This is a genomic window from Thioalkalivibrio sp. HL-Eb18, from assembly GCF_000364985.1.
Classification (GTDB): Bacteria; Pseudomonadota; Gammaproteobacteria; order Ectothiorhodospirales; family Ectothiorhodospiraceae; genus Thioalkalivibrio.
Genome location: NZ_KB822965.1, coordinates 113,154 through 160,254 on the forward strand (window position 1 = coordinate 113,154; position 47,101 = coordinate 160,254).

A 47,101-nucleotide genomic window follows, 5' to 3' on the forward strand; every position below is an offset into this window, starting at 1 on the left:
GGCTCGCGCTGGGTGTAGGCAATGCGCAGGTAGCGCTGGCCTGCGCTGGGACTGAAATCCGTGCCCGGCGTGAGGGCCACGCCCGCCTCGTCGAGGATGCGTGCACAAAGCGCCTCGGAGTCGTCCCCGTGTGCCGTGCAGTCGGCGTAGATGTAGAACGCCCCATCGGGGCGGGCCTGGACCTCGAGCCCCAGCGCCGGCAGCGCCTCGAGCAGCACATCCCGCCGCGTCTGCAGTTCGCGCACCTGACGTTGCAGGATCTCCTCGGTCTCGGGGGCGAAGGCCTCGACCGCGGCCGTCTGCGCCATGGAGGCCGGGGCCACGAACAGGTTCTGGGCGATCCTGCGAACCGGGTCGACCCACGTCTGCGGCACCACCATCCACCCCAGGCGCCAGCCGGTCATCGCGAAGTACTTGGAAAAGCTGTTGATCACGATGACATCGGGATGGAAGGCCACGGCGCTGCGCTGCGGTTCGTCGAACAGGATCTGGCCGTAGATCTCGTCCACAATCACCAAACCGCCCCGCGCGCGCACGACGTCCACGATGGCGGCCAGACGGTCGGCGGACAGCCGGGTACCGGTGGGATTCGCCGGCGAGCCGAGCAGGATGGCGCGGGTCTGCTCGCCCCAGGCGTGCGCTACCGCCTCGGCAGTCGGCTGGAAGGCGTGCTCGGCCGCCACCGGCAGTCCGACCGGGACGGCCCCGCGCGCGGCGACAAACTGACGGTTGCAGGCATAGCCCGGGTCCGGGAGCAGCACTTCCTCGCCGGGATTCACTCCGGCGGCCAACGCCAACAGGATCGCGGCGGAGGCCCCCGCCGTGATCACGACGCGCTCGGGGTCGATGTCAGCCTGATGGCGACGGCGGTAGTCGGCCGTGATGGCCTCGCGCAGTTCGCGGGTGCCGTGCGCGGGGGTGTAGCGGGTATCCCCGGCCGCCAGCGCCAGCTCCCCGGCGCGCAGGACCGCTGGGGGCGTGGGGAAGTCCGGTTCCCCCACTTCCAGGTGGATGATGTCGCGCCCCGCACGCTCGGCCGCCTGGGCGCGCGCCAGGATATCCATCACCCGGAAGGGCTCGACGGCTCGGCCGAACGCGGACAGCGCAGGGGCGCTCGGCGCCTCCAGTGATGTCCGGCTCGGATCAGCGCCGGACATGGCGCATCATGCGCTTCCGCTTGCGCTGCTGGCGGGGGGTGAGGATATTGCGCCGCCCGGCGTACGGGTTGCGGCCCGAGCGAAACTCCATGCGCAGCGGCGTACCCACCAGCCCCAGATGCTTGCGGAAGAAGTTCTCGAGGTAGCGCTTATAGCTGCCCGGCAGGGCATCCGTCTGGTTCCCATGGATCACGATGACCGGGGGATTCTGCCCGCCCTGATGGGCGTAGCGCAGCTTGATCCGGCGACCGCTGACCAGCGGCGGCGCATGTTCGGCGACAGCGCTCTCGAGCAATCGGGTCAGCTCGGGGGTCGAGACCTTGGCAAAGGCGCTGGCATGAGCCTCCTGCACGTCTTCGAGTAGATGACCCACATTGGTGCCATGCAGGGCGGAGATCAGCCGCAGCCGGGCAAAGTTGACGAAGCCAAGGCGCCGGTCCAGGTCGTCACGCACGCGCTCGCGTTCCTCCGGCGCCATGCCGTCCCATTTGTTCACTGCGAGCACCAGCGCGCGGCCGGAGTCGATCACCAGGCCCAGCAGGTGGGCATCCTGTTCCGACAGCCCGGCCTGGGCATCCATCACCAGGATCACGACATGCGCGGCCTCGATCGCCTGCAGCGTCTTGATCACGCTGAATTTCTCGATGACCTCGTGCACACGCGCCCGACGCCGCACCCCCGCGGTATCGATCAGGGTGTAATCCTGTCCATCGCGCGAGAACGGGACAAAGATGGAGTCACGGGTTGTACCGGCGACATCCGTGGCCACCACGCGCTCGTCGCCCAGGATGCGATTGACCAGCGTGGACTTGCCGACATTCGGGCGCCCGACAATGGCCACGCGGATGCCCGGCCAGTCGTCCAGCGCGGCCTGCTGCGAGGCCTCGTCCAGTCCGTCCTCCGCAGCCTCCTCCCCTGCACCCTCGGCCGCTTCGGCCTCGCGCCGCTCGGCGGCCACGGCCCGCCGGACCTTCTGCATCAGGCCCTTGATGCCGCGACCATGGGCCGCAGCAATCGACGTAAGCTCGCCCATACCGAGGGTATAGAACTCGGCGCTCACGGCATCGGCATCCAGACCATCGGTCTTGTTCACCACGACCCGGGCCTTGACCCCGGCCGAACGCAGCTGGTCGGCAATCGCCTGGTCCTGCGGCGTCAGGCCGTCGCGCGCATCCACCAGGAACAGGACATGGTCCGCCTCTGCGACGGCCCGCTGGGTCTGCTCGGCCATCGCCCGGTCCATCTCGGCACCCTCGCCCGACAGACCACCGGTATCCACCACCAGGTAGGGGAAGTCGCCCACCTTGCCGATGCCGTACTGACGATCGCGGGTCAGGCCGGCGACATCGGCCACCAGCGCATCACGCGAACGCGTGAGCTGATTGAACAGGGTCGACTTGCCAACATTGGGTCGGCCGACCAGGGCGATGACAGGGATCATGAGGCAACGCTACCGCAACAGCAGGATCCGGGGGTACGTGCCAGCGACGCTCATTCCCCGGAGTCCAGACGCGGATTGACCGCGGTGAGCCGACCGTTGTCGGTCACCACGTAGAGGATGTCGTCCACCAGCACGGGGCGGGTCACGACCGCGCCGGAACTCGCCCGCAGACGCGCCACGATGCGCCCGTCCTCCAGATGGAACCAGTGCAGGTAGCCTTCGTAATCACCGACGATGGCGTAATCACCCACCACGACCGGGGCGGTAACGCCGCGCAGACGCAGCTGGTCGCTCTGCCAGAGATCGGCGCCATTGCGCGGATCCAGCCCCCACAGGTGGCTCTCGGCATCGGTGACCGCGAGGACGTTCGCCTCGTTCGTCACATCCCCGCCCTGATAGGACGAGAAGTCGCGGGCCCAGAAGATCTCGCCGGAGTTCAGGTCGATGGCGGCCAGACGGCCCTGATAGCCGGAGGCGATCGCCGCGCCCTGATAGATCGGCATGTAGCCGTCGACATCAACCATGCGCTCCACCTCCGAGCGGCCGGTCGGGATCCCGAGCGTCGTCTCCCACAGCACGTTGCCGCGCTCCCGCCCGAGCATGACGACACGCCCGTTATCGAAGCCCGTGAGGACGCGCCCGGCCGTCATCTGGGGCCGATGCGCACCGCGCAGGCTCAGCGAGGGCGTGGTCCGCAGCGCGGTCCACTGCGTGGCGCCGGAGGCTGCATCCAGGGCATGCACGCGACCATCGTTGGTGCGCGCAATCACGACGCCCGAGGCGACATCCGAGATCGCCACGACCTCGCTGGACAGACGCGAGCGCCAGCGCTCGCCATCGCCCTGCAGGTCCACCGCGATGGCCTCGCCGTCCAGGGTGCCAACCACCGCGATCTCGTCGCCCACACCAACACCCGCCGACACGCGGGCATCGTCCAGGCGTGTGCGCCAGCGCTGGCTTCCGGTTTCCGGATTCAGCCCGGAGACGCGGCCATCGGCATCCACCATCACCAGCATGTCGTCGGCCACCCCCGGATAGACCTGCCAGAGGAAGCGTTCACCACCGCTCCCGACCGAGCGCGACCACAGCTGTTCCGGCTGCGCCTCCGCCTCGAATTCGGGCAGGTCGGCCGGAGGCTCCGTGGTATCGCGTTGCCACAGGCCGCAGGCACTCAGCGACAGCATGAGCGCACCGGCAATCAGCAGGCGCACGGCACTCTTCGTCGGGACAGGCACGGACATGGGGATATCGATCCTTTAGGCGGAGAGCTCTTCGTACTTCAGGCTCAGGTATTCGGGTGTATGGCCATGATCAAGCGCTTCGCGATAGCGCTCGCGAGCCAGGTCGCGATCCCCGCGCGCCCGCGCGAGGTCGCCTTCCAGCTCCAGGCGCAGGCCACGAAACGCATCGCGGCGCACGTCGCCAAGGGCCGATTCGGCATTGTCATACTGCTCCGCCAGGATCATCTGCCGCGCCATGCGCAGGGTGAGCAGTTCGCGGTAACCCCGATCCGGCGCGGCGTCACGCGCCGAGCGCAGGGCCTCGATCGCGGCCTCGTGGTCGCCCTCGGAAACCGCCAGATCCGCACGGAAGATCCAGGCCAGCGAGCGATACGGCGTACCGCGGCCCTGCTCGATCAGCTGGTCGGCCAGCTCCATCGCACGGGCATTGTTGCCAGTCTGCGCCGCGCCCTGCATGGCGATATACATGTCGGAAGCGCCGGCCGCACGCTCCTCCTGGTGGCCACTCCACCAGTTCCAGCCAATCAGGCCGCCAATGCCCAGCACCAGGCCGGCAATGATGGCAACGGCATTATCCGACCACCATTGTTTGATGCGCTCGGCTTTTTCTTCGTCGGTGAGGTAGCTCATCGTCCTCTTGATCCTTCGGTTTCGGTACGCGCCTTTACGTTCGTCAGGCGGCGGAGGCGTGCAGGGCCTGTTCCAGATGGCGCGCGAGTTCCTCGCGCGGTACGGCACTTTGTTCGGCTCCGGGCGATCTTAACGGCTTCACCGTCACGGTGCCCGCGGCATGTTCGTCAGTTCCGAGCACGAGGGCAAAATGGGCGCCCAGCCGATCCGCTCGTTTCATCTGCGACTTGAAGCTGCCGCCCCCGCAGTGCTGGACCAGCCGCAGCCCGGGCAGTTCGCTGCGCAGCCGCTCGGCCAGCTCCAGCGCGGGACCCACCAGCTCGTCACCGCCCACGACCAGGTAGGCATCTGGCCCCGGCGGCTGCGGTGCGTCTTCCCGGGCCTCCAGCAGCGCGACCAGGCGCTCCAGCCCCATGGCCATGCCAATGGCCGGGGTGCCACGCCCCCCCAGCTGTTCCACCAGGCCGTCATAGCGCCCGCCGGCGCAGACCGTGCCCTGAGCCCCGAGGTCGTCGGTAATCCACTCGAACACGGTGTGCGTATAGTAGTCCAGACCGCGCACCAGCCGCGGGTTATGGACGTACGCGATACCCAGTGCATCCAGGTGCGCGCGCAGGCTGTCAAAATGCGTGCGCGACTCGGCATCCAGGTGGTCCATCAGGCTCGGCGCGTTCGCCACCACGGCACGTGTCTCCGGGTGCTTGCTGTCCAGGATGCGCATCGGGTTGTCGTGCAGCCGTCGCAACGCCTCCTCGTCCAGCGAATCCCGATGCTGCTCAAAATAGGCGATCAGCTGGTCCCGGTACCGGACGCGGCTGGCCGGCGTGCCCAGGGTATTCAGCTCGAGACGCACATTCTCCAGGCCCAGCAGCTTCCAGAGCCGGGCGGTCATGGCAATCATCTCGGCGTCCACATCGGGGCCCGGCAGCCCGAACACCTCCACACCGACCTGGTGAAACTGCCGGTAGCGACCCTTTTGCGGGCGCTCGTGCCGGAACATCGGACCCAGATACCAGAGCCGCTGGATCTGGTTGTGCAGCAGGCCGTGCTGGATCCCGGCGCGCACGCAGGAGGCGGTGCCCTCGGGCCGCAGGCTCAGGCTGTCGCCATTGCGGTCCTCGAAGGTGTACATCTCCTTTTCGACGATGTCCGTGACATCGCCGATGGAGCGCTTGAACAGCTCCGTCGCCTCGACCACCGGCATCCGGATTTCCTGATAGCCGTAGCCATCCAGAAGGCCGCGCAGACGGCCTTCCAGGTGCTGCCAGACGTGGATCGACTCGGGCAGGATGTCGTGCATCCCGCGGATGGATTTGATCGCTTTCATGTTGCCTTTGTGGACTCGGGACCGGCCTGCCCAGGGCGCATGGCCGGCGTCGAAAGATCAGGGTTCGAGGTCGAAGCGCGCGGTGCGGTCACTCCGGACATGAGTCTCGAAATCGAAGGATTCGCCATCCAGGGTTAGTTCGACGCCCCGGGCATTCCCCAGGACCACACGTCCGGGAAGCGTGAGTTCCAATTCCTCACGGTCGCCGCTGCTCAGCACGCCGGTGAGAACGACCTCGTCGTCGGCGTTGCGAATCTCGACCCAGGACGTCTCGGTGACGTCCAGCACCAGTCGGTACACGCCATCGCGACCGGCCTCTCCACCATTCGGCTCGGCGCCATCCTCTTCCGGGTCCGGCACCGCGCGGGCACCACCGGTCAATAGCGCCATCTCCGATACCGGGCCGGAGCCCGACGACTCGACCGTATCTTCCGAGGCCGTATCCTCGGGGGCGGTATCGTCGGCCGCCGTATCCTCTGTGGGCATCGGCTCGGTCAGCGTATCCATCGCGGGTTCCGAATCCCGTTCCGCCTCGGTCTCGCTGGCCTCGCCATCGGTCTCCGCAGCCACCGGTGCCTCGGGCTCGGGTTCCGCTTCCTCGACCAACGCCGGCGGCGCACTCAATTCATCATGCGGCGCGCGGTCAACGGCACCCTCGGACGGGGCACTGCGATCGTCTTCCAGCCAGCCCAGTGACGGGAATGACGGCGTACCACCGCCACGCTCCGTCCACGCGTAAACGCCCAGCCCCAGCAACGCCAGCACTAGCAAAAAAGCCAGCCAGTACGGCGCACTGGAACGTCGCCGCCTCTTGCTCCGGGCCGAGGCCGTGGCCACCGCCCGCAGCTCCGGCTCGGTCAGGCCATGGCCCTCGAAGGCGCGCAGCCAGGGATCGGCGTTCACCCCCAACTCGCGCGCGCAGGCCCGCAGATAGCCCCGTACATACGCCGGGGCCATGTGGTCGAACCGGTTCGCCTCCAGGTCTTCCAGCGTCCCGCGACCGAGGTGGATCCGGTGTGCCAGGGTGGCGGTATCCAGACCGGCGGCCTCGCGCGCACGGCGCAAACTGTTGCCGGGCTCTCCCTCCCCACCCTCGGGGTCCGGAGGCGGAGGCTGATCCCGGGTCGTCAGACCACTCGCGGCGGGAAACTCCGGCGCGGCATGCGGATCATCGTCCGTGGTACGCAGCGACTCCATCTCGGAGACGGAATCATCGACTTCGTCGACCCGGCCCAGGCCCGGTTCCTTGTCATCACGCGGCTCAGCCACCATTGCGCTCCATGTCTTCCAGGCGGACCAGCTCCATGCTGTCCGGGTACTGACGCCGCAGGCGTTCCGCGCAGTCGTTCGCCGCACGCCGGTTCCCGAGCGCCAATTCCGCCCGATAGCAGAGGAACAGCGTCTCGGAACTTTCCACACCCAGTCCTTCCAGGCGTTGCAGGAACGCCCTTGTCTGCATCGGGCGGTCGTCTTCGTAGGTCAGACTTGCCATTTCCAGGAGGGCACGCGGGTACTGCGGGTTGATCCGCAGCGCCTCGCGCAGCTTCTCCTCGGCGCGTTCCGTCTGTCCGGCATCGGCAAAGCAGACACCGGAGTTCATCAACGCAATCTCGCGCTGGTCGTAATCGGGATTGTCGATCGCCCTGGCAAACAGCTCCTGCGCCTCGTCGAAGGCCTCGCGCCGGCACAGCAGGGCCCCGAGGCTGGTCTGCACATAGGGGTTGCCATCGTCCCGACGCAGTGCCCGGCGGTAGTGCTCTTCCGCTCGGTCAAGCGCACCCCGGCGCTCGTAGACATTGGCCATGCCCAGATTGGCGAGCGGATGGCCAGGATCGAATTCCAGCGCCCGCTTAAGATTGCGTTCGGCCTGGTCAACCTCTCCCTCGCGCAAATACCCGATGCCCAGCTCGGCATTGACCTCCGCGGCCTCTGCGCGCTCGCCGGTGACCTCGCGTTCGGCCATCGCCGCGCATCCTCCGAGGGCCAGCCCCAGCAGTATCACGACGGCCGGGCGCCCCCAGCGCAGTCCCATCAAGAGGCCCTCCGCGGCCGCTCAGGCAGTTCGGCGTGCAGACGAATCATGCGCATCCCCCGGTTGGTACGGTCTTCCACCTGCCCCACCAGCTGTCCGCAGGCCGCGTCGATGTCATCGCCGCGCGTACGCCGCACGGTGGTCACATAACCCGCCTTCTGCAGCTGACGCTCGAAACGCTCGATATCCCCTTCCGCAGGGCGGTCGAAGGGCGCCCCGGGAAACGGATTGAACGGGATCAGATTGATCTTGCCCGGGATGCCCCGCAGCACGCCGGCCAGCTGATTGGCATGTTCGGGGCGGTCATTCACGCCGGCCAGCAGCACGTACTCGAAAGTGACACCGCTGTGGGCTCCCGTCGCCTCGACATAGCGCCGGCAGCTCTCCATCAGGCGCGCGATCGGATACTTGCGGTTGATCGGGACCAGACGGTCGCGCAGCTCGTCGTTCGGGGCATGCAGGCTTACCGCCAGGGCAACATCAGTGTGCTCGCTGAGGCGATCCAGCGCCGGTACCAGCCCGGAGGTCGACAGTGTCACTCGCCGACGACTCAGGCCGTAGGCGTTGTCGTCGGTCATCAACTGGCAGGCCGCGACCACGGCATCGTAGTTGGCCAGGGGCTCGCCCATGCCCATCAACACCACATTGCTGACCGCGCGCTGGCGGCCCTCCGGTGCCGGCAGGCGCTGCATCGCCAGCCAGACCTGGCCGATGATCTCGGCGGCCGTCAGGTTGCGATTAAAGCCCTGCTGGGCAGTCGAACAGAAGGTACAGTCCAGCGCACAGCCGACCTGCGAAGAGATGCACAGGGTGCCGCGTCCGGATTCGGGAATGAAGACGGTCTCGATCGCGTTGCCATCCGCCAGCCGCAGCACCCATTTCACGGTGCCATCACCGGAGGCCTTCTCCAGGGCGATCTCGGGCAGGGCAATCTCGGTTTCGCGCGCCAGGCGCTCGCGCAGTGTGCGCGAGACATCCGTCATCGCGTCGAAGTCGGTGACGCCGCGCTGATGCATCCACTTGACGAGCTGGGTGGCACGAAAACGCGGCTCACCCCACTGCGCCAGCAGCTCGGTGAGCTGACTGCGGCTGTAACCCAGCAGATTCAGAGGTGTAGACGTTTCGGCTGCCATGCTCGCGACCGGTTGAACAACATCCCCTAGTGTACTGTGCAAGGGGGATGCCTGCCTACGGGGCCCGGCGAGACCCGCGAAAGACCCCGTAGCAGGAAGAAAGGACGCCGCCGCAACGGACCGCGCCCTTCCCCGACCGGTGCTTAGCGGGTACGCGGGCAGACGCCGTCGTTGCCGAAGAAGAACTCGATCTCGCGCGCAGCGGTTTCCGCGGCGTCCGAGCCGTGGACGGCGTTCTCGTCGATCGAGGTCGCGAAGTCCGCACGGATCGTGCCGGGGGCCGCTTCCTTCGGGTTGGTCGCACCCATGATTTCGCGGTTCTTGGCGATCGCGCCCTCGCCTTCGAGCACCTGCACCATCACCGGACCCGAGATCATGAATTCCACCAGATCGTTAAAGAACGGGCGCTCCTTGTGCACGTCGTAGAAGCCTTCGGCCTGTTCGCGGCTCAGCTGCATCATGCGCGCGGCCACGATCTGCAGGCCGGCTTTTTCGAAGCGGCTGTAGATCTCGCCGATCACATTCTTGGCAACGGCATCCGGCTTGATAATGGACAGGGTACGTTCTGCGGCCATGTTGGCTCTCCTGACTAAGGTTGACTAAACGGGGGCTATCCTGCGTCGCAAACGCGAGAACCCGCCAGACGGCGGGCTTCGGGCAGGCACAGCGTGCGGCGCGTAGTGTAGGCAAACTCGCGCCCGCATGCACGCGGGCCAGACCGCCCGTATCAGACGTGCGCGGGCTTGCGGAACTCCACCTGCTTCCAGTATCCGAACAGGCTGGCCGGGGCCACCATCGCCGGTTCCTGTCCGGTCACATTCACGAAGTCCTCGAACTCCATGTCCGGTCGAAAGCCGACCGCGCGCGACAACGGCCGCAGGCAGCGCTCGAACCCGCGCAGCAGCCACTGCCTTGAAGCGAAGTGGTTGATCACCAGGATCTGCCCGCCCGGACGGCAAACGCGCCACATCTCGGCAAACAGCCGATCGGGGTTGGGCACCACGGTGGCGACATACATCGCCACCACCGCATCAAAGCTGCCGTCGGCGAACGCCAGTTGCTCGGCGTCCATCTCGCACAGGCCGGAGACCGCGGGCAGGCCGCCATTCAGACGGCCCCGTGCGACATCCAGCATCTCGCGCGAGACGTCGATCCCGACGATCTCACAGTCGTCCGGATAGTCCGGCAGCGAGAGCCCGGTGCCTACACCCACCTCGAGTATGCGCTTGCCGGACAGCGGCGCCAGGGTCTCCTGCGCGCGCTCGCGACCGGTCGCGAATACCCGCCCAAAGGTAGCGTCGTAGTGGCGGGCGTAGCGCTTGTAGCTCTTGCGGATACTGACCAGATCCATGCCGTTACGTCCCGGATACCGATAGCCGGGCACCCGAGGGTGCCCGCTGCGTGACGGAGCCCAGATCAGGCCTCGGACTCGACCGCTTTCATGCTCAGGCGGATGCGCCCCTGCTTGTCTACTTCCAGCACCTTCACGGTGACCGAGTCGCCCTCGGACAGGAAGTCCGCCACGTTCTCCACCCGCTCGTCGGAGATCTGCGAGATGTGCACCAGGCCATCACGACCCGGCAGGATCGAGACGAACGCCCCGAAGTCCATGATCTTCGCGACCTTGCCGGTGTACTGACGGCCGACCTCGATGTCGGCAGTCAGCTCCTCGATACGGCGCTTGGCTTCGAGGCCCGCGGCCTGGTCAGTGGAGGCAACCTTCACCGTGCCATCGTCCTGGATGTCGATCGTCGCGCCGGTCTCCTCGGTCAGGGCACGAATCGTCGCCCCGCCCTTGCCGATCACGTCGCGGATCTTGTCCGGGTTGATCTTCATGGTGATAAAGCGCGGCGCGTGCGAAGACATCTCCTCGCGGTGGCTCGGCAGCACTTCGTTCATGCAGCCAAGGATGTGCATCCGGCCCTCGCGCGCCTGCGCCAGCGCCTGCTCCATGATCTCGCGGGTGATCCCGTCGATCTTGATGTCCATCTGAAGGGCGGTCACGCCGTTGGTCGTGCCGGCCACCTTGAAGTCCATGTCACCGAGGTGATCCTCGTCGCCCAGGATGTCCGACAGCACGGCGAAGCGGTCGCCTTCCTTGATCAGGCCCATCGCGATCCCCGCGACCGGGGCCTTCAGCGGAACGCCCGCATCCATCAGCGCGAGCGAGGTCCCGCAGACGGACGCCATGGAGCTGGACCCATTGGACTCGGTGATCTCGGAGACCACGCGCACCACGTAGGGGAACTCTTCGGCCTTCGGCATCACGGCCGCCACGCCACGCTTGGCCAGGCGCCCGTGCCCGATCTCGCGGCGCTTGGGCGAGCCCACGAAGCCGGTCTCGCCCGTGCAGTAGGGCGGGAAATTGTAATGCAACATGAAACGGTCACGCCGCTCACCCTCGATCGCGTCAATCACCTGGGCATCGCGATCCGTGCCCAACGTGGCCACGACCAGCGCCTGGGTCTCGCCACGGGTAAACACCGCCGAGCCGTGCGTGCGCGGAAGCACGCTGGTCTGGACGCTGATCGGGCGTACGGTCTTGTTGTCGCGCCCGTCGATACGCGGGTTACCATCCAGAATGCGGTCACGTACCAGGCGGTACTCGAGATCGTGGAACGCCGTCTTCACGTCTTCCGCGCTCGGCCCGGACTCGTCTTCGCTGGCGATCGCCTCGACAGCCTGGCTGCGCAGTTCGCTGATGCGCTGGGTACGCGCCTGTTTCTCGGCGATCTGGTAGGCCTCAACGAGGTCGCTGCCCACGGCCTCCTTAACGCGGTCTTCCAGCGACGCCTCGGACGGCGGCGCCTGCCAGTCCCAGGCCGGCTTGCCGGCCTCGGCCGCCAGTTCCTTGATCGCCTGGATCGCGGCCTGCATCTGCTCGTGGCCGAACATCACCGCCCCCAGCATCGCCTCCTCGGAGAGTTCACTGGCCTCCGATTCGACCATCAGCACGGCATGCTCGGTGCCCGCCACGACCAGGTCGAGATCGGAGTCTTCCAGGGCGCTGTAGGTCGGGTTCAGCAGGTACTCGCCGGCCCGATAGCCGACGCGCGCGGCGCCGATCGGGCCCGCGAACGGGACACCGGACAGCGCCAGTGCGGCCGAGGCGCCCAGCAGAGCGGGGATGTCGGGATCGACATCGGGGTTGATCGACATGACCGTGGCCACGATCTGGGTCTCGTTCTTGAAACCCTCGGGGAACAGAGGGCGGATCGGACGATCGATCAGGCGCGAGGTCAGCGTTTCCTTCTCGTTCGGACGCCCTTCGCGCTTGAAGAATCCACCCGGGATCTTGCCGGCGGCGTAAGTCCGTTCCTGATAGTTCACGGTCAGCGGGAAGAAGTCGCGACCGGGCTCGGCCTCCTTGCGCGCGACGGCGGTCACCAGGACCACGGTCTCGGCCATGTTGACGAGGACGGCGCCACTGGCCTGGCGGGCGATGTCACCGGTCTCGAAGGTGACGGTATGGTTTCCGTACTGGAACGACTTCTTGTGTGCCACGTTATATCCCGTTTCCCGTAATGCGTGCATCGGTCTTGCTTGCGATGGGCCGGCCAGCGCCCCTGCGTGGCCGCCCCTGAAACTGAACGGGCCCGCACCAGTGGCGCGGGCCCGTTGTGCCTGCCTTAGCGGCGCAGGCCAAGCTCCTGAACCAGGGCCTGATAGCGGTCCTGGTCATTGCGCTTGAGATAGGTCAGCAGCTTGCGCCGCTGGCTGACCATCTTCAGCAGCCCGCGACGCGAGTGGTGATCCTGCTTGTGCTTTTCGAAATGCCCCATCAGATGCTGGATGCGGGCCGTCAGCAGCGCGACCTGTACTTCCGGCGAACCGGTGTCATTGGCATCGCGCTTGTGCTTCTCGACGATGGCCGATTTTTCTTCGGTAGTGAGCGACATGAAAACCTGACTCCTGAGATTTCTTGACCGTTAATCGACCAGTGGCGCTGGCGATAGGCGCGCAATGTTAGCACGACACAAAGGCATTGAATAGGAAGAATCCCGGCCCCTTCAGGGGGCCGGGACAAACAGCCGGCGTGGCCGCACCCGGCCGTCCGGTTCGCGCGCACCGACCGCCAGAAAACCACCCTCGGCGTCATACACCCGGACCAGCGGCCAGCCGCTTTCGGCCTCGACCGGCGCGCCTTCCGTACCCGGGGTCCGGGATTCGATCGCCTCGGGATCCGCTGGGTGACCATGGCGCATGGCCGCGCTGGCCTGGGCATTGAGGGACACCGAAGGCCAGTGTCCCAGTGCCGTTTCCGGGGCCTGCAGCATGGCCTCGATCGCGGCCGCACCCCCCGCCTCGAACGCGGCTTCCACCTGCTCCATCGTCACCATCGCGGCGGCCTCGAACGGGCCGTGCCCGATGCGCCGCAGGCTGTCGACCGCCGCCCCGCAACCCAGTGCATGCCCGATGTCGACCACCAGGGAACGCACATAGGTGCCCTTGCTGCAGCGCACGTCGATACGCAGCCGCTCGGGCGCGATGGCTTCGATGGACAGGGCATGGATCTGCACGGGCCGCGGGGGGCGCTCGACCTCCACGCCCCGGCGCGCCAACTCATAGAGCCGCTGGCCATCGTGCTTGAGGGCCGAGACCATCGGCGGCACCTGCTCCTGCGCCCCGCTGAACTGCTGTTCCAGCGCCCGCAGCCGCTCCGGCTCGATGGCCGGCACCGGCGCCTCGCGGATGATCGCGCCATCGAGATCGGCGCTGTCGGTCTCGACCCCCAGCTGCGCCTCGGCGACATAGTGCTTGTCAGCGTCCAACAGCCAGCCCGAGACCTTGGTCGCCTGCCCGAAGCACAGTGGCAAAAGGCCGGTCGCCCGTGGGTCCAGCGCCCCGGTGTGGCCGGCCTTCCTGGCCTGCAACAGATACTTCACGCGCCCCAGGACCTGGGTAGAACTCGGCCCGCGGGGCTTATCCAGCAGCAGAATACCGTCGACCTCGCGACGTGCGCGCGCCATCAAGGGAACCGGCCGGGATCAGGCCTCGCGGCCCGGGTCCTTCGGGTCCTCGGACTCGCCCTGATCACCGCTGTCGGACCCATCCGGGTCGGCGTGATGCGCACGATCCTCGGCCAAGGCCTGATCGATCAGGGAGGACATGCGAGCCCCACGCTCCGGGGTGTCGTCGTAGACAAACCGCAGCTGGGGCACGCTGCGCAGCCGCATGCGCTGACCCAGTGCACGGCGCAGAAACCCGGCCGCGTGATTCAGCCCCTGCTGCGCCTCGCGGCCCTTCTCCTCGCCACCCAGTTGGGTAAAAAACACCTTGGCATGGGCGAGATCCCGCGAGACCTCGACATCCGCCAGCGTGATCATTCCCACGCGCGGGTCCTTGACCTCCAGACGGATCAGCTCCGCCAGCTCGCGCTGGATCTGATCCCCGACCCGGTCGGAACGGTGGAAGTCGCGATTCCCGGGCATCAGAGGCTCCGAGCCACCTCGACGCGCTGGAAGACCTCGATCTGGTCACCGGCCTTCACGTCGTTGTAGTTCTTCACCGCGATACCGCACTCGGTACCGGCCTTGACCTCGTTCACATCGTCCTTGAAGCGACGCAGGCTCTCCAGCTCGCCCTCGTAGATCACCACGTTGTCGCGCAGCACGCGGATCGGGTTGCCCCGCTTGACCGCACCCTCGACCACGAGACAGCCGGCGACCTGGCCAAAGCCGGAGGCCTTGAACACGTCACGCACCTCGGCCAGGCCCACGACCTCTTCGCGGATCTCGGCCGACAGCAGGCCCGACAGCGCTTGCTTCACATCGTCGATCGCCTCGTAGATCACCGAGTAGTAGCGCACGTCGATCTCGTTCTCGGCGGCCAGGCGCTTGGCACCCGCATCGGCACGCACATTGAACGCGATCACGATCGCCTCGGAGGCCATCGCCAGATTGAGGTCGGACTCGGAGATCCCGCCGACACCGGCGGAGACCACCTTCACGCGGACCTCGTCGGTGGACAGCTTGATCAGCGACTCGCGCAGGGCCTCGGCCGACCCTTGCACATCCGCCTTGATCAGGATGTTTACGGTCGCAATCTCGCCTTCCTGCATCTGGTTGAAGATGTTCTCCAGCTTGGCGGCCTGTTGCGCGGCCAGCTTGCGCTCGCGCTGCTTGGCGTCGCGGTGCTCGGCGACCTCGCGGGCGGTCTTGTCGTCCGCAACCACCAGCACCTCGTCCCCGGCCTCCGGTACACCGGACAGACCCAGGACCTCGACCGGCATGGACGGGCCGATCTCCTTCACCGACTTGCCGGTGTCGTCGAACATCGCTCGTACGCGACCGTATTCCTTGCCCGAGAGCAGGATGTCGCCATGCTTGAGTCGGCCGGACTGGACCAGGATGGTCGCCACCGGGCCCCGCCCCTTGTCCAGGCGCGACTCGATCACCACGCCACGGGCCGGGCCCTCGTCCGGGGCCTTCAGTTCCATCACCTCGGCCTGCAGACCCAGGGCCTCCAGCAACTGGTCGATGCCCTCGCCCGTATGCGCAGAGACATTGATGAACTGCGTATCTCCGCCCCAGGCCTCGGGGATCACCTCGTGCTGGGCGAGATCGTTCATCACGCGCTCGGGTTCGGCCTCCGGTTTGTCGATCTTGTTAACCGCGACCACCATCGGGACGCCTGCCGCTTTCGCGTGCTGGATTGCCTCCAGCGTCTGCGGCATCACGCCGTCATCCGCTGCCACTACGAGGATCACGATGTCGGTGGACTGGGCACCACGGGCACGCATCGCGGTAAACGCAGCATGCCCCGGGGTATCCAGGAAGGTCACGCCGTCGTGGCCGTTGTCGACGTGGTAGGCACCGATGTGCTGAGTAATACCCCCGGCCTCGCCGGATGCGACCTTCTCCTTGCGGATGTAGTCCAGCAGCGAGGTCTTGCCGTGGTCGACATGACCCATCACGGTGACGACCGGCGGGCGCGGCTTGGCCTCGGCCGTCTGCTCCAGACCGGTGTCGATCTCGTCCTCGACCGAGGTCTCCTTCGCGGCGACCGGCGTATGCCCCATCTCCTCGACCACCAGCATCGCGGTGTCCTGGTCGATCGACTGGTTGATGGTCGCCATCACGCCCATACCCATCAGGGCCTTGATCAGCTGTGGCGCCTTGATCGCCATCGCCTGAGCCAGTTCGGAGACCGTGATCGTCTCCGGCACCTCGACCTCGCGGACAACCGGCGCGGTCGGCTTGGCAAAACCATGTTTGCTGGCAACGGCCTGCGCGGCGGCGGACTGCGCCTTGCGGCCCTCGCCCTTCTTGCGCCGACCACGACGATCCCCAGCGACATGCAGCTCTTTGCGGTCGTCCTTGCGCGTCTTGCGGCCTTTGCCCGCGCCGGCCGCGGTCTTGCCCGCTTCGGCCTCGGCGGCGGCCTGACGCTGGGCCGCCTCGCGCTCGAGGCGTGCCTGTTCTTCTTTCTCGCGCTTGGCCTCCTGGGCCTCCAGTTCCTTCTGGCGGCGTTTCTGGCGCTCGCCGCGCTCGACCTCTTCCTGCTTGCGCGCCTCCAGCGCCTTGCGCTGGGCATCGCGTTCGGCCTCGACCTGCAAGGCCAACTGTTCGGTCCGGCTCAGCGGGCGCTTCGGCTTGGCCGGGGTCGGCTCGGGCTCGGCTTCGGGCTCAGCCTCGGGTTCCGGTGCTTCGGCCTCTTCGCTGGCCTCCGCCTCAACCGGTTCTTCCGCAGCAGCCTCGACTTCCGGGGCGGCGGGTTCCTCAACCTCGGGTTCCTCCGGCTTGGGCTCCTCGGCCACCGGCTCGGCCGGGGCTTCCTTCGGAGTCGGGGCCGGTTCGGCGCTCGGCTCGGGGGTCGGCGCGGCTTCGCCCTCGAGCGGGGCTTCGGGCGGGGCCTCGACGGCTTCCTCGGCTGGCTTGCGCTTGATGGTGCGCTTCTTGCGCACCTCTACATTCACCGTCTTGGAGCGTCCGGGACCCGAGCTCACCTTCAGGGTCTGAGCCTGGGCACGGCGCTTGAGCGTCACCCGGCCGCCCTCACTCTCCCCGTGCGACTGCCGGAGGTGATCGAGCAGCTTGCGCTTCTCGGCATCGGTGATGGCCGCTTCCGGGCCATCCACCTCGACGCCCGCCTCCTTGAGCTGCTCCATGAGGCGGTCTACCGGCTTCCCAACCGATTCCGCGAATTGCTGCACTGTCATTTGCGCCATGGCGCCTTACCTCCATTCCATATTCTTTTCAGGCCAGCCGACGGCCTGTCACACGGGCTTCGCGATTCTTCGTCCGGGGGTTATTCCCCGGTTTCAAACCACGGGGCGCGCGCCGTCATAATCAGCTCGGACGCCTCTTCCGTGCTCAATCCGGTCATTTCGACCACGTCGTCGGCTGCCTGCTCCGCGAGGTCTTCCATGGTGCAGACACCATGCGAGGCCAGCTTGTTGGCCACGCCCTGGGTCATACCGTCCATGCTCAGCAGATCCTCGGCAGGCTGGTAGTTTTCGCCGCCCGCGATCGCGCGGGTCAGCAGGGCGTCGCTGGCACGGTTGCGCAGCTCGGCCACGATGTCCTCGTCGAACTCCTCGATCGCCAGCAGTTCGGCCTCGTCGACATAGGCCACCTCGTCCAGCGTGCTGAACCCTTCCTGCACCAGGATGCCGGCCACTTCCTCGTCCACATCCAGCGCCTCCATGAAGAAGGTCACCAGCTGCTGAGCCTCGGCCTCGCTCTTCTCGGCTGCCTGTTCCTCGGTCATCACGTTCAGCTCCCAGCCGGTCAGCTGGGAGGCCAGGCGGATATTCTGCCCGCCGCGGCCGATGGCCAGGGAGAGTTTGTCTTCTTCGACCGCGATGTCCATCGACTGCTTGTCCTCGTCGACCACGATCGACAGGACCTCGGCCGGGGACATCGCGTTGATCACGAACTGGGCCGGATTCTCGTCCCAGACGATGATGTCGATGCGCTCGCCCGCCAACTCGTTGGACACCGACTGCACACGCGAACCGCGCATGCCGACGCAGGCACCGACCGGGTCCAGGCGCGGGTCGTTGGAGCGCACCGCGATCTTCGCGCGCTGGCCCGGGTCACGCGCCGCGCCCATGATGTCGATGATCTCCTGCCCGACCTCCGGCACCTCGAGCTTGAACAGCTCGATCAGGAACTCCGGCGCGCTACGGCTCAGGATCAACTGTGGCCCGCGCGCGTCGGGACGGATCTCCTTGAGATAGCCGCGCAGGCGGTCATTGGTACGCACGGTCTCGCGCGGGATCATGTGTTCGCGCGGGATCAGGGCCTCGGCGTTGTTGCCAAGATCGACGTAGGTGCCGTTGCGGTCGGTGCGCTTGACGATACCCATCACCAGCGTTCCCACGCGGTCCTGGTATTCCTCGACCACCTTGGCGCGCTCGGCCTCGCGCACCTTCTGCACGATCACCTGCTTCGCGGTCTGCGCGGCGATACGGCCGAAATCCACGGCCTCCACCGGCTCCTCGATCACGTCACCGACCTGCGCATCGGGGTTTTTCTGCTGCGCGTAGGAGAGCAGGATCTGGTACTCCGGGGACTCGAACTCGGGGTCCTCGTCATCGACCACGGTCCAGCGACGGAAGGCCTCGTAGTCACCTTCCTCACGGTCGATGCTCACGCGCACGTCCATCTTGCCGCCATGGTACTTGCGGGTCGCCATGGCCAATGCCGATTCCAGGGCATCGAAAATAATGTCTTTGTCGACACCCTTCTCGTTCGCCACGGCATCCGCGACCAGCAGGATCTCCTTGTTCATCTCTTGTCTCTCCGCACCTCGGCGGTTACCCGCCGATTCAACAAAAACCGCGCGCCGGCCTACAGCTGTTCCAGGACCCGCGCATTGTGGATAGCGTTCAACGGCAGCTCGTAGCCCGTGCCGTCGACCTCGACTTCGATCATCTCCTCGTCCACGCCAATCAGCGTGCCGCGGTAGTTCCGCCGCCCGTGTTCCGGCCAGCTCAGGCGTACCTTCACCGGGTGGCCGATATAGCCCCGGTACTGATCGGGCGTGAACAGCGGCCGCTCGATACCCGGACTGGAGACCTCCAGGGTGTAATTGCCGCGCAGGGCCTGTTCAACCTCGAGCACCGCACCGGCCTGTTCGCTCACCAGCGCGCAGTCATCCACCGTCACCCCTTCCGGACTGTCGATGTAGATGCGCAGCATCACAGGCTTGGAACCGGGGTGGTACTCCAGCCCCCAGAACACAAACCCCTGCCCCTCGACCACCGGGGCCAGCAGTGTCTTCAATTGTTCGGGCTTTTCCGCCACGTGACTCCACTCGGAACGATTGACGAACCGGCCCTTTCCGGGGTCCGGAAACAAAAAAAGGGCGATAAACGCCCCTCGAACACCTCAGCGATGACCGCAGCCAGTCGTACTGACTGCTTGGCGCGCGGGAGCGCAGCCCGGCAAGACCGTCACAACGGATCTGCCTAACAAAAAGGCCCCATATGGGGCCTCTCTGAAAATTGGTAGCGGGGGCAGGATTTGAACCTGCGACCTTCGGGTTATGAGCCCGACGAGCTGCCAGACTGCTCCACCCCGCATCCGAGACGCGAAACTATAGCAAAGAGGGTTGGGACCTGCAAGGAAAAGCGCGAGATTTTTCCCGACCCGGAGGCCCCTCGCGCAGCCGCGCCGATTCCCTTACCGCGAGCGGTGTGCACGAGTCCGCAGGTGCTGCCGGAGATCATAGCGCCAGATGTACCCGGGCAGCGCGAAGACCGCGAACAGCGACAGGGTGATCACATAGAACTCCCATCCCTGCGTATGGATGCCGCCGGTGGCCTGAAACTCCAGGCCCTTTCCGATCAGGCCTACCAGCAGATAAAGCCCGGCCCATTCGAAGATACGGGTCCAGGGACCCTTCACGCCACTGGCCGGCGGCACCATCAGGCCGATGCGCTCGGTGAGCCAGGGCAGGTTCGCCGAGATAAAGGCGACAACGACAAAACCCCAGACCAGAACTTCAAACGGAATCCACTGTGTCACGACTTAGCCCATGATTGCGTAGTGGGTGACAGACAACAGCAGGCCCGGAAAAATTCCAAGAAGCAGCACTGCCAGCCCGTTAATGCTGAGCGCGGCGGCAAGCGCGCCAGAAGGCTGAATCGGCTCCTTTGCGTCTTCCTGCGGGTCATCGAAGAACATCATCTTGACCACGCGCAGGTAGTAGAAGGCGCCAATGATCGAGAAGATCACGGCAACAATCGCCAGCCAGACCAGATCCGCACCCACCGCGGCCTGGATCACCGCGAGCTTCGCGTAGAAGCCGACCGTCGGCGGAACACCTGCCATCGAAAACAGCAGCAGCAGCATGATGAACGCGAACCACGGGTTGCGCTTGGCCAGGCCCTTGAAGTCATCGATCTGGTCCGCCTCATAACCCTTGCGCGACAGGAACACGATCATGCCGAAGCCACCGGCCGCGGTGATCGCGTAGACGATCACGTAGAACATCGCCGAGGCGTAGCCGCTGTCGGTCCCGGCCAGGATGCCCATGAACACGAAGCCGACATGGGCGATGGTCGAGTAGGCCAGCATGCGCTTGATGCTGGTCTGTGCGATCGCGATCACGTTGCCCACCGCGAGCGACAGCACGGCCAGGATCACGAACATGCCCTGCCAGTCGGCATGCATCGGGCCCATGCCCTCCACCAGCAGGCGCATCAGGAAGGCAAACGCGGCGATCTTCGGCGCAGTGGCGATGAACAGGGTGACCGCCGTCGGCGCGCCGTCGTAGACGTCTGGCACCCACATGTGGAACGGCACCGCCCCCAGCTTGAATGCGATCGCCACCACCAGGAACACCAGACCGAAGACCAGCGGGATGTTCAGACTCTCGTCGGCTGCAGTCAGCTCGGCGGCAATCACCGCGATATCCAGCGAGCCGGTCATGCCGTAGATCATCGACATGCCATAGAGCAGAAGACCGGAGGCCAGCGCGCCCAGCACGAAGTACTTCATCGCCGCCTCGGTAGCACGGGTGTTGTCGCGCCAGAATGCGACCAGCGCATAGGACGACAGCGAAAGCAGCTCCAGGCCCAGGTACAGGGTCAGCAGGTTGTGCCCGGAGATCATGATCATCATGCCGAGCACGGCGAACAGGCCCAGGATGTAGAACTCGCCCTTGTGGATGCCACGCTCCATCAGATACGGGCGGGCGTACAGGAACACCAGGAAACTGGTCACGTAGACCGCGACCTTCAGGATGTCCGCCATGGGGTCCTTCACGAAGCTGTCCGAGAAGGTCAGGACCGTCTCCGGGCCCATCATCCACAGCGTCAGCCCGGCCGCCGCGACCAGGGTCGCCTGCACCAGGCCGTAGGTGATGTCGCGCCGCGAATCCGGCAGGAACGCGTCGATCACCAGGATCAGGCACGCCATCCCGAGCACGAACATCTCGGGCACGGCGGGGAGGAAGTTGGGGATCTCGAAAGTCATGTCAGGCGTCCGTTCAGAGCTTCGACTGCGCGATATGCGCCACGAGGTGGTCGATGGTCGCGTTCATCACATCCAGCAGCGGGGCCGGCCACACGCCCAGGAGCAGCGTGAAGAAGGCCAGCACGCCCATCAGGAAGAACTCGCGGCGGTTCATGTCGGAAAGTCCGGCCACGTTGTCGTTGGCCACCGCACCGAAGATCACGCGCTTGACCAGCCACAGGGTGTAGCCGGCGGCCAGGATCAGCGTGGTCGCGGCCAGGAAGGCAATCCAGAAGTCCGCCTTGAACGCCGCCAGGATGACCATGAACTCGCCGACGAAGCCGGAGGTGCCCGGCAGGCCAGTGTTCGCCATCGCGAACAGCACAAAGAACGCGGCAAACCAGGGCATGGTGTTCACCACACCACCGTAGTCCGAGATCTGCCGGCTGTGCAGACGGTCGTACAGCACGCCGACCGCGAGGAACATCGCCGCCGAGATAAAGCCGTGCGAGATCATCTGCACCATGCCGCCGGCGATACCCAGCGAGGCACCTTCCCAGTCACCGGTATTGCGGTAGATGTAGAACGCGAGGAAGAAGCCCAGGGTCACAAAACCCATGTGCGCGATCGACGAATAGGCGATCAGCTTCTTCATGTCGCTCTGGATCAGCGCCACCAGGCCGATGTACACGATCGCGATTAGCGACAGCACGATCATCAGCGTATCCAGCACCGCCGAGGCATCCGGGGTAATCGGCAGCGAGAAGCGCAGGAAGCCGTAGCCCCCGATCTTGAGCATGATCGCGGCCAGGATCACCGAGCCGCCCGTAGGCGCCTCCACGTGCGCATCCGGCAGCCAGGTATGCACCGGGAACATCGGGATCTTCACGGCGAACGCCATGAAGAAGGCGAGGAAGATCAATATCTGCGCGGTCATGCCGATCTGCAGGGCATGGAAGTCCTGGATCAGGAAGCTGCCGGATTGGATGTACATCCAGATCAGCGCGACCAGCATGAACACCGAGCCCAGGAAGGTATAGAGGAAAAACTTGATGGTCGCGTAGACGCGCCGCGGCCCGCCCCAGATCCCGATCACCAGGAACATCGGGATCAGCATCGCCTCGAAGAACACGTAGAACAGCACCGCGTCCATCGCCGCGAACATGCCGATCATCAGGCCTTCCATCACCAGCATGGCCGACATGTAGTAGGCGATCCGATCCTTCACCGACTCCCAGGCGGCAATGATCACGATTACGGTGATCAGTGTGGTCAGCAGGATCAGCGGCATGGAGATCCCGTCCACGCCCAGGTGGTAATTCACGTTGAACGCCGGGATCCACGAGGCCATTTCCTGGAACTGCATCTCCGCGGTGCCACGTTCGAACGCGAACCACAGCGGCAGACTGGCCACAAAGGTCGCCACGGCCACCGCGAGCCCGAGCCGCCGCGCCACATGGGGCGCGTCGCGCCCGGCGGCCAGCACCAGGAAGCCGCCGAGAATCGGCAGCCAGATCAACAGACTCAAGATAGGCCAGTCAGCAAACATGGTCGTTCCTTGAAACAGCGATGGGCTTCGAGCGCATGGGTGTCGAAGCCGCTCAGATCACGAAGGCGAACATCAGGACCAGCAGGCCGATGATCATCACGAACGCGTAGTGGTAGAGGAAGCCGGACTGCATATGGCGGACACGCGACGAGATCCAGCCGACCGAGCGCGCGGTGCCATTGACCAGCAGCCCGTCGATGATCAACGCATCACCGTAGCGCCACAGCGCACGGCCCAGACGGACAGTCCCGCCCGCGAAGAACCAGTCGTTGAAGCGGTCGAAGCCATACTTGTCCTCGAGGATGCGCACGCCCAGCTTCAGGCGTTCTGCGATCACCGCAGGCAGTTCCGGGCGCTTCATGTACAGGTACCAGGCCGTCGCCAGGCCGGCCATCGCCAGCCAGAACGCCGGCAGCATCAGGCCGTGCAGCACGAAGCCGATCACCCCGGTGTAGGTCTCGCCCTTGGTCGCCAGCACGTCCTGCTCCGGCAGCACAAACAGGCTGTCGGCGAAGAAGTCCCCAAACAGCATCGGGCCAATGAAGTAGCCGGCCACCACCGACGGGATCGCCAGCAGGATCAAGGGCACCGTCACCACCCACGGTGATTCCTTGGGCTGCAGCGGGCCGTGGTCGTGATGGTGATCGTCGTCGTGGTCGTCACCGTGATCCGGCATGTACTTGTGCGCCTGGTCGTAGCGTTCCTCGCCGTGGAAGACGAGGAAGAACATGCGGAACGTGTACAGGGCGGTCACGAATACGCCCGCCAGCACCAGCCAGTAGGCAAACGTCGCCCCCGGGATCTCGGAGTAGCCGACCGCCTCGATGATCGCGTCCTTGGAGAAAAACCCGGAGAAGAACGGGAAACCGATCAGCGCCAGCGAGCCGATCAGCGCGGTCGCATAGGTGATCGGCATGTGCCGGCGCAAGCCACCCATCGCGCGCATATCCTGCAAATGGTGCATCGCGATGATCACCGAGCCCGCGGCCAGGAACAGCAGCGCCTTGAAGAAGGCGTGCGTCATCAGGTGGAACAGGCCGGCGGCGTAGGCCGAGGCGCCCAGGGCCACGGTCATGTAGCCCAGCTGCGACAGCGTGGAGTACGCCACCACTCGCTTGATGTCGTTCTGCACCAGGCCGATCAGGCCCATGAAGAACGCGGTGATCGCCCCGATGATCAGGATGAACGACAGCGCCGGGACCGAGAACTCGTACAGCGGCGACATGCGCGCCACCATGAAGATACCCGCGGTCACCATGGTCGCCGCGTGGATCAGTGCGGAGATCGGGGTCGGGCCCTCCATCGAATCCGGCAGCCAGACGTGCAACGGAACCTGGGCGGATTTGCCCATCGCGCCGATGAACAGGAAGATCAGCGCCAGATCCAGCAGGCCGAAGGTCCAGCCTGGCCAGATGGTAATCGTCGCCTCGCTCATCGACTGGCCTTCGGCGAACACATCGGCGTAGTTCAGGCTGCCGGTGTAGAACACCAAGGCAGCAATCCCGATCAGGAACCCGAAGTCCCCCACCCGGTTGACGATGAACGCCTTCATGTTCGCGTAGATCGCGGTCGGGCGCTTGTACCAGAAGCCGATCAGCAAGTAGGAGACGAGACCCACGGCCTCCCAGCCAAAGAACAACTGCATGAAGTTGTTCGCCATCACCAGCATCAGCATCGAGAAGGTGAACAGCGAGATGTAGGCGAAGAAACGCTGGTAGCCGGGGTCGTCCTGCATGTAGCCAATGGTGTAGATGTGCACCATCAGCGAGACGAAGGTGACGACCAGCATCATCATCGCGGTCAGGTTGTCGACCAGGAACCCGACTTCGAACTGGATGCCGTCCGAAACCATCCAGGTGTAGACCGTCTCGTTGTAGACCCCGGCGTCACCGAAGACGTGGGCCCAGAAGACCACCACGGACAGGATAAACGAGATCGCCACCCCGAGGATGGTGACGCTGTGCGCCCCGGTGCGGCCGATCTGGCGCCCGAACAGGCCGGCGATGATCGCGCCGAACAGCGGCGCCAGGACGATAAGTAGATAGATCGTATCCATGGCCCGTTATCCCTTCATTGCGTCCAGGTCCTGGACATTGATGGTTCCGCGGTTACGGAACAGCAACACCAGGATGGCGAGGCCGATGGCCGCCTCGGCCGCGGCGACGGTCAGGATGAAGAACACGAACACCTGGCCCGCGAGGTCCTGCAGGAAGAACGAAAAGGCTATGAAGTTGATGTTCACCGCGAGCAGCATCAGCTCGATGCACATCAACAGCACGATCACGTTTTTCCGGTTCAGGAAGATCCCGGCCACACTGATCGAAAACAACAGCGCGGCCAGCACCAGGTAGTGCTCTAGCGTAATCATGTTCTAGCCCTGAGTTCTTTCGGGGGCGGCGCCCGCCCCCGGTGTCCGGGTCCCGACCTCTGGCCGGAATGCCTAGTTACTCGGATTGCCTATTTCCGGATTGCTATTTCGATGGGTCGTCCTGCTGCCCATCCGCATCGCCGCCCTCGGCGCCACGACGCGGTGACTTCTTCTTCTCGGAGGCCATGGAGACCATGCGTACCCGGCCTTCGCGCGACACCGCCATCTGCTGGCCCGGGTCGATCGACTTGTTATCCGGACGCTTGCGCATGGTCAGCGAGATTGCCGCGATGATCGCCACCAGCAAGATCACCGCCGCGATCTCGAACGGGTAGACATATTCGGTGTAGAGGATCGCGCCCAGGGCCTCGGTGTTGGCGTATTCCGGCCCCGCACGCTCCGGCACATCCATCGTGATGTAGCGGGTAATCACGGCCACCAGCACGGTGGCCATCGCGACCGCGACCACAATCCCCACCGGCAGGTATTCGGTGAACCCCTCGCGCAGCTTGGCCAGATTGATGTCGAGCATCATCACCACGAACAGGAACAGCACCATCACCGCCCCCACGTAGACGAGCACCAGCACGATGCCGAGGAACTCGGCCTCGGCCAGCAACCAGATCGCGGCCGCCGCGACAAAGCACAGCACCAGGAACAGGGCCGCGTGCACCGGGTTGCGCACACTGATCATCGCCAGGGCACCGCCCAGCAGGATCGCGCCGAAGAGATAGAAAAGGATCAACTCGAAGGTCATGGGGCGTTCCCTGCGTTACCGGTACGGGGCGTCGATCGCGCGGGCCTCGGCGATCTCTTTCTCGAAGCGGTCACCAATGGCCAGGAGCTTGTCCTTGGTCATGATCTGCTCGCCCCGGTTTTCGAAGTGGTACTCGAAGATGTGCGTCTCGACGATGGAATCCACCGGGCAGGCCTCTTCGCAGAACCCGCAGAAGATGCACTTGAACAGGTCGATGTCGTAGCGCGTGGTGCGGCGCGTACCGTCCGCGCGCTCCTCGGAATCGATCGTGATCGCCAGCGCCGGGCAGACCGCCTCGCACAGCTTGCAGGCGATGCAGCGCTCCTCGCCGTTCGGGTAGCGACGCAGCGCATGCAGGCCACGGAAGCGCGGCGACATCGGGGTCTTCTCGTCCGGATACTGCACGGTGAACTTTCGGCTCAGCAGGTAGCGCCCCGTCAGGCGCAGCCCCAGCAGCAGCTCAAAGAACAGAAAACTCTTCAGATAACGGCGCAACGCTTTCATCACGAACTCCTCAGGCGAACCACGGGCCGACGTTGAACGCGACCAGCACGCCCTCGACAAACAGCCAGAGGATGGTCACCGGGATCAGCACCTTCCAGCCCAGACGCATGATTTGGTCATAGCGATAGCGCGGGAAGGTGGCGCGGAACCACAAGAAGGCGAACAGGAACACCGCCGTCTTGAACAGGAACCAGTGGATGCCGTGGTCCAGCAACGCACCGATGACCGGCAGGTCAAAGGCCGCCTGCGGCAGGATGCCCTGGAACGGCGACAACCAGCCGCCAAGGAACAGGATCGCGGTCAGGGCCGAGATCAGGATCATGTTCGCGTACTCGGCCAGGAAGAACACGGCGAACGCCATGCCCGAGTACTCGACGTGGAAACCCGCGACGATCTCGGACTCGCCCTCGGCCACGTCGAACGGCGCGCGGTTGGTCTCGGCAATCCCGGAGATGAAATACACAAAGAACAGCGGCAACAGCGGCAGCAGGAACCAGTGGTACATGCTGCCCGACTGCGCCTCGATGATCCCGCCCACGTTCAGCGTGCCCGCGGCCATCAGCACGCCTACCAGGGCGAAGCCCATCGCGATTTCGTAGGAGACCAGCTGCGCGGCCGACCGCAACGAGCCCAACAGCGCGTACTTCGAGTTCGAGGCCCAGCCGGCGATGATGATCCCGTACACACCCAGCGAGGTGAGCGCCAGCAGGTACAGCAGACCGGCGTTCACATCAGCCAGCGCGCCGCCCTCGAAGAACGGGATCACCGCCCAGGCGGCCAGCGCCGGGGCAATGGTCAGCACCGGGGCACTCAGGAACAGGAAGCGGTTGGCATTGGTCGGGAGGATGACCTCCTTGGTCAGCAGCTTCAGCGCATCCGCGATCGGCTGCAGCCAGCCGCGCGGCCCGACCCGGTTCGGCCCGACGCGCACATGTGCATAGCCGATCACCTTGCGCTCGGCGAAGGTCGTGTAGGCGACGGCCAGCATCAGCGGGATCACGATCAGCTGAATGCCGATCAGGATCTGCATCACCGTCGGCAGGCTGCTGTAGAAGTTCATCATCCAGTCGAACATGTCTTACGTTCCCTCAGGCACGCGCGAGCGTGACCGTGGCGTTCGGGGCGCCCAACCGGCCCATGGCCGTCGAGCCCGCAAAGGTCACCGCCAGGCCCACCGGCACGGCGTCGTCCAGGATCAGGGTCAGCTCGGTCTCGGCGCCGGCCTGGCGCAGCTTCACGCGCGACCCGGTATCAAGTCCGCCCGCGGACTCGGGATGCACGATGACGCACTCGGCCAGCTGGCCCTCGGGGCTGCTCTGGAGTGGCTCGGCGCGGCGCACGAGGGCATCCGTGCTATAGAGCCCGGCCGCTTGCACACGATACAGGTCGCCCTGCGCCGGCTCCGGAATGGAAATCTGCGCCTTGTTCATATTGACCGCGGTATCGAAATTGGCATCCGCCAGCAGGCCCTTCAGCTCGTCACGCACCGCGCGCGAGTCGAGATAGTCCATGCCGCGCTGTTCCAGCAGGTTGCCCAGCACGCGCCAGACCTTCCAGCCGGGACGCACGTCTTCCGGTGCGCGGGCAGCGGCACGGTAACTCTGCCAGCGACCCTCGGCGTTCACGAAGGTCCCGGAATTCTCGAAGCTGGTGGCAACTGGGAGCAGTACATCGGCCACGGCTTCCAGATCGGCATTGGCATAGGCGCTCAGCGCCACTACGAAGCCAGCCTTCTCCAGCGCGACCCGCAGCGCAACCGGATCGGCCCCGTCACGCCCAGGCTCGATGCCGGCGACCACGAAGGCGTCCCGGCCCTCGGCCAGCATCTCGGCGGCGTTCCGGCCGGCGGCCTCGACCTCGGCCCCGGCCGGGCCGCGGTGCGGCAGCACGCCGGCGAGCCAGGCACCCGCGGCACTGGCACCGGCCGGCAGGTACCCGAGACGGGCACCGGTGTGCTTGGCGATCCAGCCGGCCAGGGCCCGCAGGGTCGCAAAGGCCGGCCCATGGATCGCGACCTGGCCCAGCAGGACGTGGCCCTGCTCGGCACCCAGCAGCGACTTGGCAATGTGTTCGAACGCCGCGCGTGCATCGGCGTCATCGGCCTCGGCGGCCTTGACGATTTTTTCCAGCTTCTTGGGCAGCGACTTGCCGGCAGCGGCCAGTTGCCCGGCCACGCCCGCCAGGGCCATCACCTGATCGCGCTCGTGGCCGACCAGCTGGGCCTGCACGGGATAAGTCAGGTCCAGCAGCATGTCGTTGATCAGGCTGACCCGCGCGCCGCGCGAGGCCGCCTTGCGCAGACGGTGGGCGAGCAGCGGCTGTTCGCGGCGCGGATTGCAGCCCACGAGCAGCACGGCATCGGCTGTATCGAGATCGCCGATGGCCGCGCCCAGGTACGGGAACAGCGGCGCGGCCGCCTCGTCGGAGAAGTCCACCTGATCGAGCCGGTGATCGATGTCGGTGACGCCCATGCCGCGCAGGACCTTCTGCGCCAGGTAGTGCTCTTCCACCGACAGCGACGGCGACAGCAGCGCGCCGATCCGCTCGGGGGCGGTCTCCTTCAGCCCCTCGACCGCATAGCTCAGCGCCGTCTCCCAGGAGACATCCTGCCACCGACCATCCACCTTCATGCGCGGGCGGGTCAGGCGGTCCTCGGCGTACAGGCCGGTGTAGCTGAAGCGGTCGCGGTCGGAGATCCAGGTCTCGTTGACTGCCTCGTTGTCACGCGGCACCACGCGCATCGCGCGCCCATCGTGGGTATGCAGGTGGAGGTTGGAACCGACCGCGTCGTGCGGGGCGATGGTCGCGGCCTGCGACAGCTCCCAGGCGCGCGCGGTGTAGCGCGACGGCTTGGCGGTCAGTGCGCCCACCGGGCACAGGTCGATCACGTTGCCCGACAGCTCGTGGGCCACAGTCTTCTCGACATAGGTGCCGATGCGCATATGCTCGCCGCGCCCGGTCGCGCCCAGTTCACGCACGCCGGCGATCTCCTCGCCGAAGCGCACGCAGCGGGTGCAGTGGATACAGCGGGTCATCTCGGTCTCGATCAGCGGACCGATATCCTTGTCCTTCACCACGCGCTTGGCTTCGGTGTACTTGGAGACACTGTCGCCGTAGCCCATGGCCACGTCCTGCAGCTCGCACTCGCCACCCTGGTCACAGATCGGGCAGTCCAGCGGGTGGTTGATCAGCAGGAACTCCATGGTCCCCTTCTGCGCGCGCAGCGCCAGCGGAGACTGGGTGTAGACCTTCATCCCGTCCATGACCGGGGTCGCGCAGGCGGGCAGCGGCTTGGGCGCCTTCTCGACCTCGACCAGGCACATACGGCAGTTCGCCGCCACCGACAGCTTCTTGTGGTAGCAAAACCGCGGAATGCGGATATCGGCATCGTCCGCCACGTCGATCAACATCGCGCCCTTGGGCGCCTCGATCGTGCGGCCGTCAATCTCGATGCTGACCAGATCCTGCTTCTGATCCTGACTCATGCTCGATTCCTGCTGCGGATGCGCGGGGGGCGTCAGGCGGCGTCTGCCACCGGGCTCCGACCGTGCTGGATGTAGTATTCGAATTCGTGGCGGAAGTGCTTGATGAAGCTGCGCACCGGCATCGCGGCGGCATCACCCAGGGCGCAGATGGTGTGCCCCTCGATCTTGCTGGCCACGTCGTCCAGGCGTTCCAGGTCCTCGGGACGGCCTTGCCCTTCCACGATGCGGGTCAGCATGCGGTAGAGCCAGCCGGTCCCCTCGCGGCAGGGCGTGCACTGCCCGCAGGACTCGGAGAAGTAGAACCGCGAGATGCGCTGCAGAGCCTTGACCATGTCGGCGGTCTCGTCCATCACGATCACCGCACCGGAGCCCAGCATGGACCCGGCCTGGGCGATGGAGTCGAAGTCCATGTTGGCCTTCAGCATCACGTCGCCCGGGACCACCGGCACCGACGACCCGCCGGGGATCACGGCCTTCAGCTGGCGCCCGTTCAGCACGCCGCCGGCCATCTCGAGCAGATCCTTGAACGGCGTGCCCAGCGGGATCTCGAAGTTGCCCGGCTTGTTCACGTGCCCGGAGACAGAGAACAGCTTCTCGCCACCGGACTTGGGCACCCCCAGATCGGCGAACCACTGCCCGCCGTTGCGGATGATGACCGGGATCGAGGCCAGCGATTCGGTGTTATTGATCGTGGTCGGCTTGCCGTACAGACCGTAGTTGGCCGGAAACGGCGGCTTGAAGCGCGGCTGGCCTTTCTTGCCCTCCAGGGACTCCAGCAGCGCCGTCTCCTCGCCGCAGATGTAGGCCCCGGCACCCAGCGACGGGTAGAGATCGAAATCGACCCCGGACCCGAAGATGTCCTTGCCGAGATAACCGGCGTCGTAGGCCTCTTTCAGGGCCGCCGTAAAGCGCGTGTTCACCTCGTCCATGAACTCGCCGCGCATGTAGTTGTAGCCCACCGTCGCGCCGATCGCGTAGCCGGCGATCGCCATGCCCTCGATCAGGGCATGCGGGTTGTACATCAGGATCTCGCGGTCCTTGCAGGTGCCCGGCTCGGATTCGTCCGAGTTGCACACGATGTACTTCTGCCCGGGGGTGTTGCGCGGCATGAACGACCACTTGAGCCCGGTGGGGAATCCCGCCCCGCCGCGACCGCGCAGGTTGGAGGTCTTGACCTCCTCGATCACGTCCTCGGGGGCCATCTTGCCCTTGTAGACCTTCTCCAGCGCCTGGTAGCCGCCAACGCTCTTGTAGGTCTCGAGCGAGGCGGGATCGTCCAGGTAGCGGGTCGCAAAGCAGATCTGGTTGGCCATGCTACTTCTCCAGACCGTCGAGAATCTCGTCCACCTTCTCGGGGGTGAGATTCTCGTAGTAGACGTGATCCACCTGCATCATCGGGGCACCACAGCAGGCTGCCAGGCACTCCTCTTCCATCTTCAGGTAGAACTTGCCGTCCGGCGTGCTCTCGCCAAGCTTGATGCCGAGCCGGTTCTCCAGGTGCTCGATGATCTGTTCCGAGCCGCGCAGCATGCAGGAGATGTTGTTGCACACCATGATGGTGTGCTTGCCGACCGGCTCCAGCTCGTACATCGAATAGAACGAGCCCACCTCGTAGACCGCGATCGCCGGCAGGCCGAGGTATTCGGCCACCGCGTCCATCTTGGCGGTGGAGAGATAGCCGTCCTCGTGCTGCACTGCACGCAGGGCGCCGAGCACCGCGGAGCGCTTCTGGTCTTCGGGATAGCGCGCCAGCCAGGCGTCGATCTCTTCGCGCTCGTGGTCGCTGAGTTCCACCTTCTTGCCGGCGGGCTTGTGGAAGGCGACGGTTTTCTGTTCGGCAGCCATCAGCGGTCGATCTCCCCGAATACGATGTCCTGGGTCCCGATGATGGCGACCACATCGGCCAGCATGTGGCCGCGCGCCATCTCGTCCAGCGCGGACAGGTGCACAAAGCCCGGTGGACGGACCTTCAGGCGATAGGGCTTGTTGGAACCATCCGAGACCAGATACACCCCGAACTCGCCCTTCGGATGCTCCACCGCGGCATAGGCCTCGCCTTCCGGCAGGCACATGCCCTCGGTGAACAGCTTGAAGTGGTGGATCAGGGCCTCCATGTCGGCCTTCATCTCCTCGCGCTTGGGCGGGGTGATCTTGTGATCCTCCAGCAGCACCGGGCCCGGGTTCTGGCGCAGCCAGTCCACACACTGGCGAATAATGCGGTTGGACTGGCGCATTTCCTCGATGCGTACCAGGTAGCGGTCGTAACAGTCGCCGTTGACGCCCACGGGGATATCGAAATCAAGCCGGTCATAGACCTCGTAGGGCTGCTTCTTGCGCAGGTCCCACTCGATGCCGGAGCCGCGCAGCATCGGGCCGGTAAAGCCCAGCTGCATGGCGCGTTCGGGATCGACCACGCCGATGCCCACGGTGCGCTGTTTCCAGATACGGTTGTCGGTCAGCAGGGTCTCGTACTCGTCGACGCAGCCCGGGAAGCGTTCGGTAAAGGCCTCGATGAAGTCCAGCAGCGAGCCCTGACGAATCCTGTTCAGGTCATCCACGACGTCCTGCGACTTCCACGAAGACGGCTGGTACTGCGGCATCGTGCCCGGCAGGTCGCGCGCAACACCGCCCGGACGGTAGTAGGTGGCGTGCATGCGCGCCCCCGAGACCGCCTCGTAGCAGTCCATCAGGTCTTCGCGCTCGCGGAAGGCATACAGGAACACCGCCATCGCACCGATATCCAGCGCGTGTGCGCCCAGCCACATCAGGTGATTCAGGATGCGGGTGATCTCGTCGAACATCACCCGGATGTACTGCGCGCGCAGCGGGGCCTCGATCTGGAGCAGCTTTTCCATCGCGAGCACATAGCCGTGCTCGTTGGCCATCATCGACACGTAGTCGAGGCGGTCCATGTAGCCGATCGACTGGTTGTACGGCTTGCTCTCGGCGAGCTTCTCGGTGCCGCGGTGCAGCAGACCGATATGCGGGTCGGCGCGCTGCACCACCTCGCCGTCCATCTCCAGCACCAGCCGCAGCACGCCATGGGCGGACGGATGCTGCGGTCCGAAGTTCAGGGTGAAGTTGCGAATCTCAGGCATTCTCGGCTCCTTCGCCCGGCTTCTCGCCCTCGCTGTAGCGATGGTCGTCGCGGATCACCTTGGGCACCAGCACGCGCGGCTCGATGGTCACCGGCTGGTACACCACGCGCGCCTGCTCGGCGTCGTAGCGCATCTCGACATGGCCGATCAGCGGGAAGTCCTTGCGGAACGGGTGGCCGACAAAGCCGTAGTCGGTGAGGATGCGGCGCAGGTCCGGATGTCCGGAGAACAGGATCCCGAACAGGTCGAAGGCCTCGCGCTCGAACCAGTTGGCCGAGGCCCAGACCTCCACCAGCGACTCGACCTCGGGGAATTCGTCATCCGCCAGCCAGGCGCGCATACGCAGGCGGCGATTGTGCTGGATCGACAGCAGCTGCACAGCCACGGTAAAGCGCGGCCCGTCCCAGAGGCTGTCTTCCGGGGCGTCATCGAAGGTGAATCGCCCGGAGGTGGCCGGCTCGACCCCGCGGGAGAAACCCGTGTTCGTCGCGGACTCTGTGCCCCACTCGTCCTGGCCGTATTCGAGATAGTCCACCCCACACAGGTCGATCAGCATCTCGAAGCTGAACGCATCACGCAGTTTCTCGGCGGCCTCGCGCCAGGCTTGCGGCCGGATATCGACGGTGACCTCGTCATAGGCCTCCGTGACCGTCTCCAGGGCGTCGCCCAGTTCCGCCCGCAGGGCGTCGATCCAGTTGTCTTGTTCAGCCATCTGAAACCCCGGGTGCGTTAGCGCGCGATGGTGTTCGTGCGCCGGATCTTGTTCTGCAGCTGGATGATGCCGTAGAGCAGGGCCTCGGCCGTGGGCGGACAGCCCGGCACGTAGACATCCACCGGCACGATGCGGTCACACCCGCGCACCACGGCATAGGAGTAGTGGTAGTAGCCGCCGCCGTTGGCGCAGGAGCCCATGGAGATCACCCAGCGCGGCTCGGGCATCTGGTCGTACACCTTGCGCAGCGCCGGCGCCATCTTGTTGACCAGCGTGCCGGCCACGATCATCACGTCGGACTGACGCGGACTCGGCCGGAAGATGATCCCGAAGCGGTCGAGGTCATAGCGCGCGGCACCGGCGTGCATCATCTCCACCGCGCAGCAGGCCAGACCGAAGGTCATCGGCCACAACGAGCCCGTACGGGCCCAGTTGATGAGCTTGTCAGCCGAGGTGGTGACGAAGCCCTTTTCAAGAACGCCTTCTATTCCCATTCCAGCGCCCCCTTCTTCCACTCGTAAATGAACCCAACCACCAGAATGAGCAAAAACACGGCCATCGCAAGAAGCCCGAACAGGCCAATGGCATCCAGCGATACCGCCCACGGGAAGAGAAATGCGATCTCGAGATCGAAGATGATGAAGAGGATCGCAACCAGGTAGAAGCGCACATCGAACTTCAGCCGCGAGTCCTCAAAGGCCTCAAAGCCACACTCGTAGGGCGAGTTCTTCGCGGCGTCGGGCTTGCGCGGCCCGACGGCCATCCCGACCACCAGCGGCACGATGCCAATCACGATCCCCACTGCGATGAACAGCAGGATGGGTAGATAACCTTCCAGCATGTCTCTCTCCCGTACACCGCCCTCGGGCGGGTCGGTTCGCAGGGTGCCGCGTGGATCCGGCGCGTCCGCGAGCCGTTCTAGCGTTGCTGGTTGAATGCACCGGTTGGTGGCCACCTCGATGGACGAGGCCGGGGCGCATACCGGGCACGGAGTCTAGGTGAACCGTGAAAACGGTGTCAAGTCTTTGTGATTTTATAAGTTACTGATTTTATTTTGTTTTGACTCCAAGCGCCGATTCTCGAACGTCGCCAGGGGCCTTTGAAATGGTGCAGATGGTGGGACTCGAACCCACACGGCTTTCGCCACTACCCCCTCAAGATAGCGTGTCTACCAATTCCACCACATCTGCCTGTCTAGGAGGCCGCGGTCGCCGGCCTATTCGGGTACGTCGGCCGGGCGATCCGAGGCCGGGGCGTCCGATTCGTCGTCCCGGGGTACTGTACCGGGAATGCCTTCCGGAATATCGCCCTCCTCGCGCATCTCTTCCGCCTCGAGCTGATCCATCAGGCTTTCGGCCTGGGGTGTCGAGGAGGCGAGATAGGCCAGCGTCAGGCTGTTCACGAAGAACACCACAGCCAGAAACGCGGTCGAGCGGCTCAGAAAGTTGGCTGAGCCGCGCGCACCGAACACGGTCGCGGACGCACCACTGCCAAAGGCCGCACCCGCGTCGGCACCCTTGCCATGCTGCATCAGCACGAGGGCGATCAGGGCGATCGAGACCGCGACCTGAACGACCAGGAGCAACCCGTAGATCATGCCGCGACCCGCTCGGCCGCCGCACGGGCGATCGCGGCAAAGGCATCGGCGTCCAGCGAGGCGCCACCGATCAGCCCGCCGTCGATGTCTTCCAGCGCCAGCAGGCCCGCGGCGTTGTCCGCCTTCATGCTGCCGCCGTAGAGGACGCGCAGATCCGCAGCGATGCGCGGATCACGACCCGCCACCCGGTTGCGGATAAAGGCATGCACTTCCTGCGCCTGCTCGGGCGTGGCGGTCAGACCGGTGCCGATCGCCCAGACGGGCTCGTAGGCAATCACGGCGCGATCGAAGGCCTCGACGCCGGCGGCATCCAGTACCGCATCCAGCTGCTCGGCCACCACGGATTCGGTGCGTCCGCCTTCGCGGTCACTCTTCTGCTCGCCGACACACAGGATCGGCGTCAGCCCGGCGGCCTGGGCGGCGATGAACTTGGCTGCCACCCACTCGCTGGACTCGTTCTGGCGCTCGCGGCGCTCGGAGTGGCCAACGATCACGTAACGACAGCCCGCCTCGGCCAGCATGGAACCGGCCAATTCACCGGTATAGGCGCCCTTTTCCTGATCCGAGCAGTCCTGCGCACCGACCTCGATCACGCTGCCCGACAGGGTCTCGGCGATCTCGGACAGGTAGACGGCGGGCGGACACACCGCAACGTCGACATCCTGCAGGTCGCCCAGACTGTCCTTCAGGGCCGACAGGAGGGCGCGGTTCGCCTCGCGCGAACCGTTCATCTTCCAGTTACCGGCGACCAGCGGCTTGCGCATGCGGATCTTCCTCCTGCGAGAACGGTCGGACCCGCGCGGATACACGGAGTCCGATCATGATGATTGGAGCGGCGGGATGTTACCGGCGCACCCGGTGCAAATCAACCGAGCCCGACACTGGGCAAACGGGCGGCCAATCCCCTGAGGAACGACCAATGGGCCGGTATCGCCCCCAGACCGGGATCAAACAGCCGCGCGGATGCTGTCGGCGATGCGCTCGGCGGCCTGGCGGGTAATGACTTCGTCCTGGGCCTCGACCATCACGCGTACCAGGGGCTCGGTACCGGACGGGCGTAGCAGGACACGTCCGTGCACACCCAGCTCGGCCTCGACCGCGGCGACCTCGGAGCGCACGGCAGGTGCCTCCAGACAGCCATTGGCCTTGCCCGAGATCGGGACGTTCACGAGGCACTGCGGCAGCTTCGGGATCTTCGCCGCGAGCTCCGCGAGCGAGCAGCCTGTGCGGTGCATCAGGTGGGCGACCTGCAGTGCCGCAACGGTCCCGTCGCCGGTCGTCGTGTGCTCCAAACATACGATATGCCCGGATCCTTCTCCGCCCAGCATCCAGTCGCGCTGACGCAGCTCCTCGAGGACATAGCGGTCGCCGACCTTCGCCCGCACGAACGGGATCCCGTGCTCACTCAGGGCATTCTCGAGCCCAAGGTTGGTCATCAGGGTGCCGACCACCCCACCCTGGAGCAGACCCGACTGCTGGCGATCAAGGGCGAGAATTCCGAGAATCTGGTCACCATCGACCACATTTCCGTTCGCATCCGCCAGGATCACGCGATCGCCGTCGCCATCGAGGGCGATCCCGAGGTCGGCCCCGGAGGCCTTCACCTGCTCGGCCACGACCTCCGGGTACAGCGCACCCACGCCGGCGTTGATGTTGTAGCCATCCGGTCGGGCACCCAGCACCTCCACCTCTGCCCCCAGCTCCTCGAATACCGGCGGGGCGACGTTGTAGGTCGCGCCGTGAGCGCAATCGACCACGACGCGCAGGCCGCGCAACTCGGAGCGCGCCGGGATGGCGCTCTTGCAGAACTCGATATAACGGCCGGCGGCATCGGCGATACGCACGGCCTTGCCCAAGTGCGCTCCGTCCACCGAACGCTGCGGCTCATCCAGACGCGCCTCGATGGCCTCTTCCACCGCATCCGCGAGTTTGTCGCCCTCCGGGGTGAAGAACTTGAAACCGTTATCGTGGAACGGGTTGTGCGAGGCGCTGATCACGACCCCGGCGGTCGCACGGAAGGTCCGCGTGAGATAGGCTACCGCGGGCGTCGGCATCGGCCCCAGCAGGGCCACATCCAGGCCTGCGGCCGACAACCCGGCCTGTAGCGCCGACTCGAACATGTAGCCCGAGACCCGGGTGTCCTTCCCCACGAGCACCGGACCCTGACGCTTGGACCGCGCGCCCAGCACCTCGCCCACCGCATACCCCAGACGCAGCGCGAACTCGGGCGTCATCGGCCAGTCGCCTGTACGCCCACGAATCCCGTCGGTGCCGAAATAACGCCCCATGCCGCTTGCTTCTCCCTTGATACAGAAAACGGATCACGGCTGGCGGGAGCCCCGCCATGCCTGTAGTGTCAGTGCAAAGTATAGCGCCAGCGCATCGTGTGTCCCTGCGACATCGTGCACACGCAGGACACGCGCGCCGGCCTGCGCCGCCAGTAACGCCGCAATCGCGGAACCGGTGTCACGTTCCTGGACCGGACGATCCCCCAGCAGGGCACCGATCATCGACTTGCGCGAGACCCCCACCAGCAGCGGCGACCCCAGATCGGCCAGCGCGGGCAGCGCATGGAAAAGTGCCAGGTTGTGCTCCAGCGTCTTGCCAAATCCGAAGCCCGGGTCCAGCAGCAACTGCTCGGCTGGCACGCCTTCGCGCGCAAACGCCTCGCGCCGATCACGCAGGAACGCGCCCACCTCCCGTGCGACGTCGTCGTAGTGCGGGGCCTGCTGCATGGACTGCGGCTCCCCCTGCATGTGCATCGCGCACAGGGCCACACCCTGCTCGCGGGCGGCAGTAACGGCGGCTTCCCAGGCCCCCTCGGCGCGAAACCCGTTGACGTCATTCAGCAGCGTGGCCCCCGCCGCCACGGCCTCGCGCATCAGCTCAGGCTTCATCGTGTCCACCGACAGCGGGACCTCCAGTTCCGCGGCAAGGGCCTCGATCACGGGCAACACCCGCCGCCGTTCCTCCTCCAGTGCGACTGGCTCAGCCCCCGGACGCGTCGACTCGCCCCCGATATCGATCAGGTCGGCGCCCTGCTCCACCATCCTGCGGGCGTGCTCCAGGGCCTGTTCCACACGCTGATGCGAGCCGCCATCGGAGAACGAGTCCGGCGTGACGTTCAGGATGCCCATGATCCGTGGGCGATCCAGCGCCAGCCGGTGCCTTCCGCAGTGCAGGATCGCTGTCGCGCCTTCCGTATCCATGCCCATGCTTTTGTGTCCTCCCCGCCAAATGAAAAGGCCGCCAGAGAAACCCTGGCGGCCCATGGCGGCCTGTCGCCACCCTGTTGAGATACGCCGGTCAGGACTGCGGGGCAGGCCCGCCGACAACACCCTTGCTGTCGTCGTCCTCGCGGCCGTCGTCGGAATCGGCGGCGGGCTCGTCGCCCGCCTGCGCCGATCCATCGGAACCACTGTCGCTGTCCCAATCCGCCGGCTCACGCGGTTCGCGCCCAGCCATGATGTCCTCGATTTGCTTGTCGTCGATGGTCTCGTACTTCATCAACGCCTTGGCCATCGCGTGCAGCTTGTCGAGGTTGTCCAGCAGGATCTGCTTGGCGTGCTGGTAGTTCGTGTCGATGATCCGACGCACCTCGGCGTCGATCTGGCGCGCGGTCTCGTCGGACATCGGCTTGGACTTCGCCCCCATCTGCCCGCCAAGGAACGGGTGCCCTTCCTCTTCGCCGTAGTCCAGCGGGCCCAGCTTCTCGGAAAGACCCCACTTGGTCACCATGTTGCGAGCGATCTGGGTGGCACGCTCGATGTCGTTGGAAGCGCCAGTGGTCACCTTGTCGTCGCCGAAGATGATTTCTTCCGCCAGACGCCCCCCAAACAGGCTCGCCAACTGGCTCTCCAGCCGGGTCTTGGAGTGGCTGTAGCGATCTTCCTCGGGCAGGAACATGGTCACGCCCAGGGCCCGTCCACGCGGGATGATGCTGACCTTGTAGACCGGGTCATGCTCGGGGACCGTGAGCCCGACGATCGCGTGCCCCGCCTCGTGGTAGGCCGTCAGCTTCTTCTCGTCCTCGGACATCACCATGGACTTGCGCTCGGCGCCCATCATGATCTTGTCCTTGGCGCGCTCGAAGTCGCTCATGTCGACCAGGCGCTTGCCGGCCCGGGCCGCAAACAGAGCCGCCTCGTTGACCAGGTTCGCCAGGTCCGCACCGGAGAAGCCCGGCGTGCCGCGCGCGATCAGGTCCGGACGCACGTCGTCGGCGATCGGCGTCTTCTTCATGTGGACCTTGAGGATCTGCTCGCGGCCACGCACGTCCGGCGGCGGGACCACCACCTGGCGGTCAAAACGGCCCGGACGCAGCAGCGCCGGGTCGAGCACGTCCGGGCGGTTGGTCGCGGCGATCACAATGATGCCCTCGGTGCCCTCGAAGCCGTCCATCTCGACCAGCAGCTGGTTCAGGGTCTGCTCGCGCTCGTCGTGACCGCCACCCATGCCGGCGCCACGCTGGCGACCGACCGCATCGATCTCGTCGATAAAGATGATGCAGGGGGCGTGCTTCTTGGCCTCGGAGAACATGTCACGTACACGCGAGGCGCCCACACCCACGAACATCTCCACGAAGTCGGAACCGGAGATACTGAAGAACGGCACCTTGGCCTCGCCGGCAATGGCCTTGGCCAGCAGGGTCTTGCCGGTACCCGGCGAGCCGACCATCAGCACGCCACGCGGGATCTGGCCACCCAGCTTCTGGAACTTGGACGGGTCGCGCAGGAAGTCGACCAGCTCGGAGACCTCTTCCTTCGCTTCGTCGCAGCCGGCCACGTCACCGAAGGTGACTTTCACCTGGTCCTCGGACATCAGCTTGGCCTTGGACTTGCCGAAGGACATCGCCCCGCGACCAGCGCCACCGCCACCCTGCATCTGGCGCATGAAATAGATCCACACGGCGATCAGCAGCAGCATCGGGAACCAGGAGATCAGGATGCTCATCAGCAGCGAGCGCTCGGCATCCTCCTGCGCATTGATCTCCACATTGTTCTGCAGCAGATCACCGATCAGGCCGGTGTCATTGGGATTGACCGTGGTGAAGCGCTGACCCTCAATGGTCTGGCCGCGGATCTTGTCGCCCTCAATGGTGACGCTGTCGATACGGCCGCCCTGCACATCCCGGATGAACTCGGAATAGGTAATACTCCGCACATCCTGCTGCTGTTGCGGGCTGAAGTTGTTGAATACCGACATCAGGACGATCGCGATGACCGCCCAGATGATCAAATTCTTGGCCAGACCGTTCAAAACGCCACCTCGAAAAACTTTTACCTACGTGGATTCTCGCGAGCTTTACACATCCCGAGGGCCACGCGCCAATACGTACACTTCGCGTGACCGTGGGCGCGAGGCTTGCGGTTTGCGCACCTGCACCTTCTCGAACCGGCGCCGCACCTCGGCCAGATAGGCGTCCGATCCCTCGCCCTGAAACAACTTGACCAGCATCGCACCCCGAGGGTTCAGCACATCGCAGGCCAACTCCAGCGCCAGCTCGCACAGATGGATCGAGCGCGGCTGATCGATCGCATCCGTACCCGTAAGGTTGGGGGCCATATCGGAAAGCACAAGGTCGGCGCGCTGCCCGTCCAGCGCCTCCAGGATCGCCTGCAGGACTGCATCCTCGCGAAAGTCGCCGGTAATGATCGTGGCACCGGGCACAGGATCCATCGGCAGGATATCGGAGGCCACGAGCCCCCCCTTGCGACCGATCTTCTGTGCGGCGTACTGCGTCCAGCCACCCGGCGCCGCCCCCAGATCGACCACGCGCATGCCCGGTTTGAGCAGCCGGTCACGTTCGTCGATCTCCTGCAGCTTGTAGACAGCGCGACCACGATAGCCCTCCTGCTGCGCCCGCTGCACGTACGGATCGTCGAAGTGCTCCTTCAGCCAGCGCTGACTGGAACGGCTACGCTTGGGCACCGTGGTTCTCCTGGCTCAGGCACGCGATCCGCGTGCTACAATTTGCGTGTTCCAATACCGAATCAAAATTCCACGTGAATCTGACCGACGCGCAACGCCGCCACCTGCGCAGCCTCGCCCACCCGCGCAAGCCCATCGTGACCATCGGCCGCAATGGCCTGACGGACGCCGTGGTCAAGGAGCTGGAACAGGCACTGGCGCATCACGAGCTGGTCAAGATCAAGGTCAATATCGGCGACCGCGAGGCCCGCAATGGTACGGTCGAGGACCTGTGCGAACGCACGGGTGCGGCCCTGGTCCAGCGAATCGGCTACGTGGCGACCCTGTTCCGGCGCAATCCGGACGAGCCCAAGGTTACCCTCGACCCGGCCTGATCCCGCCCGCTACGTCAGTTGACGTAGCGCACCTCGAGGATCTCGTATTCCGTCTCGCCACCCGGCGCCTGGACGGTCACGACATCGCCCTCTTCCTTGCCAATCAGCGCGCGCGCAATCGGCGAGGACACCGAGATCATGTTCTGCTTGATGTCGGCCTCGTCCTCGCCCACGATCTTGTAGGTCACCTGGCGCCCGTCTTCGGTCGCCTCGAGCACCACGGTCACACCGAACACGACCTTGCCCGTCTGTGGCAGGGCTGTGACGTCGATGATCTGGGCGTTGGAGAGCTTGCCCTCCAGCTCGCGGATGCGCCCCTCGATAAAGCTCTGCTGCTCGCGCGCAGCGTGGTATTCGGCGTTTTCCTTCAGATCGCCGTGTTCGCGCGCCTCGGCAATCGCATTCACCACCCGCGGGCGATCCTCGCCTTTCAGCTTCTTCAGCTCCGCCTTCATCTTCTCGGCGCCGGTTACGGTCAGCGGGGTCTTGTTCATGCGCTTTTCCCTCCGAGATTCTCCTGATGGAGGTCCTGCAGCCGGAACACGTCGTTCGCCCCCAGGTGATCCAGGGCCTGCACCGTGGCACGGGCGCCGGCGATGGTCGTGGTGTACCCCACCTTGTGCATCAGCGCCTCGCGGCGAATGGTGTAGGAGTCGGAGGTCGACTGCTTGCCCTCCACCGTGTTGATAATGAAGCTGATCTCGTCGTTCTTGATCATGTCGACGATGTGCGGGCGACCCTCGGTCACCTTATTCACACGCGTGACCGCGATGTCGGCCTCCTCCAGGATCTTCGCCGTACCGCGCGTCGCCAGGACCTCGAAGCCCAGCTCGACCAGGCGCCGGGCCACCTCGGCCACATGCGGCTTGTCGATCTCGCGCACGGACACGAAGGCCTTGCCGGTGGACGGCAGCAGCACGCCCGCCCCCAGCTGGCTCTTGGCGAAGGCCTCGGCGAAGCTGCGCCCGACCCCCATCACCTCGCCGGTGGACTTCATCTCCGGCCCCAGGATCGGATCCACGCCCTGGAACTTGGCAAACGGGAACACGGATTCCTTCACCGAGTAGTACTCGGGGTACACCGCATCGCCCACACCCTGTTCGGCCAGGGTCTGGCCGGCCATGCAGCGCGCGGCGATCTTGGCCAGCGGACGCCCGACGGCCTTGGACACGTACGGCACCGTGCGCGAGGCGCGCGGATTCACCTCCAGCACGTAGATGTCATTGCCCTTGATCGCGAACTGGGTGTTCATCAGGCCCACGACCTTGAGCCCCAGCGCCATCTTGCGTACCTGCTCGACCATCGCGTCCTGCAGTTCCATCGACAGCGAGAACGGCGGCAGCGAGCAGGCCGAGTCGCCGGAATGCACGCCGGCCTGCTCGATGTGCTCCATGATCCCGCCGATGATCACATTCTCGCCGTCCGAGATCGCGTCCACGTCGACCTCGATGGCGTCATCCAGGAAGCGGTCCAGCAGCACCGGCGCATCATTGGAGACGGACACCGCGTTCTGCATGTAGCTGCGCAGATCCTCGCGGTCACGCACGATCTCCATCGCACGGCCACCGAGCACGTAGGACGGGCGCACCACCAGGGGGTAGCCGATCTCGTCGGCCAGCTTCTCCGCCTCTTCCTCGCTGCGCGCGGTGCGGTTGGGCGGCTGTTTGAGACCCAGCTTGTGCAACAGGGCCTGGAAGCGCTCGCGGTCCTCGGCCAGATCGATCGAGTCCGGGCTGGTGCCAATGATCGGCACACCGGCCGCCTCGAGATCCCGCGCGAGCTTGAGCGGTGTCTGGCCGCCGTACTGCACGATCACGCCCACCGGCTTCTCGGTCTCGACGACTTCCAGCACGTCCTCCAGGGTCAGCGGCTCGAAATAAAGCCGGTCGGAGGTGTCGTAGTCGGTGGAGACGGTCTCCGGGTTGCAGTTGACCATGATGGTCTCGTACTTGTCCTCACGCATGGCCAGTGCGGCGTGTACGCAGCAGTAGTCGAATTCGATACCCTGGCCAATACGGTTCGGCCCGCCGCCGAGGACCATGATCTTCTGCTTGTCGGTCGGCTCCGCCTCGTTTTCCTCCTCGTAGGAGGAATACATATAGGCCGTGGTGGTCGCGAACTCGGCCGCGCAGGTATCCACCCGCTTGTACACGGGGCGCACGCCCAGCTTGTGGCGGTGCTTGCGCACGGCCTTCTCGGTCTCGTTGAGAAGCTTCGCCAGGCGCAGGTCGGAGAAACCGCGCTGCTTCAGGCGATACATCTCCTCGGCGGCGATGTCGCCCAGGATGCGATCCTTCAGGCCCTTCTCGACATCCACCAGCTCCTGGATCTGCGCCAGAAACCAGGGATCGATCGCGGTCAGGTCGAAGATGTCCTTGATCGAGAAGCCGGCACGGAAGGCATCGGCCACGTACAGCACCTGGTCGGGACTGGGGTTGGCGAGCTTCGTGCGCAATTGATCGACGACATCTTCGGCCGCCAGGTCGATCCGCTCGTCGAGGCCATCCATGCCCGTTTCCATCGAGCGCAGCGCCTTCTGGAACGACTCCTGGAAGGTGCGGCCGATGGCCATCGCTTCGCCCACGGCCTTCATCTGCGTGGTCAGCCGCGCCTCCGCCTGCGGGAACTTCTCGAAGGTGAAGCGCGGGATCTTGGTGACCACGTAGTCGATGGACGGCTCGAACGAAGCCGGGGTCAGCCCGCCGGTGATCTCGTTCTTCAGTTCGTCCAGGGTGTAGCCCACCGCCAGCTTGGCCGCGACCTTGGCGATCGGGAAGCCGGTCGCCTTGGAGGCCAGCGCGGAGGAACGCGACACCCGCGGGTTCATCTCGATCACGATCATGCGCCCGTTCTCCGGGTTGATCGCGAACTGCACGTTGGAGCCGCCGGTCTCCACACCGATCTTGCGCAGCACCGCCAGCGAGGCGTCGCGCATGATCTGGTATTCCTTGTCGGTCAGGGTCTGCGCCGGGGCCACGGTGATCGAGTCCCCGGTGTGGATGCCCATCGGGTCCAGGTTTTCGATGGAGCAGATGATGATGCAGTTGTCCGCCTTGTCGCGGACCACCTCCATCTCGAACTCCTTCCAGCCGAGCGCGGATTCCTCCAGCAGCACCTGGTTCACCGGCGAGAGATCGAGCCCGTTCTTGACGATGTATTCGAACTCCTCGCGGTTGTAGGCGATGCCGCCGCCCGAACCGCCGAGGGTGAACGACGGCCGGATGATCACCGGGAAGCCGATCTTCGGCTGGATCTCCTGCGCCTCCTCCCAGGAGTGCGCGAGCATCGCGGTCGGTGTATCCAGGCCGATGTCGGCCATCGCCGCCTTGAAGTGGTCGCGGTCCTCGGCCATGTCGATCGCCGCCTCGTTGGCGCCGATCATCTCCACGCCATACTTCTCGAGCACGCCCTCGCGCGACAGGTCCAGCGCACAGTTCAGCGCCGTCTGCCCGCCCATGGTCGGCAGCACCGCATCCGGGCGCTCCTTCTCGATGATCTTGGCGACCGTCTCCCACTCCACCGGCTCGATGTAGGTGGCATCCGCCATCTCCGGGTCGGTCATGATGGTCGCCGGGTTGGAGTTCACCAGGATCACCCGGTAACCCTCCTCGCGCAGGGCCTTGCAGGCCTGGGCGCCGGAGTAGTCGAACTCGCAGGCCTGACCGATCACGATCGGGCCGGCCCCGAGGATCAGGATGCTCTGGATGTCGGTACGCTTGGGCATGTGACGGCTCTCGCAGGCTGTCGAAATCGGGAAATCGGTAGGAGGGGCTTTAGCGACGCGCGGCGCGCATCATCTCGACGAAGTCGTCGAACGCCGGGGACACATCGTGCGGGCCCGGACTGGCCTCCGGATGCCCCTGCAGGCTGAAGGCCGGGCAGTCGGTGCGCGCGATCCCCTGCAGCGTGCCATCGAACAGCGACCGGTAGGTCGGCGTCAGGGTGTCGGGCAGGTTGTCCTCGTCGATCGCAAAACCGTGGTTCTGTGACGAGATCATCACGCGCCCGCTGGCCTCGTGCCGGATCGGGTGGTTCGCCCCGTGGTGGCCGAACTTCATCTTCACGCTCTTGCCGCCGCTGGCGATGCCCAGCAGCTGATGCCCCAGGCAGATCCCGAACAGCGGCAGTTTGCGCTCGCAGAAGTCGCGGATCGCGTCGATCGCGTAGGTGCAGGGCTCGGGGTCGCCCGGGCCGTTGGACAGGAACACACCGTCGGGCTTGAGCTCCATCACCTCGTCCACCGGCGTCTCGGCCGGGACCACGGTCACGCGGCAGCCACGATCCGCCAGCATGCGCAGGATGTTCTGCTTCATGCCAAAGTCGTAGGCCACCACGTGGAATTCGGCCTGCTCCGGGTCCACCCGGGCCGACTCTTCGCCCAGCTGCCAGGTCCCTTCCAGCCACTCGTAGCGGTTGCGCGTGGTGACCTCGCGCGCCAGATCCATCCCCTTGATGCCGGGGAACTCGCGCGCCGCGGCCAGGGCCGCTTGCTCGTCCACCTCACCGGCCTGGATGCAGCCGTTCAGCGCACCCTTCTCGCGCAGGATGCGGGTCAGCTTGCGGGTATCGATCCCGCTGATCGCCACGATGCCGTGGCGCAGCAAGTAATCCGGCAGCGACTCGCGCGAGCGCCAGTTGGACACCAGCGGCGGCAGGTCGCGGATGATCAGACCGGCGGCATGGGCGCGCGCGGACTCATCGTCCTCCGGAGTGGTCCCGGTATTGCCGATATGCGGATAAGTCAGCGTGACCATCTGCCGGTGGTAGGAGGGATCCGTCAGGATCTCCTGATAACCGGTCATCGCGGTGTTGAACACCACCTCGCCGACCGTCTGGCCCTGGGCGCCAATCGCCTGACCATGAAACACAGTGCCATCTTCCAGGACGAGCAGAGCGGGCGCGGACACAGGGGACCTCCGGATGGTCTGGGTCGAAGCCGCCAGGCCATATGCCGGCGGCGATACTGCGATACATTCGGGATCTTTGACCCGACCTCGCCCGCACCGTCTACCGGGGCTGGACCCCGCATTCGGACAACGGTTCGGCGGCTGAGTGACGGGTGCGGTTACGCCTGCAAGTGTACGCGAGCGCCGCGCACGACGTCCAACGAGCATGGCCACTGCGCCCTCGTGGAACACCTTCAAATGCGGCCCTGCCGGGGAGCATCAGATCACACCATCTCGGGGCCAGACATGCGAAAGGGGCCCACTCGGGCCCCTTTACTGAATCTGGCGGAGAGGAAGGGATGACTCGGCGCGCGCGCCTCGCCCTTCGGGCCGTCGCCTGCGGCGACGTTCGGGTGCCGCTGCGCGTCACCCGTCGAACCCGGCTTTCTCATGCATCGAGGGTTCGAATCCC

General features: G+C 65.5%; 42 protein-coding genes, 2 tRNA genes and 1 other RNA gene (1 of these 45 running past the window's edge). 1 reads left to right on the plus strand and 44 read right to left on the minus strand.

Annotated elements, in window-relative coordinates:
* From F813_RS0106315 to rlmE, 40 genes are all read right to left on the minus strand, one after another.
* Nucleotides 1-1,157 carry the 5' portion of an aminotransferase class I/II-fold pyridoxal phosphate-dependent enzyme gene (locus F813_RS0106315; protein ID WP_017925953.1) on the minus strand. The gene continues 46 nt to the left of window position 1, outside the view, so 1,157 of the gene's 1,203 nt are visible here — the first part of the coding sequence; the start codon lies at nt 1,155-1,157; its stop codon lies off the left edge, out of view.
* A complete protein-coding gene (gene der, locus F813_RS0106320) occupies nt 1,144-2,598 on the minus strand; it encodes a ribosome biogenesis GTPase Der (protein WP_017925954.1) in 1,455 nt (484 codons plus the stop codon). The genes F813_RS0106315 and der overlap by 14 nt, the downstream gene beginning before the upstream one ends.
* Nucleotides 2,599-2,648: 50 nt before the next feature.
* Nucleotides 2,649-3,839 (minus strand): outer membrane protein assembly factor BamB, encoded by a 1,191-nt coding sequence (gene bamB / locus F813_RS0106325; protein WP_017925955.1) that lies wholly within the window; start codon nt 3,837-3,839, stop codon nt 2,649-2,651.
* A 15-nt stretch (nt 3,840-3,854) separates the two neighbouring features.
* Nucleotides 3,855-4,469, minus strand: coding sequence for a tetratricopeptide repeat protein (locus F813_RS0106330; RefSeq protein WP_012982149.1), 615 nt, complete (start codon nt 4,467-4,469; stop codon nt 3,855-3,857).
* A gap of 43 nt (nt 4,470-4,512) precedes the next feature.
* Nucleotides 4,513-5,796 carry a histidine--tRNA ligase gene (hisS, locus tag F813_RS0106335; protein ID WP_017925956.1) on the minus strand — a complete coding sequence of 428 codons (1,284 nt, stop codon included), beginning with the start codon at nt 5,794-5,796 and terminating at the stop codon, nt 4,513-4,515.
* A 57-nt stretch (nt 5,797-5,853) separates the two neighbouring features.
* The gene (locus F813_RS0106340; RefSeq protein WP_012982147.1) at nt 5,854-7,068 is read right to left on the minus strand and encodes a RodZ domain-containing protein; all 1,215 of its coding nucleotides are present in this window, start codon (nt 7,066-7,068) and stop codon (nt 5,854-5,856) included.
* Nucleotides 7,058-7,828, minus strand: a complete 771-nt coding sequence (pilW, locus tag F813_RS0106345; RefSeq protein WP_012982146.1) for a type IV pilus biogenesis/stability protein PilW — start codon at nt 7,826-7,828, stop codon at nt 7,058-7,060. The genes F813_RS0106340 and pilW overlap by 11 nt, the downstream gene beginning before the upstream one ends.
* The gene (rlmN, locus tag F813_RS0106350) at nt 7,828-8,961 is read right to left on the minus strand and encodes a 23S rRNA (adenine(2503)-C(2))-methyltransferase RlmN (RefSeq protein WP_012982145.1); all 1,134 of its coding nucleotides are present in this window, start codon (nt 8,959-8,961) and stop codon (nt 7,828-7,830) included. Before rlmN ends, pilW begins: the two co-directional genes overlap by 1 nt.
* Before the next feature lie 143 nt (nt 8,962-9,104).
* The gene (gene ndk / locus F813_RS0106355) at nt 9,105-9,536 is read right to left on the minus strand and encodes a nucleoside-diphosphate kinase (protein ID WP_012982144.1); all 432 of its coding nucleotides are present in this window, start codon (nt 9,534-9,536) and stop codon (nt 9,105-9,107) included.
* Between the two features lie 152 nt (nt 9,537-9,688).
* Nucleotides 9,689-10,312 (minus strand): class I SAM-dependent methyltransferase, encoded by a 624-nt coding sequence (locus F813_RS0106360; RefSeq protein ID WP_012982143.1) that lies wholly within the window; start codon nt 10,310-10,312, stop codon nt 9,689-9,691.
* Between the two features lie 65 nt (nt 10,313-10,377).
* Entirely contained in the window at nt 10,378-12,465 is a 2,088-nt protein-coding gene (pnp, locus tag F813_RS0106365) for a polyribonucleotide nucleotidyltransferase (RefSeq protein ID WP_012982142.1), read from the minus strand.
* A 125-nt stretch (nt 12,466-12,590) separates the two neighbouring features.
* Entirely contained in the window at nt 12,591-12,860 is a 270-nt protein-coding gene (rpsO, locus tag F813_RS0106370; protein ID WP_012982141.1) for a 30S ribosomal protein S15, read from the minus strand.
* Between the two features lie 111 nt (nt 12,861-12,971).
* Nucleotides 12,972-13,931 (minus strand): tRNA pseudouridine(55) synthase TruB, encoded by a 960-nt coding sequence (gene truB, locus F813_RS0106375; protein ID WP_012982140.1) that lies wholly within the window; start codon nt 13,929-13,931, stop codon nt 12,972-12,974.
* An 18-nt stretch (nt 13,932-13,949) separates the two neighbouring features.
* On the minus strand, nt 13,950-14,393 hold the full coding sequence (rbfA, locus tag F813_RS0106380; RefSeq protein ID WP_012982139.1) for a 30S ribosome-binding factor RbfA: 444 nt from the start codon (nt 14,391-14,393) through the stop codon (nt 13,950-13,952).
* Nucleotides 14,393-17,131, minus strand: a complete 2,739-nt coding sequence (gene infB, locus F813_RS0106385) for a translation initiation factor IF-2 (protein ID WP_012982138.1) — start codon at nt 17,129-17,131, stop codon at nt 14,393-14,395. Before infB ends, rbfA begins: the two co-directional genes overlap by 1 nt.
* A gap of 80 nt (nt 17,132-17,211) precedes the next feature.
* Nucleotides 17,212-18,699: a transcription termination factor NusA gene (nusA, locus tag F813_RS0106390; protein WP_012982137.1), complete on the minus strand. Its 1,488-nt coding sequence runs from the start codon at nt 18,697-18,699 to the stop codon at nt 17,212-17,214.
* 59 nt (nt 18,700-18,758) lie between these two features.
* A complete protein-coding gene (gene rimP / locus F813_RS0106395) occupies nt 18,759-19,214 on the minus strand; it encodes a ribosome maturation factor RimP (protein ID WP_012982136.1) in 456 nt (151 codons plus the stop codon).
* Nucleotides 19,215-19,415: 201 nt separating this feature from the next.
* Nucleotides 19,416-19,492: transfer RNA gene (locus tag F813_RS0106400), tRNA-Met, on the minus strand.
* 100 nt (nt 19,493-19,592) lie between these two features.
* The gene (locus tag F813_RS0106405; protein ID WP_012982135.1) at nt 19,593-19,937 is read right to left on the minus strand and encodes a DUF2818 family protein; all 345 of its coding nucleotides are present in this window, start codon (nt 19,935-19,937) and stop codon (nt 19,593-19,595) included.
* Between the two features lie 3 nt (nt 19,938-19,940).
* Complete coding sequence (gene nuoN / locus F813_RS0106410; protein ID WP_012982134.1) at nt 19,941-21,389, minus strand: NADH-quinone oxidoreductase subunit NuoN; 1,449 nt, start codon at nt 21,387-21,389, stop codon at nt 19,941-19,943.
* Nucleotides 21,390-21,402: 13 nt separating this feature from the next.
* Entirely contained in the window at nt 21,403-22,917 is a 1,515-nt protein-coding gene (locus F813_RS0106415; RefSeq protein WP_017925957.1) for an NADH-quinone oxidoreductase subunit M, read from the minus strand.
* A gap of 52 nt (nt 22,918-22,969) precedes the next feature.
* The gene (nuoL, locus tag F813_RS0106420) at nt 22,970-24,973 is read right to left on the minus strand and encodes an NADH-quinone oxidoreductase subunit L (RefSeq protein ID WP_017925958.1); all 2,004 of its coding nucleotides are present in this window, start codon (nt 24,971-24,973) and stop codon (nt 22,970-22,972) included.
* A 6-nt stretch (nt 24,974-24,979) separates the two neighbouring features.
* Nucleotides 24,980-25,285 carry an NADH-quinone oxidoreductase subunit NuoK gene (gene nuoK, locus F813_RS0106425; RefSeq protein ID WP_012982131.1) on the minus strand — a complete coding sequence of 102 codons (306 nt, stop codon included), beginning with the start codon at nt 25,283-25,285 and terminating at the stop codon, nt 24,980-24,982.
* A gap of 103 nt (nt 25,286-25,388) precedes the next feature.
* A complete protein-coding gene (locus F813_RS0106430; RefSeq protein ID WP_017925959.1) occupies nt 25,389-26,042 on the minus strand; it encodes an NADH-quinone oxidoreductase subunit J in 654 nt (217 codons plus the stop codon).
* A 15-nt stretch (nt 26,043-26,057) separates the two neighbouring features.
* Nucleotides 26,058-26,546 carry an NADH-quinone oxidoreductase subunit NuoI gene (gene nuoI / locus F813_RS0106435; protein ID WP_012982129.1) on the minus strand — a complete coding sequence of 163 codons (489 nt, stop codon included), beginning with the start codon at nt 26,544-26,546 and terminating at the stop codon, nt 26,058-26,060.
* A gap of 10 nt (nt 26,547-26,556) precedes the next feature.
* Nucleotides 26,557-27,621 (minus strand): NADH-quinone oxidoreductase subunit NuoH, encoded by a 1,065-nt coding sequence (nuoH, locus tag F813_RS0106440; RefSeq protein ID WP_012982128.1) that lies wholly within the window; start codon nt 27,619-27,621, stop codon nt 26,557-26,559.
* A gap of 13 nt (nt 27,622-27,634) precedes the next feature.
* Nucleotides 27,635-30,031 (minus strand): NADH-quinone oxidoreductase subunit NuoG, encoded by a 2,397-nt coding sequence (nuoG, locus tag F813_RS0106445; protein WP_017925960.1) that lies wholly within the window; start codon nt 30,029-30,031, stop codon nt 27,635-27,637.
* A 32-nt stretch (nt 30,032-30,063) separates the two neighbouring features.
* Nucleotides 30,064-31,344 carry an NADH-quinone oxidoreductase subunit NuoF gene (gene nuoF, locus F813_RS0106450; RefSeq protein WP_017925961.1) on the minus strand — a complete coding sequence of 427 codons (1,281 nt, stop codon included), beginning with the start codon at nt 31,342-31,344 and terminating at the stop codon, nt 30,064-30,066.
* A 1-nt stretch (nt 31,345) separates the two neighbouring features.
* A complete protein-coding gene (gene nuoE / locus F813_RS0106455; RefSeq protein WP_012982125.1) occupies nt 31,346-31,876 on the minus strand; it encodes an NAD(P)H-dependent oxidoreductase subunit E in 531 nt (176 codons plus the stop codon).
* On the minus strand, nt 31,876-33,129 hold the full coding sequence (locus F813_RS0106460; RefSeq protein ID WP_012982124.1) for an NADH-quinone oxidoreductase subunit D: 1,254 nt from the start codon (nt 33,127-33,129) through the stop codon (nt 31,876-31,878). The genes nuoE and F813_RS0106460 overlap by 1 nt, the downstream gene beginning before the upstream one ends.
* Nucleotides 33,122-33,841 carry an NADH-quinone oxidoreductase subunit C gene (locus F813_RS0106465; protein ID WP_017925962.1) on the minus strand — a complete coding sequence of 240 codons (720 nt, stop codon included), beginning with the start codon at nt 33,839-33,841 and terminating at the stop codon, nt 33,122-33,124. Before F813_RS0106465 ends, F813_RS0106460 begins: the two co-directional genes overlap by 8 nt.
* Nucleotides 33,842-33,858: 17 nt before the next feature.
* On the minus strand, nt 33,859-34,335 hold the full coding sequence (locus tag F813_RS0106470) for an NADH-quinone oxidoreductase subunit B family protein (protein ID WP_012982122.1): 477 nt from the start codon (nt 34,333-34,335) through the stop codon (nt 33,859-33,861).
* Complete coding sequence (locus F813_RS0106475) at nt 34,326-34,682, minus strand: NADH-quinone oxidoreductase subunit A (RefSeq protein WP_012982121.1); 357 nt, start codon at nt 34,680-34,682, stop codon at nt 34,326-34,328. The genes F813_RS0106470 and F813_RS0106475 overlap by 10 nt, the downstream gene beginning before the upstream one ends.
* 264 nt (nt 34,683-34,946) lie before the next feature.
* Nucleotides 34,947-35,031, minus strand: a tRNA-Leu gene (locus F813_RS0106480).
* Between the two features lie 26 nt (nt 35,032-35,057).
* Nucleotides 35,058-35,438, minus strand: coding sequence for a preprotein translocase subunit SecG (gene secG, locus F813_RS0106485; protein WP_012982120.1), 381 nt, complete (start codon nt 35,436-35,438; stop codon nt 35,058-35,060).
* The gene (gene tpiA / locus F813_RS0106490) at nt 35,435-36,202 is read right to left on the minus strand and encodes a triose-phosphate isomerase (RefSeq protein WP_012982119.1); all 768 of its coding nucleotides are present in this window, start codon (nt 36,200-36,202) and stop codon (nt 35,435-35,437) included. Before tpiA ends, secG begins: the two co-directional genes overlap by 4 nt.
* Before the next feature lie 183 nt (nt 36,203-36,385).
* Entirely contained in the window at nt 36,386-37,726 is a 1,341-nt protein-coding gene (gene glmM / locus F813_RS0106495) for a phosphoglucosamine mutase (RefSeq protein WP_017925963.1), read from the minus strand.
* 33 nt (nt 37,727-37,759) lie between these two features.
* Nucleotides 37,760-38,653: a dihydropteroate synthase gene (gene folP, locus F813_RS0106500; protein WP_017925964.1), complete on the minus strand. Its 894-nt coding sequence runs from the start codon at nt 38,651-38,653 to the stop codon at nt 37,760-37,762.
* Between the two features lie 91 nt (nt 38,654-38,744).
* On the minus strand, nt 38,745-40,697 hold the full coding sequence (gene ftsH, locus F813_RS0106505) for an ATP-dependent zinc metalloprotease FtsH (RefSeq protein WP_017925965.1): 1,953 nt from the start codon (nt 40,695-40,697) through the stop codon (nt 38,745-38,747).
* A gap of 45 nt (nt 40,698-40,742) precedes the next feature.
* On the minus strand, nt 40,743-41,369 hold the full coding sequence (gene rlmE / locus F813_RS0106510; protein WP_012982115.1) for a 23S rRNA (uridine(2552)-2'-O)-methyltransferase RlmE: 627 nt from the start codon (nt 41,367-41,369) through the stop codon (nt 40,743-40,745).
* A gap of 74 nt (nt 41,370-41,443) precedes the next feature.
* Here rlmE and yhbY point away from each other — a divergent pair, with 74 nt between their 5' ends.
* A complete protein-coding gene (yhbY, locus tag F813_RS0106515) occupies nt 41,444-41,743 on the plus strand; it encodes a ribosome assembly RNA-binding protein YhbY (RefSeq protein ID WP_017925966.1) in 300 nt (99 codons plus the stop codon).
* 14 nt (nt 41,744-41,757) lie between these two features.
* Here the strand turns inward: yhbY and greA are convergent, their stop codons facing one another.
* The 4 genes from greA to F813_RS14005 all read right to left on the minus strand — a co-directional run.
* A complete protein-coding gene (gene greA / locus F813_RS0106520; RefSeq protein WP_012982113.1) occupies nt 41,758-42,237 on the minus strand; it encodes a transcription elongation factor GreA in 480 nt (159 codons plus the stop codon).
* On the minus strand, nt 42,234-45,467 hold the full coding sequence (gene carB / locus F813_RS0106525) for a carbamoyl-phosphate synthase large subunit (protein WP_017925967.1): 3,234 nt from the start codon (nt 45,465-45,467) through the stop codon (nt 42,234-42,236). Before carB ends, greA begins: the two co-directional genes overlap by 4 nt.
* 49 nt (nt 45,468-45,516) lie before the next feature.
* Complete coding sequence (gene carA, locus F813_RS0106530; protein WP_012982111.1) at nt 45,517-46,650, minus strand: glutamine-hydrolyzing carbamoyl-phosphate synthase small subunit; 1,134 nt, start codon at nt 46,648-46,650, stop codon at nt 45,517-45,519.
* 322 nt (nt 46,651-46,972) lie between these two features.
* Nucleotides 46,973-47,101, minus strand: a non-coding RNA gene (locus F813_RS14005) — RtT sRNA; the annotation flags it as partial.

Coding starts and splice junctions, on each gene's coding strand:
- der (WP_017925954.1), bottom strand. CDS start 2,598: ATGATCCCTGTCATCGCCCTGGTCGGCCGACCCAATGTTGGCAAGTCG.
- bamB (WP_017925955.1), bottom strand. CDS start 3,839: ATGTCCGTGCCTGTCCCGACGAAGAGTGCCGTGCGCCTGCTGATTGCC.
- F813_RS0106330 (WP_012982149.1), bottom strand. CDS start 4,469: ATGAGCTACCTCACCGACGAAGAAAAAGCCGAGCGCATCAAACAATGG.
- hisS (WP_017925956.1), bottom strand. CDS start 5,796: ATGAAAGCGATCAAATCCATCCGCGGGATGCACGACATCCTGCCCGAG.
- F813_RS0106340 (WP_012982147.1), bottom strand. CDS start 7,068: ATGGTGGCTGAGCCGCGTGATGACAAGGAACCGGGCCTGGGCCGGGTC.
- pilW (WP_012982146.1), bottom strand. CDS start 7,828: ATGGGACTGCGCTGGGGGCGCCCGGCCGTCGTGATACTGCTGGGGCTG.
- rlmN (WP_012982145.1), bottom strand. CDS start 8,961: ATGGCAGCCGAAACGTCTACACCTCTGAATCTGCTGGGTTACAGCCGC.
- ndk (WP_012982144.1), bottom strand. CDS start 9,536: ATGGCCGCAGAACGTACCCTGTCCATTATCAAGCCGGATGCCGTTGCC.
- F813_RS0106360 (WP_012982143.1), bottom strand. CDS start 10,312: ATGGATCTGGTCAGTATCCGCAAGAGCTACAAGCGCTACGCCCGCCAC.
- rpsO (WP_012982141.1), bottom strand. CDS start 12,860: ATGTCGCTCACTACCGAAGAAAAATCGGCCATCGTCGAGAAGCACAAG.
- truB (WP_012982140.1), bottom strand. CDS start 13,931: ATGGCGCGCGCACGTCGCGAGGTCGACGGTATTCTGCTGCTGGATAAG.
- rbfA (WP_012982139.1), bottom strand. CDS start 14,393: ATGCCCGGGAATCGCGACTTCCACCGTTCCGACCGGGTCGGGGATCAG.
- infB (WP_012982138.1), bottom strand. CDS start 17,131: ATGGCGCAAATGACAGTGCAGCAATTCGCGGAATCGGTTGGGAAGCCG.
- nusA (WP_012982137.1), bottom strand. CDS start 18,699: ATGAACAAGGAGATCCTGCTGGTCGCGGATGCCGTGGCGAACGAGAAG.
- nuoN (WP_012982134.1), bottom strand. CDS start 21,389: ATGACTTTCGAGATCCCCAACTTCCTCCCCGCCGTGCCCGAGATGTTC.
- F813_RS0106415 (WP_017925957.1), bottom strand. CDS start 22,917: ATGTTTGCTGACTGGCCTATCTTGAGTCTGTTGATCTGGCTGCCGATT.
- nuoL (WP_017925958.1), bottom strand. CDS start 24,973: ATGGATACGATCTATCTACTTATCGTCCTGGCGCCGCTGTTCGGCGCG.
- nuoK (WP_012982131.1), bottom strand. CDS start 25,285: ATGATTACGCTAGAGCACTACCTGGTGCTGGCCGCGCTGTTGTTTTCG.
- F813_RS0106430 (WP_017925959.1), bottom strand. CDS start 26,042: ATGACCTTCGAGTTGATCCTTTTCTATCTCTTCGGCGCGATCCTGCTG.
- nuoI (WP_012982129.1), bottom strand. CDS start 26,546: ATGAAAGCGTTGCGCCGTTATCTGAAGAGTTTTCTGTTCTTTGAGCTG.
- nuoH (WP_012982128.1), bottom strand. CDS start 27,621: ATGTTCGACTGGATGATGAACTTCTACAGCAGCCTGCCGACGGTGATG.
- nuoG (WP_017925960.1), bottom strand. CDS start 30,031: ATGAGTCAGGATCAGAAGCAGGATCTGGTCAGCATCGAGATTGACGGC.
- nuoF (WP_017925961.1), bottom strand. CDS start 31,344: ATGGCCAACCAGATCTGCTTTGCGACCCGCTACCTGGACGATCCCGCC.
- nuoE (WP_012982125.1), bottom strand. CDS start 31,876: ATGGCTGCCGAACAGAAAACCGTCGCCTTCCACAAGCCCGCCGGCAAG.
- F813_RS0106460 (WP_012982124.1), bottom strand. CDS start 33,129: ATGCCTGAGATTCGCAACTTCACCCTGAACTTCGGACCGCAGCATCCG.
- F813_RS0106465 (WP_017925962.1), bottom strand. CDS start 33,841: ATGGCTGAACAAGACAACTGGATCGACGCCCTGCGGGCGGAACTGGGC.
- F813_RS0106470 (WP_012982122.1), bottom strand. CDS start 34,335: ATGGGAATAGAAGGCGTTCTTGAAAAGGGCTTCGTCACCACCTCGGCT.
- F813_RS0106475 (WP_012982121.1), bottom strand. CDS start 34,682: ATGCTGGAAGGTTATCTACCCATCCTGCTGTTCATCGCAGTGGGGATC.
- secG (WP_012982120.1), bottom strand. CDS start 35,438: ATGATCTACGGGTTGCTCCTGGTCGTTCAGGTCGCGGTCTCGATCGCC.
- tpiA (WP_012982119.1), bottom strand. CDS start 36,202: ATGCGCAAGCCGCTGGTCGCCGGTAACTGGAAGATGAACGGTTCGCGC.
- glmM (WP_017925963.1), bottom strand. CDS start 37,726: ATGGGGCGTTATTTCGGCACCGACGGGATTCGTGGGCGTACAGGCGAC.
- folP (WP_017925964.1), bottom strand. CDS start 38,653: ATGGGCATGGATACGGAAGGCGCGACAGCGATCCTGCACTGCGGAAGG.
- greA (WP_012982113.1), bottom strand. CDS start 42,237: ATGAACAAGACCCCGCTGACCGTAACCGGCGCCGAGAAGATGAAGGCG.
- carB (WP_017925967.1), bottom strand. CDS start 45,467: ATGCCCAAGCGTACCGACATCCAGAGCATCCTGATCCTCGGGGCCGGC.